Source organism: Nocardioides dongkuii (genome assembly GCF_014127485.1).
GTDB classification, from domain to species: Bacteria; Actinomycetota; Actinomycetes; order Propionibacteriales; family Nocardioidaceae; genus Nocardioides; species Nocardioides dongkuii.
The window spans coordinates 226,306-283,488 of the sequence record NZ_CP059903.1 but is presented as its reverse complement, the minus strand read 5'-3'; the positions used below and the strand labels follow the sequence as shown (position 1 = coordinate 283,488).

Here is a 57,183-nt window from a genome sequence, read left to right as displayed (position 1 = left end):
GTAGGTGACGCCCATGGCGAACAGCCCGCCCGCGACGTTCCGGACCACGGCGCGGCCCGAGGGCCCGTAGCCGAACCGGGCGCTCGCCCAGCCGGTGAGCGCGAGGGCGACGGTGACCGAGGCGACCGTCACCGGCACCCGGGCGTCGGCGACGACGAGGGTGATCGTCAGCAGCGGCAGCAGCGCGCCGATGGTGAACGCGAGCATCGAGGCGAACGCCGCCTCCCACGGGTTGGTGATGTCGTCGGGGTCGATGCCGAGCTCGGCCTCCGCGTGCGCGCCGAGGGCGTCGCGCTCGGTCAGCTGCTCGGCGACCTGCAGGGCGAGGTCGTCGGTGAGGCCCTTGTCGACGTACAGCGCGGCGAGCTCCTGCAGCTCGTCGACCGGGTCGTCGTCGAGCTCGCGTCGCTCCTTCTCGAGCAGCGCGAGCTCGGAGTCGCGCTGGGTGCTGACCGAGACGTACTCCCCCGCCGCCATGCTCAACGCGCCCGCCGCGAGCCCGGCGACGCCCGCGACCAGGATCGGGCCGCGGTCGGCCGTCGCGCCCGCGACGCCCATCACCAGGCCGGCGGTCGAGACGATGCCGTCGTTGGCGCCGAGCACGCCTGCCCGCAGCCAGTTGAGCCGGCTGTTCAGCCCCTCGCCCGCGTGCGGCTCGGCGTCGTGCGGCCTCGGCGTCAGCTCGACGCCGTCCGGGCCAGGCAGGTCGCTCATGGCTTCGATGCTCCCACTCCCCGCCGCTCGCACAAGGCGAACCGGCGCGGGACGGAGTCGGGCACCGGGCCGCAGACCTGTGGAGAACCCCGCCGAGTCGGCGCACATGTGCGCCGACTCGGCGGTCAACTCACGCCGGCTCGGCGTCTACAGGCCGAGGTCGCGGCCGATGAGCTCCTTCATGATCTCGTTGGAGCCGGCCCAGATCTTCGAGACGCGAGCGTCGCGCCAGGCGCGGGCGACGCGGTACTCGTTCATGAAGCCGTAGCCGCCGTGCAGCTGGACGCAGTGGTCGAGGATCTCGTTCTGCACCTGCGAGGTCCACCACTTGGCCTTGGCGGCGTCGGTGGAGGTGAGCTCGCCCTTGCTGTGCGCGACGACGCACTGGTCGACGTAGGCCTGGGTGACGTCGACCTGGGTGAACATCTCGGCGAGCAGGAACTTGTTGTGCTGGAAGGAGCCGATGCCGGCGCCGAAGGCCTTGCGGTCCTTGGTGTACTGCAGCGTCTCGACCAGGATCTGCCGGGCGTGCGCGAGGTTGGAGATCGCGCAGCCGAGCCGCTCCTGCGGCAGCTTCTGCATCATGTGGATGAAGCCGCCGTCGAGCTCGCCGACGATGTCGGCGTCGGTCAGCCGGACGTTCTCGAAGAAGAGCTCGGCGGTGTCGGACTCGTCCTGGCCGACCTTGTCCAGCTTGCGGCCGCGGCTGAAGCCCTCGGCCGTCGACGGGATCGCGAACAGGGTGATGCCGCGGGCCTTCTTCTCCGGCGAGGTGCGCACCGCGGTGAGCACGAGGTCCGCGGAGTAGCCGTTGGTGATGAACGTCTTCGACCCGTTGACGACCCACTCGTCGCCGTCGCGGACGGCGGTGGTCTTCAGCGCGGCGAGGTCGGAGCCGCCGGACGGCTCGGTCATGCCGATCGCGAGCAGCAGCTCGCCCGCGGCCACGCCGGGGAGCCACTTCTTCCGCTGCTCGTCGGTGCCGAGCTCGACGATGTACGGCGCGGTGATGTCGGCGTGGATGCCGACGCACGACCCGAGCGCCGCGTTGACGTGGTTGAGCTCCTCCATCAGCACCGCGTTGAAGCGGTAGTCGCCCGCCTCCGAGCCGCCGTGCTCCTCGGGGATCTCCAGGCCGAGGAAGCCCTGGCGCCCGGCCTCCAGCCAGAACTCGCGCGGCAGCGCCTTGTCGGCGGCGTGCTGCTCGACGTGCGGGATGACCGACCGCTCCAGGAACTCCCGGACCGAGCTCCGGAACGCCTCATGGTCCTCGTCGTAGATCTCACGCTTCATGGCGGCGATCCTACTCGTCGGTAACCGGTTCCTGAACCCTCCGGGGCATGAGGAACCCCACGACCAGCAGCGCCAGCGCCGCCAGGGCGGACCCCACGAAGACCGCGTGAATGGCGGGCTCGAGGACGTCGGGCGTCAGCCGCTCCAGGTCCGGTACGCCGGCGCCCACCCGGTCGGCGACCACCGCGTTGGCGATCGCCCCGAACGCCGCGACCCCGACCGCGCTGCCGACCGACCGCGCGAACATCACCGCGCCGGTCGCCACGCCCCGGTGCTCCCAGGTGACCGACGACTGGGCCGCCACGACCGACGGGCTCGCGACGTACCCGAACCCGATGCCCATCACGAAGCACGGCAGCGCCAGCCGCAGGATCGAGCTGTCCTGGTCGAGGCCGACGAGCAGCGCCGCGCCGCCGAGCCCGATCACGCCGCCGAGGACCATCGTGGTGCGGAAGCCGACGGAGAGGTACAGCCGCCCCGAGGTCGCGGCGGCGATCGGCCAGCCCAGCGTCATCGCCGCGAGCGCCAGCCCGGAGACCAGGGCGCCGCGGCCGAGGACCTCCTGCGCGAACAGCGGGACGTACGACGAGAGCCCCATCATCAGCACCCCGACCACGAGCGAGGCGAGCATCGCCGCGACCAGGACGCGGTGGGTGAAGACCCACAGCGGCAGCACCGGCTCGGCGGCCCGCCGCTCGACCAGCACGAACGCCGCGAGCAGCACCGCCGCGCCGCCCAGGAGCGCCACGCTGGTGGTGGAGGTCCACGCCCAGTGCACCCCGCCCTCGAGCAGCGCGAGCAGGAGCAGCACGCCGCCCCCGGCCAGCAGCACCGAGCCCGCGACGTCGATGGTGTGCCGGCGCCGCTCGACCCGCTCCTCGAACCGCCGGACCAGCATCCACGCCGCGGCGAGGCCCAGCGGCAGGTTGACGAAGAAGATCCAGCGCCAGGAGAGGTGGTCGGCGAAGAGTCCGCCGAGGGTCGGGCCGACGACCGCGGAGATCGCCCACACGCTGGCGACGTAGCCCTGCACCTGCGCGCGCTCGGCCATCGAGTAGAGGTCGCCCACGATCGTCATGCCCATCGGCTGCACGGCGCCGGCACCGAGGCCCTGCACCGCGCGGAAGACGATCAGCGACGTCATCCCCCACGCGAGCCCGCACAGCAGGGACCCCAGCAGGAACAGCCCGATGCCCAGCAGCATCACGGGCTTGCGGCCGAGCTGGTCGGCGAGCTTGGAGTAGAGCGGGACCGAGACGGCCTGGGCCAGCAGGTAGACCGAGAACAGCCACGGGAACCGGGTGAACCCGCCGAGGTCGTCGACGATCGCCGGGACGGCGGTGGCGAGGATCGTGGAGTCGATCGCGACCAGCCCGATGCTCAGCATCACCGACAGCAGGACCGGGCCGCGCTCGCTGCGCAGCCCGACATCGGCGCGTCGGATTCGGCTGACGTCCACGCGCCGGGACACTAGTCTCGCTCCCGCTCATTCCCCAGTCGGATGTGGTGCACCCCATGACGTCAGGCGCCGCCGCCCCGGGCCACACCGGCGTACGCCGCGACATCCAGGGCCTGCGCGCGGTCGCCGTGCTGGCCGTCGTGCTCGACCACGCCGGCGTCGACCTCCTCGCGGGCGGCTACGTCGGCGTCGACGTGTTCTTCGTGGTCTCCGGGTTCCTGATCACCGGGCTGATGATCCGCGAGGCGGACCGCACCGGCCGGGTCGGCCTGCTCGGCTTCTACGCGCGGCGGGCCCGCCGGATCCTCCCGGCGGCCACCCTCGTCCTGCTGGCGGTGCTCGCGGTCGCGGCCGGCGCCCTGGCGTACGGCCGGGTCGACCAGGTCACGAGCGACACCCTCTGGGCCGCGGGGTTCCTGGCCAACGTGCACTTCGCCGACCTCGGCACCGACTACTTCGCGGAGGGGCTGCCGCCCTCGCCCGTCCAGCACTACTGGTCGCTGGCGGTCGAGGAGCAGTTCTACCTGGTCTGGCCGCTCCTGCTGGTGGGCCTCCTCGCGCTCGCGCGCCGCCGGTCGCGGCACGCCTCCCCCTGGCCGCTGGTCGCCGCGGCGGTCGCGCTGCTGGTGGCCGCGTCGTTGGCGTGGTCGGTGGTGCTGACCGGCCGGGAGGCGACCGCGGCGTACTTCTCCTCCGTGACCCGCGCCTGGGAGCTCGGCGCGGGCGTGCTGCTCGCCCTGACCGCCGCGCGGGCGGCGGCCCTGGGCCCGGTCGCGCGCCGGGTGCTGGCGGCCGCCGGCCTGCTCGCGATCGCGACGGCGCTGGTGACCTTCGACGCCCGCACCCCGATCCCCGGCCACCACGCACTGCTGCCGGTGCTGGGAACGGTGGCGGTGCTCGCCGCCGGCACCGGGTCCGAGGCCGTGGGCGCCGCCCGGCTGCTCACGCTCCGGCCGCTGACCTGGCTGGGCGACCTGTCGTACTCCTTCTACCTGTGGCACTGGCCGGTGCTGGTCCTCGGCCCCGAGGTCGTGGGCGGCGGGGGTGCCCTGCGGACGGCGGGGTTCGTGGTGGTCGCGCTCCTGCTGTCGATCGCCAGCTACCACCTCGTCGAGGACCCGGTACGCCGCCAGCGCTGGCTCACCGGCCGCCGGTGGCGCAGCCTCGTGCTCTGGCCGGTCGCGCTCGGCGTGGTCGTCTCGGGCACCGTGGCCGCCAGCTCCGTCGCCACCCACCGGGTCGAGGAGCGCCTCGGCGACAACAGCGTCTACCTCGCGCTGCGCGACAACGACGTCCCGGTCGCCGACCAGCTGCGGGACTCCCTGGAGCGGGCCGACGCCGCCTCGCCCGTCGCGTTCCCGCTCACCTCGGCCGACCAGGTCGACGACCTCGCGAAGGACCTGTGGCACCGCCGCTACCGGTGCAACGCGGGACCGGACGAGACGGCCGTCGAGACCTGCCCGGTGGGCGACCCCGAGGCGGACCGGACGATCGTGGTGCTCGGGGACTCCCACGCCGGCCAGTGGCTCCCGGCGATCGACCGGATCGGCCGGAAGCTCGGCTACCGGGTGGTCCCGCTGGTGAAGTTCGGCTGCACGCCGTACGACGTGGCCCTGCGCACCCCCGACATGAGCCGCGAGTACACCGAGTGCACCGAGTTCCGGGCCTGGGCGGCCGAGCGGCTCGAGAGCCTGCACCCCGACGTGCTGCTGGTCGGCGGGCGCTCCCTGCAGGGCAACACCAGCGCCCGCGGCGAGGACCGGGTCCCCGCCTGGGAGACCGGCGTGGCCACGACGCTGCGCGCGCTCCGCCCGCTCACCGACGACCTGCGCGTGCTCGGCGACGTCAGCCCGCTGACCACCGACCCGATCGCCTGCCTCACCGACCCCGACGCGACGATGGCGACCTGCACGACCCCCGAGGTCGAGCGGGTGGTCACCGGCAACGCGGTCGTCCGGCGCGTGGCGGAGGGCCTCGGGGTCCCGTACCTCGACCTGCCCGGCCTGGCCTGCCAGGACGCCCGGTGCCCGGTCGTGGCCGGCGGGCTGATGGTCTACGGCAACGCCGACCACGTCAGCATGGCCTGGGCCCGGCGGGTCACCCCCGAGGTGTCGAGGATGATCAACCTCACGCCCTGATCCGGCGTCAACAGTGGTGACATCTCCGCGGCGTGGGTACACGTCGAGTTCGGGATCGGCCCGTTCTGGAAGGTGTGCTTTGAACGATCAAACCGCGAACTCGACCCTCGGTGACGCTGCTGTCGAGACCGCGCTGGAGGTCTGGCCCGGCCAGGCCTACCCCCTCGGCGCGACGTACGACGGCTCCGGCACGAACTTCGCGCTCTTCAGCGAGGTCGCCGACCGGGTCGAGCTCTGCCTCTTCGACGCCGACGACGTCGAGAGCCGCATCGAGCTCACCGAGGTCGACGCCTTCGTCTGGCACTGCTACCTGCCGCAGGTGCAGCCCGGCCAGCGCTACGGCTACCGCGTGCACGGGCCGTGGGACCCCGAGCAGGGGCTGCGCTGCAACCCCAACAAGCTGCTGCTCGACCCCTACGCCAAGGCCACCAGCGGTGAGATCGACTGGCACCCGAGCCTGTTCTCCTACACCTTCGGCGACGAGGACTCGCGCAACGACGAGGACTCCGCGCCGCACATGACGTACGGCGTGGTGATCAACCCGTTCTTCGACTGGGAGGGCGACCGCCGACTCAACGTCCCCTTCAACGACTCGGTCATCTACGAGGCCCACGTCAAGGGCCTGACCCAGCTGCACCCCGAGGTCCCCGAGGAGCTCCGCGGCACCTACGCCGGGCTCGCGCACCCCGCGATCACCGCGCACCTGCAGAAGCTGGGCATCACCGCGATCGAGCTGATGCCGGTCCACCAGTTCGTGCAGGACAACACCCTGCTCGAGAAGGGGCTGCGCAACTACTGGGGCTACAACACCCTCGGGTTCTTCGCGCCCCACGAGGACTACAGCACCGCGACCCGCGCCGCGCAGGGCCTCGGCCAGCAGGTCCAGGAGTTCAAGGCGATGGTCAAGGCCATGCACGCCGCCGGCATCGAGGTGATCCTCGACGTGGTCTACAACCACACCGCGGAGGGCAACCACCTCGGGCCGACGCTGAGCTTCAAGGGCATCGACAACGAGGCCTACTACCGCCTGGTCGAGGACGACGAGCGGTACTACATGGACTACACCGGCACCGGCAACACCCTCAACGTCCGGCACCCGCACTCGCTGCAGCTGATCATGGACTCGCTGCGCTACTGGGTCACCGAGATGCACGTCGACGGCTTCCGCTTCGACCTCGCCTCGGCGCTGGCCCGCGAGTTCTACGACGTCGACCGGCTGGCGACGTTCTTCGAGCTCGTGCAGCAGGACCCGGTGGTCAGCCAGGTCAAGCTGATCGCGGAGCCCTGGGACGTCGGGCCCGGCGGCTACCAGGTCGGCGGCTTCCCGCCGCAGTGGACGGAGTGGAACGGCAAGTACCGCGACACCGTCCGCGACTTCTGGCGCGGCGAGCCCGCGCTCGGCGAGTTCGCCTCCCGGATCGCCGGCTCCTCGGACCTCTACGAGCGCTCGGGACGCCGTCCGTTCGCGAGCATCAACTTCGTCACCGCCCACGACGGCTTCACGCTGCACGACCTGGTCGCCTACAACGAGAAGCACAACGAGGCCAACGGCGAGGACAACAACGACGGCGAGAGCCACAACCGGTCCTGGAACCACGGCGTCGAGGGACCGACCGACGACCCGGAGGTGCTCGCCTTCCGCGCCCGCGAGCAGCGCAACTTCATCGCGACGCTGCTGCTCAGCCAGGGCACCCCGATGCTGCTGCACGGCGACGAGATGGGCCGCACCCAGCAGGGCAACAACAACACCTACGCCCAGGACTCCGAGCTGAGCTGGGTGCACTGGGACCGCGCCGACCAGCCGTTGGTGGAGTTCACCGCCGCGGTCGCCCGGCTGCGCGCCGAGCACCCGACGTTCCGCCGCAAGCGGTTCTTCACCGGCGAGCAGGTCCGCGGCAGCTACGGCGAGAAGGTCGACGACATCGTCTGGCTGCACCTCGACGGCCGCCCGATGGGCGACGACGAGTGGGACGGCGGCGAGCAGGCCATCGGCATGTTCCTCAACGGCAACGGCATCGCCGGCAAGGACGAGCGCGGCCAGCGGATCACCGACGACCACTTCCTGATCTACTTCAACGCCGACGGCGACGCGGAGGTCACCCTGCCCCCGCTGGAGTTCGCGGCCGGCTGGGACGTGGTCATCGACACCGGCGGCGACGCCGACGCCGACGGCTCGTACGACGCCGAGGGCACGTTCACGCTCACCAGCCGCAGCCTGGTGGTGCTCCGCGAGCACCGGGAGGCCGAGGCCGAGATCGACCACTCCGTGGCCGCCTCGGTCGCCATGCAGGCCCGGCGGGCCTGAGGCATGGCGGACCAGCAGCGGGTGCCGGTCAGCACCTACCGGTTGCAGATCACCGAGGACTTCGACCTCTTCGAGGCGGCGCGGCGGCTGCCGTACCTCCACGAGCTCGGCGTCGACTGGGTCTACCTGTCGCCGCTGCTGGCCGCGGAGCCGGGCAGCACCCACGGGTACGACGTGGTCGCGCACGACCACATCGATCCCTCCCGCGGCGGCGAGGAGGGCCTGGCGGCGCTGTCCGGCGAGGCCCGCCGCCTCGGGATGGGCGTCCTGGTCGACATCGTGCCCAACCACGTCGGCGTCGCGACGCCGTCCGAGGACCCCTGGTGGTGGGACGTGCTCAAGCTCGGCCGCGAGTCCGAGCACGCCACCGCGTTCGACATCGAGTGGGCGGTCGGCGACGGCCGGATCCGGATCCCGGTGGTCGGCGACGACGACGTCGCCGACGACGGCTCGATCGGCCACCTCCGGGTCGTCGACACCGACGACGGCGCCGAGCTGCTCTACCACGACCACCACTACCCGGTGGCGCCCGGAACCTGGACCGAGGGCGACGACGCCCAGGACGTGCACGCCCGCCAGCACTACGAGCTCGTGCACTGGCAGGTCGCCGACGAGGGCCTGAACTACCGCCGCTTCTTCGCGGTCAACAGCCTCGCCGCGCTGCGCGTCGAGGACCCCGAGGTCTTCGCGGAGTCCCACATCGAGATCCGCCGCTGGTTCGACGAGGGACTCGTCGACGGGCTCCGCGTGGACCACCCCGACGGGCTGCGCGACCCCAAGCGCTACCTCGACGAGCTGGCCGACCTCACCGGCGGCGCCTACGTCCTGGTGGAGAAGATCCTGGAGCCCGGCGAGGAGCTGCCGTCGTCCTGGGCCACCGCCGGCACCACCGGGTACGACGTGCTCGCGCACATCGACCGGGTGCTCACCGACCCGGCCGCGGAGGAGCCGCTCACCGACCTCGAGACCCGGCTGCGCGGCGAGCGCGTCGACTGGGCGCGGATGATCCACGGCACCAAGCGCGAGGTGGCCGACGGGATCCTCAACAGCGAGGCCCGGCGGATCACTCGCGAGGTACGCCGGGTCCTGCCGTCCGACGTCGACCGCGCCGCGTCCACGGTCGAGAAGGTGGTCGACGCGATCGCCGAGCTGCTCGCCTGCTTCCCGGTCTACCGCTCCTACCTGCCCGAGGGGCGCGAGCACCTGGACCAGGCGTTCGAGGCGGCCCGGCGCGAGCGACCCGACCTGGCGGCGACCTTCGACATCCTGCTGCCGGTGCTCAGCGACGCGTGGGCCGCGCCGGCCCGCCGGTTCCAGCAGACGAGCGGCATGGTGATGGCCAAGGGCGTGGAGGACTGCGCGTTCTACCGCTACTCGCGGCTGACCTCGCTCAACGAGGTCGGGGGCGACCCGAGCGAGTTCTCGCTCCCCGTCGACGAACTGCACGCACTGATGGCCCAGCGGCAGGTCGACTGGCCGCACGCGATGATCACGCTCTCGACCCACGACACCAAGCGCGGCGAGGACGTGCGGGCGCGGATCACGGCGTTCGCGGAGGTCCCGGACCACTGGGAGCGCACGCTCGACCGGCTGCTGGAGCTGGTGCCGCTGCCCGACCCGGGCTTCGCCGCGCTGCTCTGGCAGGCCGTCATCGGCGCCTGGCTGCCGGAGGACCCCGCCCTGCGCGACCGCCTGCACGGGTACGCCGAGAAGGCGATGCGCGAGGCCGGCGACCGCACCACCTGGACCGACCCCGACGAGGCGTACGAGGCCGCCGTGCACGGGGCCGTCGACGCGGCGTTCGACCGTGACGACGTCCGCGCGGCGATCGAGGAGTTCCTCCCCCACGTGGTCGGCCCCGGCTGGGTCAACGCCCTCGCCGCCAAGCTGCTCGCGACCACGCTGCCCGGCGTCCCCGACGTCTACCAGGGCAGCGAGCTGTGGGAGCAGTCCCTCGTCGACCCCGACAACCGCCGGCCGGTCGACTTCGACGCCCGCGCCGCGGCGCTCACCGCCGCCGAGTGGTCGCCGCTGGGCACCGCCCTCGACGACCCCGGCACCGCCAAGCTGCGGGTCACCCACGCGGCGCTGACCGCGCGCCGGGACCGGCCGGAGCTGTTCGGCTCCTACGCGCCGGTCACGGCGCGCGGCGCGGCCGCCGACCACGTCGTCGCCTACGACCGCGGCGGCGCGATCGCCGTGGTCACCCGACTGCCCGGCGGGCTCGCCCGGCGCGGCGGCTGGGGCGACACCGAGCTCGAGCTGCCCCCGGGCCGCTGGCGCGACGTGATCGCCGACCGGCCCGCCTCCACCCGGCTGGCCGACCTGCTCGACGGCTACCCCGTCGCCCTGCTCGTGAAGGAGAGCTGATGACCCGCGGACCCTTCGACGTCTGGGCGCCCCGCCCGAGCCGGCTGCGCCTCGCGGTCGGCAGCCAGGTCGTCGAGATGACGCGCGGCGACGACGGCTGGTGGACGCCGGCCGGCGCGGTGCCCGACGCGGTCGAGGTCGACTACGGCTACCTCGTCGACGACGACGAGACCCCCCGGCCCGACCCGCGGTCGCGGCGCCAGCCCGCGGGGGTGCACGAGCGGTCCCGCACCTACGACCCCGCGTCGTACGCCTGGCAGGACCAGGACTGGACCGGCCGGCAGCTCGCCGGCGCGGTCGTCTACGAGCTGCACGTCGGCACCTTCACCCCCGAGGGCACCCTGGACGCGGCGCTGGAGAAGCTGCCGCACCTGCGCGAGATCGGCGTCGACTTCGTCGAGCTGCTGCCGGTCAACGGCTTCAACGGCACCCACAACTGGGGCTACGACGGCGTGCTCTGGTACGCCGTGCACGAGGGGTACGGCGGCCCCGCGGCGTACCAGCGCTTCGTCGACGGCTGCCACGCCGCCGGCATGGGCGTCATCCAGGACGTCGTCTACAATCACCTCGGGCCGTCGGGGAACTACCTGCCGATGTACGGGCCCTACCTCAAGAGCGGCGCGAACACCTGGGGCGACCTGGTCAACCTCGACGGCGAGGGCGCGGCGGAGGTGCGCCGCTACATCCTCGACAACGTGCGGATGTGGCTGGCCGACTACCACGTCGACGGGCTGCGGCTGGACGCCGTGCACGCGCTCGACGACTCCTCCGAGACCCACCTGCTCGAGGAGATGGCGATCGAGGTCGCAGCGCTCTCGGCGCACCAGCGCCGGCCGCTCACGCTGATCGCGGAGTCCGACCTGAACGACCCGAAGCTGGTCACCCCGCGCGAGGCGGGCGGCTACGGGCTGGACGCGCAGTGGAGCGACGACTTCCACCACGCGGTGCACGTCGCGCTGACGCGGGAGACGACCGGCTACTACGCCGACTTCGAGCCGCTCGCCGCGCTGGCGAAGGTGTGCGAGCGCGGGTTCTTCCACGACGGGACGTTCTCGTCGTTCCGCGACCGCGACCACGGCGTCCCGATCGACACCGCCGCGATGCCGGCCTGGCGGCTGGTGGTGAGCAGCCAGAACCACGACCAGATCGGCAACCGCGCCGTCGGCGACCGGATCACCGACCACCTCGACGACGACCAGCTCGCCTGCGCGGCGCTGCTGACGATGGCCGGGCCGTTCACCCCGATGCTCTTCCAGGGCGAGGAGTGGGCCGCGTCGACGCCGTTCCAGTTCTTCACCTCCCACCCCGAGCCCGAGCTCGGGAAGGCGACGGCGGAGGGCCGGATCGCGGAGTTCGCGGCGATGGGCTGGGACCCGGCCGTCGTCCCGGACCCGCAGGACCTGCAGACCTACCAGCGCTCGAAGCTCGACTGGTCGGAGACGACCGGCGGCCGGCACGCGCGGATGCTGGTGGTCTACCGCCGGCTCGCCGCGCTGCGCCGGGAGTGGAGCGAGCTCACCGACCCGGCGTTCCCCCGCACCCGCTGCGACGTCGACGAGGAGCGCCGTACCTTCGTGATGCACCGCGGCGACCTCGCCGTGGTCGTGAACCTCGGCGACGCGGAGGCGCGGCTCGAGCTGCCGCACACCCGGCTGCTGTTCGAGACCGGGTCGGGGGCCGAGCTGGCCGACGGCGCGCTGGTGCTGCCCGCGCACGCCGGGGCCCTGCTGGCTCCCTGAGCCCCGCCACCCACCCACCCGTCGAGTTGGGCCGAACTCACCGTTGAGTTGGGCCGAACTCACCCTCCAGTTGGGCCTTCCTCACGTACGGCGCGTAAGGAACGCCCAACTCGAGCGGGAGGAAGGCCCAACTCGCGCGGCCTCGGGGCCGACCTGGTGACCGCGGCCGAGCGCGGCTGGGACGCGGTCGCCGACGGCGCCGTGCTCCAGGAGGCGGGCGTGGCGCTGGTGCGCGACGGCGGCCTGTTCGTCGGCGTCCAGCCCTCCGCCCCGCCGGCGGCCGAGCGCGGGGTGACGGTGCGCGCGGTCAGCGTCGTGCCGGACGGGGCGCGGACGGCGGGCCTGCTCGCCCGGACCGCGTCCGGGGAGCTGCCGGCGCGCGTGGCCGGCGAGCTGCCGCTGGCCGAGGCCGCCGAGGCGCACCGGCTCGTGGCAAAGGGCGGGGCCCGCGGCCGCTACGTGCTGCGGCCGTGAGCCCCGCCCTCGTCGTACGCGGGTGTGGTGCGGGGGTGCTGCGGGTCAGCCGGCCATCTGCTCGAGGTCGAAGACCTCGTCGTCGGCCGGCGGCTCGACCGCGAGCTCGGCGTCGAAGTCGGAGAAGGTGATCGAGCCGGGCTCGTCGGTGTCCTTCTGCTCCATCTTCAGCAGGTAGTGCTCGCCCTCGACCGCGACGTACCCGATGCTGTCGCCGTCCTCGGCGTCGACGTTGGTGATCGCGATCGCCTCGGTGCCGTCGACGTCCTCGACGTCGCCCTTCTCGTAGCTGTCCTCGTCCTCGTCGCTGTCCGAGAGCATCTGGTCGAGCAGCGAGTCGAGGTCGCAGAGCTCGGAGAACCCGCCCTCGCCGGCGGGGACGACGACCCACCGGTCGCCGACCGTCTTCATCACCATCTCGGCCTGCTCGCCGGCCTGCTGGCGCCAGAACGCCTCGTCGGGCTTGAACCAGGTGGTGCCGTCGACGCCGAGCAGCTCGAGGTTGGCGCCGTCGATCGAGACGCTGCCCTCGCAGGTGCCCTCGGTGTTCATCGCCAGGTCGAGCGCGACCTCCTCGCCGTCGGTGTCGATCGAGCCGGACACCTTCACCGACTCGAGCGTGCCCATCGCGTCCTTCGCCTCCGTGACGATGTCGACCGCGGACTGGTCGGTGAAGGAGCTGGCGTCGCTGCCTCCCTTGTTTCCGTTGTCCCCGTCGTCGTCGCCGCCGCAGCCGGTCAGCAGAGCCGCGGCGCCCAGGACGCCGGCGGCCAGGATCGTGCTCTTCATCAGGTCTCCTTAGTATCGACCGCCTCAGCCTACAGAGGTCGACGTCCCGGCCACGGGGTCGTGCGGCACCGGTGCGACCGGCTCCGCGCCCTCGCGGAAGCCGTGCCGGTCCCACCAGCGACGGAGGGGACCGGGGGCGTACCAGTTCCAGTCGCCGAGCAGCTTCATCGTGGCCGGCACGAGCAGCGCGCGGACGATGGTGGCGTCGATGAGCAGCGCGACCAGCATGCCGATGCCGAGCATCTTCATGAACACGATTCCGCTGGTCCCGAACGCGCCGATCACCACGGCCAGCAGCAGCGCGGCGCTGGTGATGATCCGGCCGGTCTTCTGCACGCCGGTCGCGACGGCGAGGTCGTTGTCGCCGGTCCGGTCCCACTGCTCGCGGACCCGCGAGAGCAGGAACACCTCGTAGTCCATGGAGAGGCCGAAGAGGATCGCCAGCATCAGGATCGGGTTGGTCGCGTCGAGGAACCCCTGCGGGGTGAAGCCGAGCAGGCCGGAGAGGTGGCCGTCGCTGAAGATCCAGGTGACCACGCCGAAGGACGCGGTGATCGAGAAGAGGTTCATCAGCACCGCCTTGACCGGCAGCACCAGCGAGCCGAACGCCAGGAAGAGCAGCACCAGCATCACCCCGACCACGATCAGGCCCATCCATGGCAGGTGGCTGCCCACCGAGTCGACGAGGTCGACGGTCGCGGCGGTCTGGCCGCCGACCAGCACGGTGCCCGAGGCCGGCTCGATCTCGCGCAGCTGGGTGACCAGGTCCTGCGAGGCCTCGGTCTGCCCGTTGCCCTCCCACGCGGCGCGCAGCAGGGTGGCGTCGCCGTCGCGGGCGACCGGCTGCACGCCCAGGACGCCGTCGGTCTGCTCGACCTCGCGGACGTACGCCGCGACCTCCTGCTCGTCGGCGCCCCGCAGCAGCAGGCTGGCCGTCGACTGCTCGGGACCGAACTCCTCGGCGAGCTTGTCAGACGCGGCGTGCGCGGGCGCGTCCTCGGGCAGGACGCGGTGGTCGACGCTGCCCCAGCGGGCGCCGAGGAACGGGGAGGCGACCGCGAGCAGCACCACGACCGTCACCGCGATGACCGCGACCGGCCGGCGCATCACGCCGCGGGCCAGGCGCGCCCAGCGGCCGTGCACGTCGTCGGTCGCGACCGCACGGTGCCGGCGCCACGGGAGCCGGCCGGCGTCGACCCGGCGACCGAGCAGCCGCAGCGCGGCGGGCAGGACGGTGAGCGCCGCCAGCATCGCGACCAGCACGGCCGCGATCCCGCCGTACCCCATGCTCTTGAGGAAGGCCTGGGGGAAGATCAGCAGGCTCGACATCGCCGCGGCGACGGTGAGGCCCGAGAACAGCACCGTGCGGCCCGCGGTGGTCATCGTGCGGCGGATCGCGATCGCGGCGGCGTCGGGGTGGTCGGCCGGCAGCGCGGCGAGCTCCTCGCGGAACCGGCTGATCACGAACAGCGCGTAGTCGATCGCCAGGCCGATGCCCAGCAGCGAGATGACGTTGACCGAGAACACCGAGACGTCGGTGACGTGGGTGAGCAGCCGCACGACGGCGAGCGCGCCGACCATGGCCAGGGCGCCGACGAGGACCGGCATGCTGGCCGCGACCAGGCTGCCGAAGATCAGCAGCGCGAGCAGCAGCACGACCGGCATCGAGATCAGCTCGGCGCGCTTGAGGTCCTCGGAGGTGATCTCGTTGACGTCGGTGAAGACCGCGTAGCTGCCGGCCAGGTCGGTCTCGAGCCCCTCGGCGTCGAGCGCCGGGCTGAGCTCGTCGTAGCTCTCGAGGAAGTCGCCCTGCGTCCGGCCCGCCAGCGAGATCTGCACCTGCGCGGCGTGCCCGTCGGCGCTGACCAGGCCGGGCCGCTCGGCGTCGTAGTAGGGCACCACCGACGACACGACGCCGTCCGGGATCCCGGAAACGACCCCCTCGACCGCGGCCCGGAACTCCGGATCGTCGGCGGTGAGGTCGGCGCTGGAGTAGATCGCCACGACGTCGACCGACTGGTTGCCGAAGGCGTCCTGCTCGGCGACCAGCTCGCGCGAGCTCTCCGAGTCGGGGTCGTCGAACCCGCCCTGCGACAGGGAGTCGAAGACCCCGAGCCCGTACGCTCCGGCGGCGACCGCCACGGCGAGCCCGGCGAGCAGGACGGCCAGCGCCCTGCGGGCCAGGAAGGTGCCCCATCGATCGATCATGGTCGTTGCCTCTTCCGCGTCTGGTGAACATGCCTCAGTAAAGTGAACGCCGTTAACGGTAAACGGTGTAAACTTTGTTCGTCAACGGTTTTCCTCGGACCGCCCGGTCCGGCTGAGCGGAAGAGGTGCCCGTGGGGACGACGCAGGAGCCGACGCGGCGGGAGCGGCAGCGGGAGGCGACGTACGACGAGATCGTGCGCGCGTCCCGGGCCCTGCTGGCCGACGGGGCGGAGCTGTCCCTGCGGGCGGTGGCGGGCCGGATGGGGATGACCGCGCCGGCGCTCTACCGCTACGTCGCGAGCTACCAGGAGCTCGTCGACCTGGTCGCCTTCGAGATCGACAAGGCGGCGACGGCGGTCTTCGCTGCGGCCGCCGACGAGCTGCCCGAGGACGACCACGCGGGCCGGCTGTGCGTCTCCGTCACCGAGTTCCGGCAGTGGGCGCTCGCCTCACCACGCGAGTTCGGCCTGGTCTTCGCCAACCCGATCGCCGACGCGGGCTGCACCCGGCGCGAGCTGCTGACGGTCGCGACCTCCGGCCACCTGTTCACCGGCCAGCTGCGGCGGCTGTGGGAGTCCAACCAGCACCCGCTGCCGGCGCTCGACGACCTGCCGCCGCCCGTCCTGGAAGCGGTGCTCGACCCGCTCATCCCCGCCGAGACCGACACCATCCCCCGCGAGCACCGCGGCCTGGTCTGGGTCTTCATGCAGGGCTGGACCCGCCTGTACGGCGTGGTCGCGCTCGAGGTCTTCGGTCACATGGACCCCCGCATCATCGAGAGCGGCGAGATGTTCGTCGACGTCGTCCGCGGCTACGCCCCCGTCATCGGCGTGCAGGACGACTTCCCCCGCCTCGAGGCCCTCATCCGCGCCCGGCTCGCGAGGTAGTCCGGCACGCTCCGGTCGTCACCGAGGGCCGATCGCAGCAGGAACGTGCCGGACTATCCCGGCCCGGCGGGATACTCCGACACACACGTGCTGTTCAAGGCCGCTTTCACGACACAGGTGTGTCGGACTACCCCGGCAGGCCGAGCTCGTCCACCCAGGCGGGGACGAGGACGGAGGCGGGGCCGTGGCGGGCCTCGTGGAACCAGTCGGTCCCCTCGGAGGGGACCAGGTTGAGCTCGAGGGTGCGGGCGCCGTACGCGCGGGCGGCCTGCACGAACCCGGCGGCGGGGTAGACCGCCCCCGAGGTGCCGACGGAGACGAAGAGGTCGCAGGTGCTGAGGGCGTCGTGGATGCGGTCCATCTCGTAGGGCACCTCGCCGAACCACACGACGTCGGGACGCAGCTCGCACACGCCGCAGCGGGGGCAGGGCGGCAGGTCGGAGAGCGGGTCGGGCCAGCGGACCCGCCCGCCGCAGCCGCGGCACAGCGCGGACAGCAGCTCGCCGTGCATGTGCAGGACGCGGGTCAGGCCGGCACGCTCGTGCAGGTCGTCGATGTTCTGGGTCACCACGAGCAGGTCGTCGCCGAGGGCCGTCTCGAGGCGCGCGAGCGCGTGGTGCGCCGGGTTCGGTACGACGGCGGCCAGCGCCGCGCGGCGCGCGTCGTAGAAGGCGTGCACCCGCGAGGGGCTGAGCTCGTACCCCTCCGGCGTCGCGACGTCCTCGACCCGGTGCCCCTCCCAGAGCCCGTCGGAGTCGCGGAACGTCGGCACCCCGCTCTCTGCCGAGATCCCGGCGCCGGTCAGCACCACCACCCTCATCGGGCGCTCCTGCCGTGCACGGTCACGACGTAGCCGGCGGCCTCGTCGAAGGGGTCGCCGTCCCAGGTGCCGTACCGCGCGACCGGCACCAGCCCGGCGGCGGCCATCGCGGCGTCGAGGTCGGCGACCGGCGTCACCGGGCAGTCGCCCGGCAGGTGGTCGGCGTCCAGGCCGAAGCCGCAGACCACCACGCCGTCGGGGGCGGTGTGGGCCGCGAGCCGCTCGCACACCGGGCCGAGGGTGCCCGGCTCGAGCAGCGGCACGATGTTGCCGGCCAGCAGCACCAGGTCGAAGGCGCCGCCGAGGTCGAGGGTCGCCAGGTCCGCCTCGCGCAGGTCGAGCCCGGGCGCCTCGGCGCGGGCCACGGCGAGCATCGCCGGGTCGACGTCGACGCCGGTGACGGCGTACCCCAGCCCGTCGAGGTGCACGGCGATCCGCCCGGTGCCGCAGCCCGCGTCCAGGACCCGTGCCGGCGGGTCGACCAGCCGCGCGACCAGGGCCGCCTCGCCGTGCACGTCCTGCCCGTCAGCCGCCAGACTCCGGAACCGCTCGGCGTACGTCGTGGCGTAGTCGCGCCCGGCCTGTGCGCGGGCGATCCGCTCCCACCGCGTGGTCACGTGGTGCCTCCCGGTCCTCGGTCGTCGACCCGAAGACCCTAGTCGCGCTGGAACACAGCCGAAACACGGCGTCCGTACGGTCCTCGACGTGATCCTGCAGCCCGGCGTCGGCCCGATCCGGTCCTCGACCTACCTCCCGGCGAGCCCCGAGCACGTCCTGTGGGGCCGGCTGCCGTGCGCGGCGGACGACCCGGTGCTCACCGTCGACCCGGGGACCGAGGTCACCTTCGACACCGTCAGCCACGAGGGGATCCTCGAGGACCAGGGCCGCGACCCGCGCCGCTACTTCGGCGAGCACGGCGTGCACGACGTGCTCGAGGACGCCGTGGCGGTGGCGGCGAGCGACCTGCCGCGGGTCTTCGGCGTCGACGGCCCGCACGTCGTCTCCCGCCCGGTGCGCGTCGCGGGCGCCGAGCCGGGCGACCTGCTCGCGATGACCGTCGTGGAGACCCTGCCCCGCGTGCCGTACGGCGTGATCTCCAACCGGCACGGCCGCGGCGCGCTGCCCGGCGAGTACCCGCTCGACGCCGCGCCCTGCTTCTCGGTCTTCGCCCGCGTCAGCGACGACGGCGCGTCCGGGCTCCTTCCCCTGCGCCCGGACGCCGAGCCGACGGTGGCGTTCCCGCTCGCGCCGTTCCTCGGCATCATGGGCGTGGCCGTGCCGGGCGGCGAGCGGCCGCACTCGGTGCCGCCCGGGCCGCACGGCGGCAACGTCGACATCAACCTGCTCACCGTCGGCGCCACGCTCTACCTCCCCGTCCAGGTCCCCGGCGCCCTGGCGTACGTCGGCGACCCGCACTTCGCGCAGGGGAACGGGGAGGTCTCGCTGACCGCGATGGAGGCGCCGCTGCGGGCGACGGTGCGCCTCGACGTCGTCCCCCGCGAGGAGGCGGTACGCCGGTTCGGCGAGCTCGCCGGGCCGCTCGCAGAGACCGCCGAGCACCTGGTGCCGACCGGGATGGACCCCGACCTCGACGTGGCGGTCCAGAACTGCGTCCGCGCCGCGATCGCGCTGCTGGGCGCGGCGTACGGCATGGACCGCCGGCTCGCGTACGCCTACCTCAGCGCCGCGACCGACTTCGAGATCTCCCAGGTGGTCGACGTGGTGAAGGGCGTGCACGCCCGGATCCGGAAGTCGGACTTCCCCGCGAGCCCAGGGAGCGCCCGGTGAGCGCCCCGACTCCCGTCCCCGCCGGTCTCGTCGAGGCGTTCCGGGACTACGAGCGCGCGCTGATGGAGGACGACGTCCCGGCCCTGGACCGGCTCTTCGCCCCCGGCCCGACCACCCTGCGCGGCGACGCCCAGGGCCTGCTGGTCGGCCACGAGGCGATCAGCGCGTTCCGCGGGAGCCGCGGCGGCGCCCCCCGGCGGCGCCTGGTGCAGACCCACGTGCAGACCATCGACGAGGACCACGCGCTCGTCGTCGCCGTCACCGAGCTCGAGCGCGGCGGCCGCGGCCAGCAGACCCAGCTGTGGGCCCGCGGCCCGGACGGCTGGCAGGTCACCGCCGCCCACGTCTCCGTCCCCGCCCCCGCGCTCGACACCCGCGTCTGGCGGGTCGTCGGCGACCCGCTCGTCCCCGGGAGCGGCGACGGCCCGCTCGCCGGGCAGAGCGTCGCCGTCAAGGACCTGTACGCCGTCGCCGGCCACCGCACCGGGGCCGGCAACCCCGCCTGGCTGGCCACCTCGCCGACCGCCGGCGAGCACGCGCACGCGGTGGCCCGGCTGCTCGAGGCCGGGGCCGACGTCCGCGGGATCGCCCGCACCGACGAGCTCGCCTGGTCGCTGGCCGGCGCCAACCACCACACGGGCACCCCGCCGAACCCGCGCGCGCCGTACCGGCTCCCCGGCGGCTCGTCCTCCGGTTCCGCGACGGCGGTGTCCCTCGGGCACGCGACGATCGGGCTCGGCACCGACACCGGCGGCTCGATCCGGGTGCCGGCGGCGTACCAGGGGCTCTTCGGGATCCGGACCACCCACAGCGCGGTGCCGGTCGACGGGCTGGTGCCGCTCGCGCCGTCGTACGACGCGGTCGGGTGGCTGGCCCGGGACGCCGCGACGCTCGCCGCCGTCGGCGAGGTGCTGCTGCCCCCGGCCGACGAGGACCGGGCCGGCACCGACGAGGTCGTGCTGGTCCCCCAGCTGCTCCGCCTGGCCGAGCCGGCGGTCGCGGCCGCGGTCCGCACGGCGGTCCCGGGCGGCCGCCGGGCCACCGTGGAGCAGTGGCCGCTCGGCGACCTGGACCGCTGGCTGGACGCGTTCCGGACCGTGCAGGCCTGGGAGGCCTGGCAGTCGCACGGCGCCTGGCTCGAGGGCCGGCTGGACGTGCTCGGACCCGACGTGCGCGGCCGGTTCGAGCACGCCCGCACGGTCACCGACGGGCAGGCCGACGCGGCCCGGGCCGTCGCGCGCGGGGCGCGGGCCGCGGTGCGGTCGTTGGTCGGGAGACGGGTGCTGCTGCTCCCCGCGGCGTCCTCGGTGGCGCCGCGCGTCGGTGACGACGTCGCGGCGACCCGCGAGGCCACGCTGCGCCTCACCTGCCTGGCCGGGCTCGCGGGGCTCCCCGCCGTCACCATGCCGGTGCAGGCGGGCGGGCTGCCCGCCGGCGCCTGCCTGGTCGCGGCCGCCGGGCGCGACCAGGACCTGCTCCGGCTCGCGGCTGAAACGCAGGCGCCGCGACCGTAACGCCACCGAAATCCCGGTTTCGATCCGCCGACATCCGGCAATGACAGTTTCAACCGCTCCCGGAAGGAGTGGACGTGCGGATCGAGCAGCTCAACGCGATGGACCAGGCCGCGGCGGCCGACCTGGTCCGGCCCTGCGCCGACATCCCGTCCTGGGTCGACGCGCTCGTCGCCGGCCGGCCCTACCCCGACGTCGACGCCCTGGTCGCGCACGCCGAGCGGCTGGCGGCGGCGTGGACCGACGACGAGGTCGAGCTGGCCCTGGCCGACCACCCGCGGATCGGCGAGCGGCACGCCGGCACCGGCGCGAGCGCCGCCATGTCGGCGCGCGAGCAGTCCGGCGTCTCGACCGAGGCGGACCTGCAACAGCGGATCGCGGCCGGCAACGCGGCGTACGAGGAGCGGTTCGGGCGGGTGTTCCTCATCCGGGCCGCCGGACGCAGCGCCGAGGAGGTGCTCGCCCGGCTCGAGCAGCGCCTCGGGAACGACCCGACCACCGAGCTCGGGGTCACCCGCGGCGAGCTCGCCGAGATCGCCGCGCTGCGGCTGAGGGGGCTCTTCGCGTGACCACCCTGTCCACCCACGTCCTCGACGCCGCCGCCGGCGCCCCGGCGGCCGGGATCGAGGTCGTCCTCGCCGACGGTGCCGGCGCCGAGCTGGCGCGCGGCGTCACCGACGCCGACGGTCGGGCGCGCTTCGACACCGACCTCCCCGGCGGGCACCACGCGCTGACGTTCGCCACGGCCACCGCCTTCCACCCCGTGGTCCGCGTCGACTTCACCGTCGACGCGACCGAGCCGCACCACCACGTGGCGCTGCTGCTCAGCCCGTTCGCCTACACGACGTACAAGGGCAGCTGATGGCGCGCGGCGACGTCGTCCTCGGCGAGAACCAGTACGGCAAGGCGGAGTGCCGCCTGGTCCGGGTCGACCGAGGGGTCTCGACAGCCTCGACCACGGGAAGGCACCGGATCACCGACCTGACCGTCACCTCGCAGCTGCGCGGCGACTTCGCTGCGTGCCACACCGACGGCGACAACAGCCAGGTGGTGGCCACCGACACCCAGAAGAACACCGTCTACGCCTTCGCCCGCGAGCACGGCGTCGGCGCGCCCGAGGCCTTCCTGCTGCGGCTGGCCGACCACTTCGTCGACGGCTTCCCGTGGGTCAGCGGCGGCCGCTGGGAGGCCGAGCAGCACGCCTGGGACCGGATCGTCGTCGACGGCGCCCCGCACGACCACTCCTTCGTGCGCCCCGGCCGCGAGACCCGCACGACCGTGGTGCAGCGCGACGGCGACGAGGTCTTCGTCGTCAGCGGGCTCAAGGACTGCACGGTGCTGAAGTCGACCGGATCGGAGTTCCACGGCTTCCCCCGCGACCGCTACACGACCCTCCCGGAGACCGACGACCGGATCCTGGCCACCGAGGTCACAGCCTGGTGGCGGTACGCCGCGCTCCCGGACGACTTCGACGCGACGTACGCCGCGGTGCGCGACCTGCTGCTCGCCACCTTCGCGGACCTGCACTCCCTCGCCCTGCAGCAGACCATCTTCGCGATGGGCCGGGCGGTCCTGGAGGCCTTCCCCGGGATCGCCGAGGTCCGGCTGTCCTGTCCCAACAAGCACCACTTCCTGGTCGACCTGGCGCCGTTCGGGCTGGACAACCCGGGCGAGGTGTTCCTCGCCGCGGACCGTCCCTACGGGCTGATCCAGGCGACCGTCGAGCGCGAGGGCGACGCCCGCGAGCCGCGGGCCTGGGCGACCGTGGCGGGGTTCGCGTGACCGGCGCGGTCGCGGCGGTGCGCGCCCAGCGGGTGCTGGTCGACGGGACGCTGCGGCCCGCCACCGTCACGGTCGCCGAGGGCCGGATCACCGGCGTCCATCCGCTCGACCACCCCCTCGAGGGGCGGGTGCTCGAGGTGCCGGACGGCTCGTGCGTCCTGCCCGGGGTGGTGGACACCCACGTGCACGTCAACGAGCCCGGCCGCACGCACTGGGAGGGGTTCGCGACCGGCACCCGCGCCGCGCACCTCGGCGGCGTCACGACGCTCGTCGACATGCCGCTCAACTCCGTGCCGCCCACCACCACGGTGGCCGGGCTGCGCGCCAAGCAGGAGGCGGCCGACGGGCAGCTCGCCGTCGACGTCGCGTTCTGGGGCGGGGCCGTGCCGGGGAACCTCGCCGACCTCGAGCCGCTGCACGAGGCGGGCGTCCTGGGCTTCAAGTGCTTCCTCTCGCCGTCGGGGGTCGAGGAGTTCCCGCCGCTCGACGACGCCGGGTTCGCGGCCGCGCTCGCCGAGGTGGAGCGGCTGGACGCCCTGCTCGTCGTCCACGCCGAGGACCCCGGCGTGCTGGAGGCCGCCCCGCACCCGCCGAGCCCGGCGTACGCCGACTTCCTCCTCTCCCGGCCCGACGAGGCGGAAACCGCCGCGATCCGCCGCGTCCTCGACGGGGCCCGCGCGACCGGCGCGCGGGTGCACGTCCTGCACCTCTCCAGCGCGCGGGCGCTCGACCTGCTCGCCGACGCCCGGGCCGAGGGCCTCCCGGTCACGGTCGAGACCTGCCCGCACTACCTGTGCCTGGACGCGGGCTCCATCCCCGACGCCGCGCCGCAGTTCAAGTGCTGCCCGCCGATCCGCGACGCCGGCAACCGCGACGAGCTCTGGCAGGCGCTGCTCGCCGGCGTCATCGACGTCGTCGTCTCCGACCACTCCCCCGCCACGGTCGAGGAGAAGACCCGCGGCGGCGGCGACCTCCAGCAGGCCTGGGGCGGCGTCTCCGGCCTGCAGGTCGGCTTCACCGCCGTCGCGGCCGAGGCGGCCGCCCGCGGCGTCGGCATCGAGCACGTCGCCCGGTGGATGGCCACCGGCACCGCCGACCTCGTCGGGCTCCACGCCAAGGGCCGGATCGCCGTCGGCGCCGACGCCGACCTCGTCGTCCACGACCCCGCGGCGGTGACCGCGGTGGACGCCGCGGCGCTCGCCCACCGCAACCCGGTGACGGCGTACGACGGGCTCCGGCTCGCCGGCCGGGTCACCCACACCCTCCTGCGCGGCCGGCTCGAGGCCGACCACGGCTGGGGCCGGACGATCGCGAGGGACCGATGAGGACCGCCCAGGTCGACCCGCCGCCGCGGCTGCTGATGGGGCCGGGGCCGGTCAACGCCGACCCCCGCGTCCTGCGGGCGATGTCGGCCCAGCTGGTCGGGCAGTACGACCCCGCGATGACGGCGTACATGACCGAGACGATGGCGCTCTACCGCGAGGTGTTCCGCACCCGCAACGAGCAGACCCTCCTGGTCGACGGCACGTCCCGCGCCGGCATCGAGGCCGCGCTGGTCTCGCTGCTCGAGCCCGGCGACCGGGTGCTGGTGCCGGTGCTCGGGCGGTTCGGGCACCTGCTGGTCGAGATCGCCGAGCGGTGCGGGGCCGAGGTGCACACCGTCGAGGTGCCGTGGGGCGAGGTGTTCGCGCCGGAGCAGCTCGAGGCGGCGGTCGCCGCGGTGCGGCCCAAGCTCGTGGCCACGGTGCAGGGCGACACCTCCACCACGATGTGCCAGCCGCTCGCTGACCTCGGCGAGATCTGCCGGCGCCACGACGCCCTGCTCTACGTCGACGCCACGGCCTCGCTCGGCGGGAACCTGCTGGAGACCGACGCCTGGGGCCTCGACGTCGTGACGGCCGGGCTGCAGAAGTGCCTCGGCGGGCCGTCGGGCAGCGCGCCGATCACGCTCTCCCCGCGCGCGGTCGCCGTGGTGGACGCCCGCAAGCACGTCGAGGCCGGTATCCGGGCGGACGGCGAGCAGGGCCGCGGCACCCGGATCGCCAGCAACTACCTCGACCTCGCGCAGGTCATGGACTACTGGGGGCCGCGCCGCCTCAACCACCACACCGAGGCCACCACGATGCTGTACGGCGCCCGCGAGTGCGCCCGGCTGCTCGTCGACGAGGGCCTGGACGAGGCCGTGGCACGCCACGAGCGGCACGGGCGGGCGATGCTCGAGGGGGTCCGCGGGCTCGGGCTCGCGGTCTTCGGCGACGTCGCCCACAAGATGCACAACGTGGTCGCGGTCGAGATCCCCGACGGCGTCGACGGCGACCGGGCCCGGGCGGCCCTGCTGGAGGACTACGGCATCGAGATCGGCACCTCCTTCGGCCCCCTGCACGGCAGGGTCTGGCGGATCGGGACGATGGGCCACAACGCCCGCCGCGACGCGGTCCTCACCACCCTGGCCGCGCTCGAGCAGGTGCTGCGCGCGGCCGGCGTACCCCTGACCGCCGGCGGCGGGGTCGGCGCCGCGCGCGAGGTCTACGCGTGAGCGCCGAGGCCCGGGCGCTCGCCCGCTGCGCCGAGCTCGCGACGCTCAGCAGCCGGCCGGACGCGCTCGAGCGGGTGCACCTCACCCCCGAGCACGCCCGCGCCAACGCGCTGGTCGCCGACTGGATGCAGGAGGCCGGCCTGCGGCCGTGGCAGGACGGGGCGGGCAACCAGTGCGGCCGGCGGGAGGGCCGCACCCCCGGGCTGCCGGCGCTGCTGCTCGGATCGCACCTGGACACCGTCCCCGACGCCGGGCGGTACGACGGCCCGCTCGGCGTGGTCATGGCCCTCGCCGTCGTCGAGCGCCTCCGGGACACCGCCGGCCTCCCGTTCGCGCTGGAGGTGGTCGGCTTCGGCGACGAGGAGGGCGCCCGGTTCGGCACCGCGCTGCTCGGCAGCCGGGCGCTGGCCGGCACCTGGGACGACGCCTGGTGGGCGCTGCGGGACCGCGACGGCACCACCCTGGCGCAGGCGTTCCGCGACTTCGGGCTGGACCCGGACCGGGTCGGCGGGGCGGCCCGGCGGCCCGAGGAGCTCGTCGGCTACCTCGAGGCGCACATCGAGCAGGGGCCGCACCTGGAGGCCGCCGACGCCTCCCTCGGCTACGTCACGACCATCGCCGGCGCGCGCCGGTTCCACCTGACCGTGCTCGGCGAGGCCCGGCACGCGGGCGGGACGCCGTACTCCCGGCGGCGGGACGCGCTCGTCGGCGCCAGCGAGGTGGTGACCGCCATCGAGCGGCTCGCCCGCGCCACCGGCGACCACGGCTGCATCGCGACGGTCGGGCGGCTGGAGGTCTCGCCGGGCGCGGTGAACGTGGTGCCGGGCCGGGTCGACCTCACCCTCGACCTGCGCGCGGCGAACGACGCGGTGCGCGACGCCATGTGGGAGCGGATGCAGGCCGCCGCCGTCGGCCTCTGCACCGACCGCGGCCTCCGGCTGGAGGTGGTCGAGACGCACTCCGCCCCGGCGGCCCCGTGCGCCCCCTGGCTGCAGCGCGCGGTGGTCGACGGGATCCGCAGCACCGGCCAGCCGTCGCCGCCGGGCCTGTGGAGCCGGGCGGGTCACGACGCGATGGCGCTCGCCGCCGTGACCGACGTCGGCATGCTCTTCCTGCGCTGCCACGACGGGATCAGCCACCACCCGGCGGAGGACGTCCGCGAGATCGACGTCGCGCGCGGCATCGCCGCGCTCGAGCAGGCCGTGCTGGCCGTGGCCCGCGACGTCGACGCCCGGGCGGCGGGGGGCGCGGCGTGAGGATCGACGAGCGGATCGCGCATGCGCACGGCGACCTGTCGCCCCAGGAGCAGAAGGCGGCGGCCACCCTGCTGGAGCACCTCGACGACCTCGCGACGTACCGCGCCGCCGAGCTCGCCACGCTCGCCGGCGTCAGCAAGGCGACCATGAGCCGGCTGTTCCGCAGCCTGGGCTTCGCCGACTTCGACGAGGTGCGCGAGCACCTGCGGGCGCTGCGCACGGCGGGCGAGCCCCGCCGGGTGGACGGCAGCCCCGACCTCGCCGTGCACGTCGCCGTCGAGGGCGAGGCGATCGCGCGCACCGTCTCCCAGGCGGCGCTCCGGGACGCCGCGCTCCTGCTCGCCGGAGCCGGCCGGCTGCTGGTGGTCGGCTGGCGCAACAGCCACCCGGTCGCCCTGCACCTGCGCCAGCAGCTGGTGCAGGCCCGGGCGGGGGTGACCCTCGCGCCGCTGCCCGGCCAGGTCCTGGGCGAGGAGCTCGCCGACCTCGGGCCCGGCGACGCCGTGGTCGTCGTCGGGTTCCGGCGCCGACCCCAGGGCTTCGCGGAGTTCCTCGACGCCGCCTGCGCGACCGGCGCGGACGTCGTGCTGGTCGCCGACCCGACCGCCCTGCCGCTGGCCCGCCGGGCCGGCGTGTGGCTGGAGTGCCCGGTCCAGGGCGGCCTGGCCTTCGACAGCTACGCCGCGGCGATGAGCCTGGTCAGCGTGCTCGCCGACGCCGTGCTGTCGGCCCGCGGCCGGCCCGCCCGGGACCGGGTCAGCGCCATCAGCCGCACCTACGCCGCGCTCGGGGAGGTGGAGTGATGGACCTGCACACGGTGCGCTCGTTCCGGCGCCCCGCCGACCGCGACGAGCTCCGGCTGGCCCCCGGCGAGACGCTCCTCGCCGGCGGCACCTGGCTCTTCTCCGAGCCCCAGCCCGGCACCTCGGGGCTGGTCGACCTGACCGCGCTGGGCTGGCCTCCGGTGGAGGTCGTCGGGGGGACCCTGCGCATCGCCGCCACCTGCACCGTCGCCGAGCTGGTCTCCTCGCCGCTCCTCGGCAGGCTCGCCCCGCTGGTCCGGGCGGCCGCCGATGCCTTCCTCATGTCGTTCAAGATCCAGCACGCCGCGACCGTCGGCGGCAACATCGCGCTGGCGCTGCCGGCCGGCGCGATGACCTCGCTCGCCGCGGCACTCGACGGGACCGCCGTCGTCTGGACCCCCGGCGGCGGGGAGCGGCGCGAGCCGGTCGCCGAGCTGGTGCGCGGCGTCCGGGACACCTCCCTGGCCCCCGGCGAGGTGCTGCGCGCGGTCGACGTACCCCTCGACGCGCTGGCCGCGCCCACGGCGTTCCGCCGGATCGCGCTCACGCCGCACGGTCGGTCCTCGGCGGTGGTCATCGGCGTCGGCGACCGGGTGACCGTCACCGCTGCCACCACCCGGCCCGTGGTGCTCGCCGCGGGGCGTCTCGAGGAGGGGCTCGCCGCGGTCGACTGCTGGTACGACGACCCGCACGGCGCCCCCGACTGGCGCGCGTCGGTGACCGCCACGCTCGCCCGCCAGGTCGTCGCGGAGCTCCGGGGGGCCGCCGCATGATCGTCGACGGGACGCCGGTGCGCGGCGAGCCCGCCCCCGGGCAGTGCCTGCGCTCGTGGCTGCGCGAGACCGGCACCACGGCGGTGAAGAAGGGCTGCGACGCCGGCGACTGCGGCGCCTGCACGGTCCTGGTCGACGGGGTGCCGGTGCACTCCTGCGTGCACCCCGCCGTCCGGGCGGCCGGGTGCGAGGTCACCACCGCCCACGGCCTCGGCACGCCGGACGCGCCCTCCCCCGTGCAGCAGCGCTTCCTCGACGCCCAGGGGTTCCAGTGCGGCTTCTGCACCGCCGGGTACGTCGTCACCGCCACCGCGCTCGCCGACCCCGACGGCACCGTGGCCGCCGACGGCCTGGAGGCGGCGTTCAAGGGCAACCTGTGCCGCTGCACCGGCTACCGGTCGATCCGCGACGCGCTCGCGGGGCGCACCAACGTCGGGGGCGGCTGCGGCGACGGGCGGTCCGTCGGCTGCTCGACGCCGGCGCCGGCGGGGCCCCGGATCGTCACCGGGCGCGAGGCGTACACCCTCGACCTCCCCACCGACGGCGTCCTGCACCTGAAGCTGCTGACCAGCCCGCACGCGCACGCCCGGATCACCGCCCTCGACACCAGCCGCGCCGAGGCGCTCCCCGGCGTCCGCCTCGTCCTGACCCACCGCGACGCCCCGGACGTGCTGTTCTCCACCGCCCGCCACGACAGCCGGCTCGACGACCCCGACGACACCCGGCTCCTCGACGACGTCGTCCGGTTCCGGGGGCAGCGGGTCGCCGCGGTGGTCGCCGAGAGCCTCGCCGTCGCCGAGGAGGCGCTCGCCCTCCTGCGGGTGGAGTACGACGTGCTGCCCGCCGTCCACGACCCGGAGGAGGCCCGCCGCCCGGGCGCCCCGCTCGTGCACGGCGAGAAGTCGGCGACGCGCTCCCGGATCGCGGACCCGGCCCGCAACGTGGTGGCCCGGACGCACGGCGAGGTCGGCGACGTCGCCGCCGGCCTGGCCGCGGCCGCCCACCGGGTGGCCGGCACCTGGCGCAGCGGACGGGTCAACCACGCCGCGCTCGAGACCCACGGCGCCCGCGCCTGGCTCGACGACGACGACCGGCTGGTCGTCCGCAGCAGCACCCAGGTGCCGTTCCTGGTCCGCGACGAGCTCGCCCACGTGCTGGGGCTGGACCCCGACCGGGTGCGGGTCACCACCGGCCGGGTCGGCGGCGGCTTCGGCGGCAAGCAGGAGATGCTCGTCGAGGACGTGGTGGCGCTCGCCGTGCTGCGGCTGGCGGAGGCGGGCGTGCGCCGGCCGGTCCAGCTCGACCTCACCCGCGAGGAGCAGTTCACGCTCGTCCCCGGCCGCCACCCGGTGCGGGTGGAGGTCGAGCTGGGCGCCGACGCCGACGGCGTCCTCACCGCGATCCGCCTCGACGTCCTCAGCGACACCGGCGCCTACGGCAACCACGCGCCCGGCGTCCTCTTCCACGGCTGCCACGAGTCGGTGGCGCTCTACCGCTGCGCCAGCAAGCGGGTCGACGCCGAGGCGGTCTACACCCACAACCCGCCCTCGGGCGCGTTCCGCGGCTACGGCCTGGGCCAGGTCGCCTTCGCGATCGAGTCGGCCCTCGACGAGCTGGCCCGCGAGGCCGGCCTCACCCCCGCGGAGGTACGCCGCCGCAACGTCGTCCGTCCCGGGGACGACTTCGTGGTCAACGGCGCCCCGGACACCGACCTGGTCTTCGGCAGCTACGGGCTCGACCAGTGCCTGGACCTCGCCGAGGCGGCGCTCGCGGACGACCCGGCCGACCCGGACGCCCCCGCCGTCCCCGACGGCTGGCTGGTCGGCGAGGGGCTCGCCGCCGCGATGATCGCCACGATCCCGCCGCGCGGCCACCACGCCGACGCGACGGTCACGCGCGAGGACGACGACACCGTCACGGTCGGCGTCGGCACCGCCGAGTTCGGCAACGGGACCGCGACCGTCCACGTCCAGCTCGTGGCCGGCGAGCTCGGCATCGACCCCGCGCGCGTCCGGCTGCGCTCCGGCGACACCGAAGCCGCGGCGTACGACACCGGCGCCTTCGGGTCGACCGGCTCGGTGGTCGCCGGCGGCGCGGTCCTCGCCGCCGCCCGCGACCTCCGCAAGCAGCTCGACGCCGGCGCCACCGGCGTCGTCACCGGGCACGGCGAGCACCACGGCTCCCCGCGGTCGGTCGCGTTCAACGTGCACGCCGTGCGGGTCGCCGTGGACCCCGCCACCGGCGAGCTCCGCGTCCTGCACTCCGTGCAGGCCGTCGACGCCGGGGTGCCGCTCCACCCCGAGCAGCTGCGCGGCCAGGTCGAGGGCGGCGTGGCGCAGGGCTACGGCAGCGCCCTCTACGAGGAGGTGCGGGTCGTCGACGGCGAGGTGACCACCCGCACCTTCCGGCACTACCGGGTCCCGCAGATGGGGGACCTGCCCACGACCGAGGTGCTCTTCGCCGACACCTACGACGTGCTCGGACCGCACGGCGCCAAGTCGATGAGCGAGGCGCCGTACAACCCGGTCGCCCCCGCCGTCGCGAACGCCGTCCGCGACGCCCTCGGCGTACGCCCCCACGAGCTGCCGATGAGCCGGGACCGGCTGTGGCGGCTGGCCCGCGAGGAGCACGCATGACCGACCAGGCCTGGCTCGACCGCGCCGTCCGGCTTGCCGTGGAGAACGTCGCCGCCGGCGGCGGGCCGTTCGGCGCGCTCGTCGTCCGCGACGGCGCCGTCCTCGCCACCGGCACCAACCGGGTGACCCGCGACCACGACCCGACCGCGCACGCCGAGGTGGTGGCGATCCGCGCGGCCTGCGCCGAGCTGCGGGACTTCTCCCTGGTCGGCTGCACCCTGTTCACCTCCTGCGAGCCGTGCCCGCTGTGCGTGTCGGCGGCGCTCTGGGCCCGGCTGGACCGGGTCGTGTACGCCGCGGACCGCGACGACGCCGCCCGTGGCGGGTTCGACGACCGCGCGTTCTACGACCTGCTCGGGCGCGACCGGGCCACCTGGCCGATGGCGGTCGCCGCGGCGCCGGTCGCGGACCGGTTCGCGCCGTTCCAGGCCTGGCTCGGTCACGAAGCCCGCACGCACTACTGACCCGGCCGTCCTGACGAGTGGGCCCCGTCACACCTGAAACGAGCGTTGTAACGGCGCCGAAACCTGCAACGTCCGGCCGCGAAATCCCGCGCTCCTACGTTCACGTCACACCACCGGCCGTACCGGGACGACCACCCCTCAGCGCTCGCGACGTCGAGCCCACCGCAGAAGCTGGAGCACTCCCATGACCTCACGCACGCGCGCCTCGCGTGCCGGCGCCCTGCTGGCCACCGCCGTCCTCGCCCTCTCCGCCTGCGGGTCGGACGACGGCGACCCCGACACCGGCGCCGAGGGCACCGGCGAGGCGGACTTCGGGGCCGTGACCCTGCAGCTGTCCTGGATCAAGAACGCCGAGTTCGCCGGCGAGTTCTTCGCCGACAGCGAGGGCTACTACGAGGAGGTGGGGTTCAGCTCGGTGACGATGGACCCCGGCCCCGGCGCGATCGAGACCCTCGTCGCCACCGAGGACGCCGACTTCGGCCTGAGCAACGCGGTCTCCGCCGCCCAGGTCATCGCCGAGGAGGACGCCCCGCTGAAGATCGTGGGCACCAAGTTCCAGAAGAACCCGTTCACGATCCTGTCGCTGGCCGACGGCGGCGACATCGCCACGCCGGAGGACCTGGTCGGCAAGAAGATCGGCGTCCAGGCCGGCGGCAACGAGACCCTCTTCGACGCCCTGCTCGAGGTCAACGGCATCGACCCCGAGGACGTCGAGAAGGTGCCGGTGGAGTACGACCCCGCCCCGCTGCTCGACGGCGAGGTCGACGGCTTCCTGGCCTACGTGACCAACGAGTCGATCACCGTCCAGGCGCAGGGGATCGAGGTCACCAACCTGCCCTTCGCCGACAACGGCCTGCCCTTCGTGGCCGAGTCGGTGATCACCACCGACCGGATGATCGAGGAGGAGCCGGACAAGGTGAAGGCCTTCCTGGAGGCCGAGATCCGCGGCTGGCAGGACGCCCTCGCCGATCCCGAGGAGGGCGCGCGGATGGCGGTCGAGGAGTACGGCAAGGACCTCAAGCTCGACATGGCCAAGGAGGTCGAGCAGTCCGAGGTGCAGACCGGCCTGATCGTGACGCCCGACGTCGAGGCCAACGGCCTGTTCACCATCACCGACGACCTGATCGGGCAGAACATGGCGACCCTCGAGGCCGCCGGCATCGAGATCGAGGCCGAGGACCTCTTCGACCTCTCGCTGCTCGAGGAGCTGCTCGAGGAGAAGCCCGAGCTCACGGAGCTGCCCTGACATGTCCGAGCTCGCCCAGGCGTCGACGCGCGCCGGTGCCGGGGAGGCCACCGCCTCCACCGGCACCGGCGTGCGGATCGACCACCTCACCAAGACCTTCCGGGTCGGCCGCCGCTCGGTGACCGCCCTCGAGGACGCCAACCTCTGGACCGACAAGGGCAGCTTCCTGACGCTCCTGGGTCCCTCCGGGTGCGGGAAGTCCACGATCCTGCGGATCCTCGCCGGCCTCGAGCAACCCACCTCCGGCACCACGCTGGTCGAGGGCCGCACCCCGTTGGAGCTGCGCCGCGACCACGAGCTGGGGATCGCCTTCCAGGACTCCGCGCTGCTGCCGTGGCGCTCGGTGGTCTCCAACATCCGGCTGCCCTTCCAGGTCTCGGGCCGTACCCCGGACGAGGACCTGGTCGCCGAGCTGGTCCGGCTGGTCGGGCTCGAGGGCTTCGAGAACGCGAAGCCCGCCCAGCTCTCCGGCGGCATGCGCCAGCGGGTCTCGATCGCCCGTGCGCTGGTGGTGCGGCCGTCCGTGCTGCTCCTCGACGAGCCGTTCGGCGCCCTCGACGACATGACCCGCCAGCGCCTGAACGTCGAGCTGCTGCGGATCTGGACCGAGAAGCCCGCCACCACGCTGATGGTCACGCACGGCATCTCCGAGGCGATCTTCCTCTCCGACAAGGTCGCGGTGATGAGCGCGCGGCCCGGACGCGTGAAGGAGGTCATCGACGTCGACCTGCCGCGACCGCGGACGCCGGACCTGATGCGCACCCCGGAGTTCCACGCGCTGCACGACCGGGCCTCCGAGCTGCTCTTCGGGGAGGACTGAGTGTCGACGCCCGCCGGCACCGCCCGGTCGCTCGGGACCGGCGTGCTGGGCATCGTGGGGCTGGTGGCGCTGTGGTGGCTGGCCGCCGTCACGGTGCTCGCCGACGCCCGCGTCCCCACCCCGGACGGCGTCGTCGCCTCGGCCGTCGACGACGGCTGGGAGTTCTACTCGCTGCACTTCGGGATGACCCTGCAGGAGGCCGCGGTGGGCTTCGGCTACGGCACCCTCGCCGGGCTGCTCGTGGCCTCGCTGGTGCTGCTGCTGCCGTTCGCCGAGCCGGTGCTCATGCAGGTCGCGGTGATCAGCTACTGCGTCCCGCTGGTCGCCATCGCGCCGGTGCTCTTCATCGTGATCGGCAACCCCGAGGAGGGGCAGCGCTCCGGCACCGCGACCGCGCTGGCCGCCCTCTCGGTCTTCTTCACCACCGTCGTCGGCACCGTCCTCGGGCTGCGGTCCGCGGACCGCACCAGCCTCGACGTGGTCAGCGTGTACGGCGGCGGGCGGCTGCGGCAGCTGGTCACCGTGCAGCTGGTCGCCGCGCTCCCCTCGATCCTGGCGGCGCTGCGGATCGGGGCGCCGGCGGCGGTCCTGGGCGCGATCCTCGGGGAGTACGTCGGCGGCGTGCAGCGCGGCGTCGCCCTGATCCTCAAGATCGCCCAGCAGAACGTCGACGTCGAGCAGGCCTGGGCCGTCGGCATCGGCTGCGCGCTCCTGGCCGGCGGCTGCTACGCGCTGTTCGGGCTGATCGCCCGGCTGGTCACCCCCTGGTCGCGGGGAGCCGCCTCGTGAGCACCGAGCTGCTGACCCCGCTGAGCCCCGCGGCCGCCGACGTCGGCCGGGCCGGCTCCTTCCTGCGCGCCGTGGTCCGCCAGGTCGCGACGATGGCGCTGGTCCTGGCCGTGGTGGTGCTGCTGTGGATCGCCGCGCTGCGCGTCTGGGACGTCTCGCCGTACGTCGGCAAGACACCCGCCGAGGTGTGGACCACCCTCTTCGGGGAGGACGACTCCGCCGAGCTGCGCGCCGAGATCTGGACGCTCCTCCAGCAGACCCTCACCGACGCCGGGATCGGCTTCGCCACGGGGATGCTGACAGCGATCGTGCTCGCCGCGGTCGTGGTCCGCTACCGGATGCTCGAGGGCGCGGTGATGCCGGTCGCGCTGGTCCTGCAGACGGTCCCGCTGATCGCGCTCGCCCCGATCCTGATCCTGCTCGTCGGCCGCGGCTACGCGATCGTCGCGATCATGAGCGCCATCGTCGTGCTCTTCCCGGCCCTGGTGAACATCGTCCTCGGGCTGCGCTCGGTCTCGCCGCAGATGCGCGACCTGGTGCTCGTGTACGGCGGCTCGCCCTCGACCGTGCTGCTCCGGGTCGGCTTCCCCTCGGCGCTGCCGGCGCTGTTCGCCTCCGTGCGGATCGCGGTGCCGGGTGCGCTGACCGGCGCCCTGCTCGCCGAGTGGCTGGCCACCGGCAAGGGCATCGGGTACGCCGTCGTCTCCGCCGCCGGCCGCTCGCAGAACGCCCGTGTCTGGGCGCTGGTCGTCGTGGTCACCGTCACCGCGCTGCTGCTCTACCTCGTCGCCCAGCTCATCGAGGCCGCCGTGCTCAGCAGGTTCGGGCGGTCCGCCACGGACGGCTGAGGCTCCCCGCCGCCTGCCCGCTGCCCGCCGCCGCCCGGGACGTCATACGACCTGGCGGCGATAGCGACCACCTCGTATGACGTCCCCGGCCGCCCCCTGCCACCTGTCCGCCCCACCCCCCGAAGGAGCCCCGTGACGAGGCCCAGCACCACCTGGTCGACGCCGGTGCCGACCGACCCGGCGATCGACGCCATGGTCGCGACGCTGCCCAAGATCAGCCTGCACTGCCACCTGATCGGCAGCGTGGCCCCGCAGACCGTCGCCGAGCTCGCCCGGAAGCACGGCGTACCCCTCGAGCGGTCGGCCGAGGACCTCTACGACCACCACAGCTACGAGGACCTCGGCGAGTTCCTCCGCGTGCTGGACGTCGTGGGCTCCCTGATCCGCGACCCCGACGACTTCCACCGGGTGACCTACGAGTCGCTCACCACGGGCGGCGCCGACCACGGGGTGCTCTACCGGGAGGTGCACCTCAGCCCGCCCGGCCACGCCGGCGTGCCGTACCCGACCCTCCTCGAGGGGGTCCTCGCCGGCGCCCGGGACGCCGAGACCGACACCGGCGTCCGGGCCACCTTCGTCGTCGGCATCTGCCGTGAGCGCAGCGGCGCGGCCGCGGTGGAGCTCGTCGAGCAGGTCGTCGAGCACCGCGCCGACGAGGTGCTCGGCATCGGCCTGGACTACGCCGAGGTCAACGGCCCGCCCGGGAGGTTCGTGGAGGCCTACCGGCTCGCCGCGCGCCACGGCCTGCGGCGTACGGCGCACTCGGAGTCCGGGCCGCCCCGCCACGTCGAGGTGCTCCTCGACGAGCTCGGCTGCAGCCGGATCGACCACGGCTACCACGTCGTCGACGACCCGGCCCTCACCCGCCGGTGCGTCGAGGAGCGGGTGCCCTTCACCTGCACGCCGGTCAGCAGCGACATCGGCCGCTACTCCGGCAGCGGCGACGGCAGCCACCGCCGGATCGCCGAGATGGTCGACGCCGGCCTGCTGGTGACGATCGACTCCGACGACCCGCCGATGTTCGGCACCGACCCGACCCACGACTACCGCGTCCTCGCCCACGCCCTGGGCTACCGCCGCGACCAGCTCGCGACGTTCACCCGCAGCGCCGTCGAGGCCTGCTGGCTCGACGACTCCGACAAGACCGCCCTGCTCGCCCGGGTCGAGGCGATGGTCGCCCTCACCCCGGACGCCCCCGCCCCCGTCCCCGCCCCCGTTCTCCAGGAGGACCCCGCATGACCAGCTTCCACGTCCCCACCGTCGACATCGCCGCGTACGTCGGGGACGGCACCGCCGAGGACCGGGCGGCGGTGGCCGCCGCGTTCGACGAGGCCGCCCGGACGGTCGGGTTCATCCAGGTCGTCGGGCACGGCGTGCCGACGTCGGTGACCGACGGGTTCGCGGCGGCGCTCGACGAGTTCTTCCACCTGCCGCTGGAGGCCAAGCTGCAGTACCGCACGCCGCCGGAGGTGAACCGCGGCTACGCCCCGCCGAAGACCGAGTCGCTGAGCCTGAGCCTCGGCCTGGCGCCGGCGAACCGGATGCACGACTTCTTCGAGGCCTTCAACGTCGGCGCCGCGGTGTCCGACCACCCGGGGCTCGACCTGCCCGAGGCGGACTACCCCGAGAACGTCTGGCCCGCCGAGACCCAGGTGTTCCGCGAGGCCGTGGCGGCGTACTTCGACGAGGCGGCGCGGGTCGCGCGCACCCTGACCGACGTGATGGCCGACGCCCTGGGCCTGCCGGCGGGGTTCTTCGAGGCCTACACCGACCACAGCCTGGACGTGCTGCGGATGAACCACTACGCCCTGGAGCCCGGTGCCCTCGAGCTCGACGGCGACCTCACCGGGATGGGCGAGCACACCGACTACGGCATCGTCACGGTGCTCTGGGCCGACCAGGTCGCCGGCCTCCAGGTGCTCGGACGCGACGGCGGCTGGCACGACGTGATGCCCGCCGACGGCGCCCTGCTGATCAACCTCGGGGACCTGATGGCGCGCTGGACCAACGACCGCTGGATGTCGACGCTGCACCGGGTCAAGCCGCCGATCGTGGACGGGCAGGTCAAGCGCCGTCGCAGCGCGGCCTTCTTCCACGACGGCAACATCGAGGCGGTCGTCGAGACGCTGCCGACCTGCGTCGGCGACGGGTCGCCGTACCCCCCGATCACCGTGGGCGAGCACATCCGCGCCAAGCTCGCCGGCTCGCGCGCCGGGGTCGCCAACACCGACGCGGAGCGCGAGGCCGCCCGGGTGCTGGCCGCCGGGGGCTGACGCCGGCGCCGGCGCCAGGGGTTCACGGGAGGTTCACACGCACGTGACGCGGCACGGTGTTCGCCGTCGGTACGGTCGTGGTGCCGTGGTGCCGTGGTGCCGTGGTGCAGTGATCCCAACCGTGTGGAGGCACCGATGAGCCGCCCCAAGACGTTCCCTCCCCCGGCCCCCGCCGGGGAGCACCTCGTCACCGTCCTGGACCGCAGCGGCATGGCGACCGCCTGGGTCTGCACGTGCGGGGAGACGTTCGTCGACCCGCTCGACGTCGTCCGGCACCCGATGGCCGGCTAGGACGGGCGGCCCGGCGCGGGGTCACCCGGCGGTGAGTCCCCGACTCATGTTGACCGCGTCGAAGCCGTGCTCGACCAGCAGGTTGGCTGCCCCCGCCGACCGGATGCCGCCCGTGCAGAACGTGATCAGCAAGCGGTCCTCGGGAAGGTCCACGCAGCGGTCGGGCAGCTCCTCGAGCGGGAGGTGCACGGCACCGGGGATGTGGGCCCGGCGCCACTCGAACTCCCGGCGCACGTCCACGACGAGCGCCCCTTCCAGAAGAAGGCGGGCCGCCTCCCGCGCGGTGACCGAGGGCGGGCGACGCAGGTAGTGGCGCAGGCTCATGCGCTCCGCCTCTCACGCCGCACGCTCAGCACCGTGAGCGGACCGCTGAGCACGGGGATCAGCGCACCGATGCGCATCCGGCGCGCGAGGCCGCGACCGAGGAGGGCGGTCGTGGCCACGGCGAGGTAGAGCGCGCCGTGGGCCGGGCCGAGGAACCGGCTCACCGTCTCGTCGTGCACGGTGGCGAGGTTGGCCAGCAGCGCGAGGACGCTGACCAGCTCCAGGAGGGACAGGACGCCGAGCGTGCGCAGCACGGCGCTCATGCGGACGCCGACCCGGGCCGGACGATCATCAGCACCACCACGGCCACCCAGAGCAGGTTGAGGATCCCGGACAGCATCCCAAGGGCTCGGAGCCGGGCGCCGCCGTCGGGGTCCGCGATCGCCTCGGCCTGTCGCGGGGCGATCTGGAGGGCGAGCAGGCGGGCGGTCTCGAGGCTCCGCTCGGTGCCACCGGGACCCGCCCGTGCCACCGGGGAGCAGGAAGGACGTCATTACCTTCCGGCTACCTGAAGGTTATGACGGACCTCCTGGCTTTCCCGGCGGTCGCACGTCGCGCAGCGCCTCGGCCAGCGCGGGATGCTGCTCGACGAACCGGGCGTCGACCTCGGCCACAGCCACGGCGGCGCGGTCGAGGAGCGCCGCGGCGCCGTGCGCGCTCTGCACGGTGATCCCCGAGTGCCGGGCGAGCTCGCTGAACGAGATGTCGGGGGTGCGGCGGATGTGCCCCAGCAGGCCCAGCTTGCGCGTCGTCAGCCCGAGCGGCTTCAGGGCCTCGGTCAGCAGCGCCTCCCACACCCGGCTCGTCCCCAGCAACGCGACGGTCGGACTGAACGGAGGAGGCCCAGACACGACCGCAGACTAGCCCAGGCCGGGGAGCACAACCCGCGCGTGAGGTCAGACAGGCAAAGGGGGCCGGCTCTCTCGAGGGCTGAGCGTGGCCGACCACGCGGAGGGCGGGCATTGCCTGTTTGACGTCACGCGTCAGCCCCACCTGCGGCCTCGAACCTGGACAATGGGGACGCATGACCTCCCGACTGACCGAGATCAACATCGACTGCGCCGACCCCGCCGGACTCGCACGCTTCTGGTGCGCCGCGCTCGGGTACGCCGTCCTCGACGCCACCGACGACCTCGTCGAGATCGGCCCCGCCCGCGGACCGGACGCCGAGCTCCTCGAGGCGGTACGCCGGGGACCGCTCGCCCCGACCATCTTCCTCGCGCGCGTGCCCGAGGGCAGGACGGTCAAGAACCGGCTGCACCTCGACCTCTCCCCGATCGATTGCTCCCAGGCCGAGGAGGTCGCGAGGTTCGAGGGCCTGGGCGCTCGACCCGCCGACGTCGGGCAGGCCGGCACCGAGTCGTGGGTCGTGATGGCCGATCCGGAGGGCAACGAGTTCTGCGTGCTGCGCAGCCTCGCCCCCGGCGAGTTCGCGCTCTGAGCGGACGCGTCAGTCGGCCGACGGCGCGAGGACGCAGAACTCGTTGCCCTCCGGGTCCGCCAGCACCACCCAGGACGCCTGGTCCCCCTGGCCGACGTCCACCCGTCGCGCGCCGTGCGCCACCAGACGGGCCACCTCGGTGTCCTGGTCGTCGGGCCGGAAGTCGAGGTGGAGCCGGCTCTTCGCCTGCTTCTCCTCCGAGATCCGGACGAAGTCCAGGCCCGGCATCCGATCGGGCTCCGGGCGGATCTCGAACTCGTCAGCGGAGGTGTAGACCACGACCCAGCCGAGGGCCTCGGCCCACCACTGCCCCAAGGCCGCCGGATCCACCGCGTGCACGAGCACCTGTTCCGATGTCAAGGCCACCGGTCGAACCTAGGGCCCAGGGACTCGCGGGACCAGCGAATTCAGCGCTGGGAGCGGTGAGCTCGACTCAGTAGTACCAAGGGAACGGCGACCAGTCGGGCTCGCGCTTCTCCAGGAACTGGTCGCGGCCCTCCTGGGCCTCGTCGGTCATGTACGCCAGCCGGGTGGTCTCGCCGGCGAAGAGCTGCTGGCCGACCAGGCCGTCGTCGATGGCATTGAAGGAGTACTTCAGCATCCGCTGCGCAGTGGGGCTCTTGCCGTTGATGATCCGGCCCCACTCGAGCGCGGCCGCCTCGAGCTGGGCGTGCGGGACGGCACGGTTGACGGCGCCCATCCGGACGCCGTCCTCGGCGGAGTACTCCTCGCCGAGGAAGAAGATTTCGCGGGCGAACTTCTGGCCCACCTGCCGGGCGAGGTACGCCGACCCGAAGCCGCCGTCGAAGGAGCCGACGTCCGCGTCGGTCTGCTTGAACCGCGCCTCCTCGGCGCTGGCCAGGGTCAGGTCGCAGACCACGTGCAGGCTGTGGCCGCCGCCGGCGGTCCAGCCGGGCACCACGCAGATCACGATCTTGGGCATGAACCGGATCAGCCGCTGCACCTCGAGGATGTGCAGCCGGCCGAGCTTGGCCTTGTCGACCGACTCGGCGGTCTCGCCCTCGGCGTACTGGTAGCCGGCGCGGCCTCGGATCCGCTGGTCGCCGCCGGTGCAGAACGCCCACTTGCCGTGCTTGCCGCTGGGGCCGTTGCCGGTAAGCAGCACGCAGCCGACGTCGCTGGAGGTGCGCGCGTGCTCGAGCACCCGGAGCAGCTCGTCGACCGTGTGCGGCCGGAAGGCGTTGAGCACGTCGGGGCGGTCGAACGCGACGCGGACGGTGCCGTGCGCCTTCGCCCGGTGGTAGGTGAGGTCGGTCAGGTCCTCGAAGCCGGGGACGAGGTCCCAGGCGTCGGCGTCGAAGATCTCCGACACCCCGTCGATCGCGCTCATGCGTGGAGGCTATCGGGGGGCGTAGGCCTTGGAGTACCGGGCCGTCGCGTGGTCTGGTGGAGGCATGGCACTAGACGGCGAGTACGAGCCCAGCCCCTCCCAGTGGGTCCGCGACCAGGTCGAGGAGTTCGAGGCCTCGAACGGCCAGCGCGCGAACACCCTGATGGACCACCCCGAGTGGCCGATCGTGGTCATCACCTCGAAGGGCGCGACGTCGGGGAAGCTGCGCAAGAACCCGGTGATGCGGGTCGAGAAGGACGGCGTGTACGCCGCGGTCGCGTCGAAGGGCGGCGAACCCGAGCACCCGAGCTGGTACCACAACTTCCTGGCCCACCCCGAGGTCGAGCTGCAGGACGGCGCCGAGCGGCACACGTACATCGCGCGGGTGGCCGAGGGCGCCGAGCGGGCCGAGTGGTGGGAGCGCTGCGTGGCGCAGTACGCCCCCTACGCGGAGTATCAGGAGAAGACCGACCGCGAGATCCCGGTGTTCCTGCTCGAGCGCGTCTGAGGGTCGCCCGCAGGAGCGGCTGGGAGGTTCCAGCACCCAGCGGTACGCGCCCTTGCTGCTGAGCCGCCGCGCGGCTCGGCGTACTCGGTGCTGGCCCGCAAGGACGGCCCCGCTCCCACTTCTCAGGGAGAACCTGATGTTCTCGGGCATCGCGACGGCCGAGAACATCAGGTTTCCCCGGATATCCGGGGAAACCCGCCCGCTCAGCCCGCGCGGACGATCGACATCGCCAGCGCGACCAGGTGCCCCAACCGGGCCAGCTCGGAGTCGAGGAACTCGGGGCCGCCACGGCGGCCGATGATGACGACCTCCTGGTGGTTGAGGCGGGCACCGCAGTGCACGTTGTCGTCGTCGGTGCTGAGCCGGGCGGCGCGGCCCATCGAGATCCAGGTGAGGTTGCTGGGGGCCGCCTCGGTGGCGTACACGACGCCCTGGCCCTCGCCGACCCGGGCCGCCCAGTCGGCGCGGAAGGTGATCGGCAGCAGGTCGATGAGCCGGTCCAGCGCCTTGGCCGGGAAGGCGGTCAGCTCCTCGACCGCCTCGAGGTCGAGGAAGAGGTTGCCGCCCGCGGCGTACCGGCTGATCCACACCACCCGGACGTCGTCGAGCGCGTTGCAGGCCGAGACGATGGAGTCGGGCATCGCACCGGGCGCCATCTCGAGCAGCACGTCGTCGACCGCGACCCCCTCGTGGCGCTTCTCGACGATCTCGATCGCCTCGATGTCGCCGCCGGCCTCACCGATCGCGCTCGCGACGCGACCCAGGGAACCGGGTACGTCGGGCAGCTCGACGCGCAGCAGGAACGGCACCCGCCGACCCTAGCCGCCGCAGGTTGCGGGCCTGTGTCCGCGTGTCACGAGCCGGACCCGGGCTCCGCCAGGCGCCGCCGGAGACCGGTCGCGCGCTGGGCGCGGGCCGCGACCGCGACCCGGACCGCGGCCTCGGACCCCACCACCCGCACGCGCTCCTCGGCGCGGGTGACCGCGGTGTAGAAGAGCTCGCGGGTGAGCAGCGGGGAGTCCTCGGGAGGCAGCAGGACGGTGATCTCGCGGGCCTGGCTGCCCTGGCTCTTGTGCACCGTCATCGCGTGCAGCGTGTCGACGTCGCCCAGCCGCGACGGGGCGAGCCGGAGGTGCTCGCGGACGCCGGCGATGACGGCGCGGAGGTCCTCGCCCTCGCGCAGCACCACGCCGGTGTCGCCGTTGAAGAGGTCGAGGCCGTAGTCGTTGGCGGTCACCAGCAGCGGGCGGCCGGCGTACCACTCGTGGCCCCACGCGGCCCCGACCGGCTGACCGGTGGCGTCGCCGAGCCAGCGCTCGACCTGGCGGTTCCAGTGCTGGACGCCCCACGGCCCCTCGCGGTGCGCGCACAGCAGCCGGTGCCGGTCGAGTGCGGCCAGGGCGGCGGCGGCGTCGCCGTCGAGCGCGGCGGCGCGGACCGCCAGCGCGTGGTCGACCAGCAGCCCCTGCAGGCCCGCCATCGCGGCGCCGTCGTCGGGGTCGACCAGCTCCATCGCCGGGTCGCCGCCCCGGAGCAGCGCGAGGACCCGGTCGCCGTCGCCGTCGCGGAGCGCCTCGGCCAGCTCGCCGATGCTGCGCCCGTAGCGGTGGGTCGTCCGCAGCGAGGCCACCGCCTCCGGCGCGCGGGCGGCGAGGCCCTGGACCAGGTCGGAGAGCACCGCGCCCGCCTCGACCGAGGCGAGCTGGTCGGCGTCGCCGACCAGCACCAGCCGGGCGTCGGGCCGCACCGCCTCGAGCAGCCGGGCCATCATCGTCAGCGAGACCATCGAGGTCTCGTCGACGACCACGACGTCGTGGGGCAGCTTGTTGCCCCGGTGGTGGCGGAAGCGGGTGCTCGACTCGGGGCGCCAGCCCAGCAGCCGGTGCAGGGTCGAGGCGCCGACGTCGGCGAGGCGGGCCCGGTCGTCGTCGGTGAACCGCTCGGCGCGCTGCGCCTCCTCGACCGCCTGCTGGAGCCGGGCCGCGGCCTTGCCGGTGGGCGCGGTGAGCGCGATCCGGAGCCGGCGCCCGGTGGCCTCGGCCTGGTCGGTGAGCAGGGTCAACAGCCCCGCGACCGTCGTCGTCTTGCCGGTGCCGGGCCCGCCGGTCAGCACGGTGGTCCACTGCCGCACCGCGGCGAGCGCGGCGGCCCGCTGCTCGGCGTACCCCTCACCGGGGAAGACCGCCTCGGCCTTGGCGGCCAGCCGCTCCTCGTCGGTCGCCGGCGGCTGCGCGGCCCCGCGGCCGAGCAGGTCGTCGCGGACCTGCCCCTCCTCGCGCCAGTAGCGGTCGAGGTAGAGCAGCGGCCCCTCGACCTGCACCACCGACGACCCGGCGACCGGGCTCGCGGCGATCCGCTCCACCCAGCCCTCGGCCGCCGGCCACGGGAGGGAAGCCGAGTCGTCGGCGGCGTCGGCGGCGTCGCGCGCCAGCGCGGCGAGGTCGACGCACACCGAGCCCTGCCGCGCGGCCCGCACCGCGAGCGCGACGCCGAGGCGCACGCTCTCGTCGGCGGTGCGGGTCAGCTCGCCGACCCGGGTCGCGACGTGGACGTCGGCCGCGGTGATCACGCCGCCGCGGTTGAACGCGCGCAGCAGCCCGGTGGCGCCGACGGCGATCCGGGCGTCGTACGGGTCGTCGGTCTCGAACCGCTCGATCATGCGTCCCCCTGCCTGGTGCCGTCGAGGAGGTCGGACAGCGCCTCGACCAGGGCGGCCGGCGGCCGCCAGCTGAACACCCCGGCCGGGTGCCCGTCGACCAGCGGCGTCTCGGCGCCGCACATGCCGCGGACGTAGAGGTAGAGCACGCCGCCGAGGTGGACCGCGGGGTCGTAGCCCGGCAGCCGCCAGCGCAGGTAGCGGTGGGCGACGACGGAGTAGAGGATCGCCTGGAGCGGGTAGTGCGAGTGCAGCATCGCCTCCGCCAGCAGCCCGGGCGCGTAGTCGGCGGCGGTGAGCGGCCGGCCGGGCTCGCCGAGCAGGTTGGTCTTGTAGTCGACGACGAGGAACCGCGGCCCGGCGTCGCCCGGCACCCGCAGCACCGCGTCGACCGACCCCGACAGGTAGCCCCGGAGCGGCTGGTCGCCCAGCGGGGGCCGCTCCAGCCGGTCGGCGTACGGCGCGAGCGCGTCGTCGGCGGGCAGGTGGCGGCGCAGCAGGGGCGCGAGGTCGCGGAGCAGCACCTCGGGCCCGGGGCCGCGGACGTCGCCGCCGGCCAGCGGCAGCTCGAAGTCGAGCTCGCGGAGCCGGTCGCGCAGGGGTACGTCGGCCAGCGTGACCCCGGGGGCGAGCGGCCCGAGCGGGGTCTCGTGCAGCGGGAGCAGCGCGTCGGCGAGCACGTCGGGGGCGACGTCGACCGGCCACCAGCGCAGCTGCTCGGCGGCGTGGCCGCGCAGCGCCTCGCGCAGGTCGGGCGAGTCCGGGTCGGCGTGCTCGAGGACGGCGTGCACCAGGCTGCCGAACGTCGCCCCGGCCGGCAGGTCGGCCATCGGGGACGGGACGGACGGGCTGTCGGCCGGGGGCGCCGCCGCGTCGACGAGCGGCTCGGCCGCCGGCGGCTCGTCCTCCAGCGCGCCGACCTCGGGCTCGCTGGACACCCCCGAGGCGATCGGGTCGGCGCCGGTCTCCTCGACCCGGATCAGCCCGGAGTACGACGTGCGCCGCCAGTCGGCGTCGACCCGTCGGTCGAAGGTGCGGACGGCGAGCGGGCCGACCCCGGCGCCGTCGGCCGGCGGGATCGCGTCGGCGACCTCGGCGACCTCGCCCGTCGGGCCGCCGAGCTGCTCGAGCAGGCCGAGGACGCGCGCGGCGTACTCGTCGTCGCGCACCTCCTGGCTGTCGGGGACCTCGGTGGTGCCGGGCTGGCGCCCGAGCAGCAGCCGGTGCAGCCCGCCGATGCGGGTGTTGGCGGTCGGCGCCCACCACGCGACGACCTGCGACTGGGCGCGGGTGAGCGCGACGTAGAGGTCGCGGAGCTCCTCGCCGCCCTCCTCGGCGCGGTGCCGCGCGAGGTGGTCGTCCCAGCCCGGCCCGGAGCCGCTGACGTCGAGGGTGCGGCGGCCCTCGTCGTCGTGGAAGCGCGCGACCTCGGTGGGGAACTCGAAGGACTGGTAGGCGAAGGGCAGGTAGGTGACGGGGTACTGCAGCCCCTTGCTGCCGTGCACGGTGACGATCTGCACGGCCGCCGCGTCGGAGTCGAGGCGCCGCGGCCGCTCGGTGGCGGCCGTGCGGCGCTGCTCCTCGCGGAACCAGGCCAGCAGCGCGGTCAGCCCGAGCTGGTCGCGCACCGCGGTCTCGTGCAGCAGCTGGGTCAGGTGCCGCAGGTCGGTGAGCAGCCGCTCGCCGTCGGCGACGCCGAGCACGCGCGCGCTCAGCCCGCGCTCCTCGGCCGCCTCGAAGAGCGCCGCGACGCCCCGGCCGCGGAGCAGCAGCGCCCAGCCGCGGAGCGTGTCGGCGACCCGCCCGGTGAGCGCCTCGCCCTCCCGGTCGAGCTGCTCGGTGGTGTGGCCGAGGAAGCTGGTGAGGGCGGCGCCGCGGACCAGGGCGGACCGGTGCGGCTGGTCGAGCGCCTGGAGCAGCGCGAGCCACTCGTCGGCGGCCGGGGTGGCGAAGACGTGGCCGCCGCCGGCGAGGACAGCGGGGACGCCGCGGGCGTGCAGCTCGCGCTGCACCATCAGGCCGTGGTCGCGGGCGCCCACGAGGACGGCGACGTGCCGGGCGCGCACCGGCTCGCCGTCCCAGGTGGCCCCGGAGGCGAGCAGCTCGGCGATGTCGGCGGCGCAGTCGCGGGCGATGAAGGCACGCGCCTCGGGCGCGCCGACCAGGCCGCGCTTGAGCCGGAACCCGTCGCGCGGCACCCGGCGTACCCGGAACGGCGAGGGGTGCGGGGCGCCGGCCAGGCGGGTGCCGGGGTGGTGCGCGGCGACCTCGCGGACCCGGATGTCGGGGTGCCCCAGCGCCGCGCCGCGCAGCACCACCTGGAGCCGGTCGACCAGGTCGGCGTCGCTGCGCCAGTTGGTGCCGAGCGTCGCCTGCGTGGTCGCGGTGCGGGCGGCGTCGAGGTAGGTGATCACGTCGCCGCCGCGGAAGGCGTAGATCGCCTGCTTGGGGTCGCCGATCAGCACCATCGTCGCGTGGCCGGAGAAGGCTCGGTCGAGCACCTGCCACTGCACGGGGTCGGTGTCCTGGAACTCGTCGACGAGCACGATCCGCCACCGGTCGCGCATCCGCTCGCGGGCGGGCGCGAGCGGGTCCTCCAGCGCGGTGGCGAGCCGGCTCAGCAGGTCGTCGTAGCTGAGGATGCCGAGCCGCCGCTTGCGGCGGTCGACCTCCTCGCGCACCGCCCGGGCGAAGGCCACCCGCGCCCCGCCCAGGCTCTGCGGGTCGGCGGCCTCGGACAGCACGGCCTGCGGGTCGCCGACCGCGTCGCGCCCCAGCGACAGCGCGCAGGCCCGGTCGAACGGCGGCCGGTCGCGGAGGTGCCCGAACCGCTGGAGGTAGAGGTCGTCGACGACCTCGACCACGAGGTCGTCGAGGTTCTCGACCAGCGCGGCGCCGGCGTCGGTGTCGCCGGCGACGCCGAGCGAGCGCAGCACCAGCTGGCAGAACTGGTGGGTGGTGGCGATCGTCGCCGCGTCGAACGACGCGAGCGCATCGCGCAGCCGGCGGCGCATCTCGGCGCGCTCGGGCTCCTCGGCCCGCAGCAGGACGTCGACGACCCCGTTGCCGCGGTCGGCGGACGCGGGGTCGCCCAGCGCGCGCTCGGCCTCGACGAGCTGCTCGCGCACCCGCTCGCGCAGCTCCTGGCTCGCCGCCCGCCCGAAGGTGATGACCAGCATCTCGTCGAGCCGGGCCCGCCCCTCGGCGACGTACCGGGTGACCAGCGCGCCGACCGTGAAGGTCTTGCCGGTGCCGGCGCTCGCCTCGAGCAGGGTGGTGCCGACGCCGGGCAGCGGCCCGCACACGTCGAAGGGCTCCATCTCGGTCACGTCACCAGCTCCCCTGCTCGGCGACCAGCAGCGGGCTCCACAGCCGCAGGGCCAGCGCCCCGAACCGGGTGGTCTCGCCGTCGAAGCCCTCCCCGTCGCGCGGGGGTACGTCGAGCCCGGGCAGCGGCGAGCGCGGCCCCCAGACCCGCACGTGCGCGGCCTCGGAGCACTCGCCGGGGAACCGTCCGTCGGCCCAGTCCCAGCCGGCCTTCACCAGCGCCTCGTCCTGGGTGGCGCGGGCGCGGCGCTGGCGGGCGTAGGCGAGGGACGCCTTGAGCGGCAGCGGCAGCGGCTCGCACCGGCCCCGGTCGCGCAGGTCGACGAGGTCGCGCAGCACCGCGAGCGCGGTGTGGTCGAGCGGGCCGAGGAGCGAGGTGCCGACGGCGTCGCGCGAGCGGCTGTTGGTGGGCCGGCCCAGGGTGTGGGCGGTCCAGGCGCGGTCGTCGTCGGTGGCGGCCAGCGCCAGCAGCCGGATCCAGGACTGGAGCCGGTGGGTCGCGCCGAGCCGCGAGAACGTGACCGGCACCAGGCGGTCGCCGTACACCTCCGGGACGGTGCCGCGGAGCCGGCGCCCGTCGCCGAGGTCGACGTCGACCTCGACGGCCCGCGGGGGGCGGGTGCGGAGCGCGCGGGCGGCGTCGGCCAGCGGCTGTGACTTCGTGAGGACGTCGCCGAGGATCCGCCAGCCCAGGAACCCCGGGGGCAGCACGCCGCGCCGCCACTCCTGCTGGCGGGCCTGCTCGGGGTCGAGGCCGCCGAGCAGGTCGCGCAGCACCCGGTCGCCGACCGACCACTGGGTGAGGTTGTCGATCTCGACCGGCAGGCCGTCGTCGATCGGCTCCTCCTCCCGCGGCAGCGCGACGTCGAGCCGCTGCTTGGACAGGAAGCCCTGCACGGCCCCGCCCCGCTTGGTGAAGAAGTCGATCAGGTCGTCGACCGAGACGTCGTCGGGCGGGGCGGGCGGCAGCGGGCCGTCGAGGAACGGCGGCACGGGGTGGCGGGGCCGCGACGCCGCGCGGGCCGCGGCCAGCCCGGACTCGTCGAACGCGAACGGTCGGCCGGGGACCAGCGCGCCGGGCGTGACGTTGCGGGCGTCGAAGGGCTGGAGCGGGTGCCGGACGGTGACGGCGTCGGAGACCCGGCCCTCGGGGGCAGCGGCGGTGACGTCGAGGGTGTCGAGCAGCTCGCCGAGCGGGACGGCGGGCGGGCGCGGCTGGCCGGAGTACTCGTTGGCGCCGGTGTAGGTCACGACCAGCGTCTCGGTGGCCGCGAGGATGGCGTCGAGGAAGAGCTGGCGGTCCTCGCTGCGGGGGTCGCGCTCGCCGGTGACCGGGTCGCGGGCCAGGACGTCGTCGCCGTCGACCGCGCCCACCCGCGGGAACAGCCCGTCGTCGAGGCCGAGCAGGCACACGACGCGGTGCGGGACCGAGCGCATCGGCACCATCGTGCAGACGGTGAGCGTGCCGGTGCGGAAGTTGGCCCGGGTCGGGCGGCCGGCGAGCCGGTCGCTCAGCAGGGCGCGTACGTCGGGGAGCCGCAGGTCGGTGTCGCGCCCGGCGGCGGCCTCGCGCACCCGGCCGAGCTCGCGCTGCACCTGCCCGGCCTGCCAGCCCTCGCTCGCCGGCACCGACGTGAGCGCGGCGACGCCCTCCTCGAGCACGCCGAGCCAGTGCCCGAGCGGGTGGGTGCCGACCAGCCGGTCGGTGACGTCGCGGAGCCGGTCGACGTACTCGGCGAGCCGGCCCGCGAGCTCGGCCTGCCCGCTGCCGACGTCGTCGAGCGGGAGGGTGCGGTCCAGCCAGGTGCCGGTGTCCTCGGACATCGCGACCCCCGCGAGCAGCCGGTCGAGGCCGAACTGCCAGGTGTTGGCGACGTACGCCGAGAGCCCGAACTCGTCGCGGTGCTCGGCGTCGAAGGCCCAGCGGACCCCGGCGGTGCGCACCCACTCGGTGAGCTGGCGCAGGTCGTCGTCGCGGAACCCGAACCGGTGCCGCACCGGCTCGGCGTGCGCGAGGTCGAGGACGTCGCCCGCGCCGGCCCGCCCGCCCGCGAGGTCGAGCAGCCGGGACGCGACGGCGAGCAGCGGGTTGGTGCGGGTGAGCGACCGGTCGGCGAGCCGGACCCGCAGCCGGTGGGCGGGGTGGCCGTGCTCCCCCACCACGTCGCCGAGCCCGAAGCCAGCGGAGACGAGCGGCGCGAACGCCTCGATGTCGGGGCACATCACCAGCACGTCGCGCGGCTCGAGGGTCGGGTCGTCGGCGAGCAGCCCGAGGAGCACCTCGCGCAGCACGTCGACCTGCCGGGCAGCGCCGTGGCAGGCGTGCACCTGCACGCTGCGGTCGTCGGCGCGCAGCGGACGGCTCGCGGCGTCGCCGACCGCGTTGGCGCGCAGGTCGCGCTGCAGCCAGCCGAGCAGCGTCGCCGGCGGCTCGGGCGCGGCGGGGGCGGGCGCGTCAACGATCTCGGCCGTGGTGAGCGTGCGCTGCAGCTCGCGCACGTCGCGGCCCAGCGTGGAGAGGAGCGGGTGGCCGACCTCGCGGTGGGCGGCGTCCTCGCGGCGGGCGACCGGGCCGGTCGCGGTGGGGGCGGCGAGCGCGTCCCACAGGGCCGGCGAGGGGTGCGGCAGCCACAGGTGGACGTCGCGGTGGGCGCCGATCGCCTCGAGCAGGGCGACCTCGGTGACCGGGAGGCGGGTGTGGCCGAAGAGGGACAGCCGCGGCGGCAGGTCGACCGACGCCGGGTCGTCGCGCAGCCGGGCGACCGCCTCGGCGTGCCGCACGTGCGGCGGGGGCGCGTCGACGAGCTCGGCCAGCCGGCGCCAGAGCTCGGGCTGCCAGGCCAGGTCGTCGGGGAGGTCGCGACCGCAGCCGTCGGTGCCGCGGCCGGCGTACCAGTCGGCCACCAGCGCCGGCCGCTGCACGGCGTACGACGCGAAGAGGCCTGCGAGCCGGCGCGCGACCGCGAACCGGCGCCCCCGGCGGAGGTCGGCCTCCTCGCCGTCGAGGCCCTGCCCGAGGTGGCGCGCGAGCGGCGCGGCCCAGGCCTCGTCGAGGCTCTCGTCGATCACCGCGATCAGCGGCCAGACCGTCGCCTCCGGCGACCACGGGTCGTCGTCGCCGGTGCCGAGCACCTCGGCGACCAGCGACCAGGGGGTGCGGAAGCCGACGCCCGCGCACACCCCGTCGCCGCCGCGCGGACCGACGCCGAGCCGGTGCGAGAGCCGCTGGCTGAGCCACCGCTCGACGCCCTTCGCGGGCACCACCACGACCTCCTCGGCGAACGGGTCGGCAAGCGGCTGCGCGAGCAGGTCACCGAGCCCGTCGGCCAGCGCGTCGGTGCGCGCGGCGCGGTGCAGGTGGAGGCTCACGGGCGGCAGCATCGCACGACCCTCCGACAGGCCGCGGGGGGTGTGCGGGGTGGCGACGATTCACCGGTCGACCGGTGAATCTTCCTCTTGACCGACGGAGCTTCGTCGGTCAAGAGGAAGGTTCGTCGGTCCAGTACGCCGCCCAGCAGCCGTCGGCAACCAGGCCCGGCTACGAGCGCAGGTCGCGGAACTCCTCGTCGGCCTCGTCGATGTCCTGCTCGAGCTCCCGGACCGCCGCGGGGTTGCCGTGGAAGCGCCGGTAGCTCCACGCCAGCAGGCCGAGGGCGAGGATCCCCGAGGCGATCTGGGTGATGCCGGTGGCGATGCCGCCGGGCAGCCACCAGGCGTCCGCGAACGCCCACCAGGACGGCGCGTCCGGGCGCCGGATCCAGACCACGCCGCAGGCCAGCAGCCCCAGCGCGACCGCGGAGGAGAACCCGATCCGCAGCCAGGTCGCCACGCTCTCGGCGGCGCCCTTGAGGGCGCGGTACTTGATCGGGTCGAGGCGCTTCTCGGCCCACTCGTACTGCTGGGACAGCACGGCCACGCCGCCGAAGATCATCAGCAGGCCCGGGCCGGGCAGCACCAGCGCCGCGACGCCGGCGACGACGAGCACCCAGCCCACCACCTCGATCACGACCCTGCGCGCGGCGCCCTTCATGGCCCGAGCCTCCCAGACCGCGTCAAGATCGGCATCGGGGACGGTCGTCGGGGTGGTCCCGGGTGTGACCCGGGGCTACTTCGCGTAGCGGGCGACGTACGCGCGGCCCTCGTCGGAGAGGTTGCCGTGCTGCTCGGCGACCCGGGCCCACCGCACCGCCATCGTCAGGAACCGCATCGGGTTGTAGATGTCCTCCTCGCCGGAGAACATCCCGTCGCCGGCGTAGGTCATGATCGTCAGGTTCGACTCCTCGTGCACCGAGCCGTCGCCGGGGTCGGGCATCAGGTTGCGCACCTCGCAGATCAGCCGCGAGGTCGGCACGTCGACCACCGACCACGCCAGCGGGAAGCCGGTCATCACCCCGCCCGGGAACGCCGTCATCGTCGCGACCGACCAGGCCCGGATCTCCTCGCGGCCGCGGAAGGTCCCGAACGCGTGCTCGACGTACGTCGCGTCCTCGGTGAACAGGTCGGCGTACCCGTGCCAGTCGCCGCTCTCCTGGAAGCCCTGGACGTGCCCGTGGAAGACGGCGTACGCCTCCTCGATCTCGGCGGCGCTGTAGGTGGTCACCGGCACATCAGACCATCGAACGAGAACAGGTTCTAGCGGTACGCCGCATCTGGGAGCATGCGAGACGTGACCACCGCGATCGTCCTGCTCGTCGTCGCGGTCTCCGTCGAGGGCGCCGGACTGATCGCCCTCGGGGTCCTCTGGCTCCGGGCCCGCCGCCGCCACCAGCTGGCGCGCGAGCAGCTCGCGGCGCTCCGCGAGCCGTCCGAGCGGCCGCCCCGCCGGCTGGTGCCGACCGGCCGCGAGGTCGTCAAGGGCGTGTGGGAGACCGCGGCGCTGGTGCGCGAGAAGGGCCTGGGCGGGGCGATCCGCAGCTCGATCGACGAGCTCGCCGGCTGGGCGCAGGTGGAGCGCCCCGACCTGGTCCGGCTGGCCGGGCCGGACGGCGGGATGTCGATCCTGTTCTCCGACATCGAGGGCTCGACCGCGCTCAACGAGCAGCTCGGGGACCGGCAGTGGGTGCGCCTGCTCGCCCGGCACGACCGGGCGGTGCGCGCCCGCGTGGAGAAGCACGGCGGCCACGTGGTCAAGACGCAGGGCGACGGCTTCATGGTCGCCTTCCCCGACCCCGAGCGCGCGGTGCGGTGCGCGGTCAGCGTGCAGCGCGCCTTCGACCGCGGCCTCAAGGCCGGCAAGCCGCAGGTGCTCGTGCGGATCGGCATCCACCACGGCGACGTCGTGCACCGCGAGAACGACATCTTCGGGCGCAACGTCGCCCAGGCGGCGCGGGTGGCCGCGCACGCCGAGGGCGGCGAGATCCTGGTCAGCGAGGCCGTCGTCGAGGCGCTCGACGCCCACGACGACCTGGTGCTCCGCGAGCCCCGGGAGGTCGAGCTGAAGGGGCTCCGCGGCCAGCACCTGGTCACCCCCGTCTTCTGGGGCGACCGCGACCCCGCCGAGGCCCAGGGCTGACCGCCCCGCGTGCCAGACTCGACTCCGTGGCCGGGCCGGGCGTGGACGTGGAGGACGCGGTCCTGCGCGACCTCGGCGCCGAGCTGATGCGCCTGAGCCTGCTGCGCACGGCCGCGCACCCGGGCTTGCTCCTGGAGGTCTCGGCCTTCCGGGTGCTGTGGATGCTCGTCGAGCACGGCCCACGGACGCTGCGCGAGCTCGCCGACGACCTCCACCTCGAGCGCTCGACGGTGACCCGCCAGGTCAACGCGGCGATCGCCCGCGGGCTCGTCGAGCGGTACGACGAGGCGGGGTCCGGCGGGCGCCTGCTCCGACCCACGGACGCCGGGCGGGCGGCGTACGAGCACGACGGCCGGCTGCGTGCCGCCGTGCTCGTCGAGGCGCTCTCGGAGCTAGGCCCGGGGGGAGCCGGCCGCGTCGTCCGCGAGCTCCGCGCCTTCAACGACGCGCTCGACCGGACCCACGCCCGCGGCGGCCGCTGACCGGCGCGGGACGGCGGCCGCGAGGGCGACGCCGACGAACGCGGCCGCGGCCCCGACGAGGAAGCAGAGCTGGAAGGCGCGCTCGTCGGGCACCGCCAGCGCGCCCAGCGAGACCGTCGAGCTGGTCAGCACGGTGGCCATCACCGCCGCGGCGAGCGTGGTGCCGACCGAGCGCATCAGCGCGTTCAGGCCGACCGCGGCCCCCGCCTCCGCGGGCCGCACCGAGTCGAGGATGAGGGTCGGCATCGCGGCGTACCCGATCCCGACGCCGGCGGTCGTGATGCAGGAGGCGATGAGCAGCTTCCAGGGGGAGTCCATCAGCCCGAACGCGACCAGGTAGCCGGCGCCGAGCACGGCGGCGCCGATCATCAGCGTCCGGCGCGCGCCCAGGCGGCCGATGAGGTGGCTGGACACCGGCGCGAACAGCATCATCACCAGGCCGCCGGGAGCCATCCACAGACCCGCGGCGAGGATCGACTGGCCCAGGCCGTAGCCGGTCGCCTCGGGCAGCTGGAGCAGCTGCGGGACGACGACCGCCTGGGCCATCATCCCGAACCCGATCGCGACCGCGGCGAGGTTCGTGAGCAGCACCGGCCGACGGGCGGAGGTGCGGAGGTCGACCAGGGCGTCGGGCGTCCGCAGCTCGAACCAGCCCCACACGCCCAGGACCACCAGCCCGCCCGCGATGGCGCCGAGGGTCGCCGGGTCGGTCCAGCCCCAGGTGCTGCCCTGCGAGACGCCGACGAGGAACGCGACCAGGCCGACGGCGAGGCCGACCGCGCCGACGACGTCGATCCGGCCGGGGTTCGCGTCCTGGACGTGCGGGACGAGCGTGAGGACGGCGACCAGGACGAGGACCGCGATCCCCGTGGAGACCCAGAACAGGGTGTGCCAGTCGTGGGCGTCCGCGATCCAGGCCGCGAGCGGGAGCCCGACCGCGCCGCCGACGCCGAGGGTGGCGCTCATCGCCGCGATCGCCGTGGACGTCAGGCGCGGCGGGGTGATCTCGCGCATCATCGAGATCCCGACGGGGACGAACCCCATCGCGAGGCCCTGCAGGCCGCGGCCGACGAGCATCGGCACCAGCGTGTCGGCGAGCGCGCAGACCGCGGAGCCCAGGACGAGGAGCACGAGCGTCGCCGCGAGCACCCGCTGCTTGCCCAGCAGGTCGGCGAGCCGGCCGGCGACCGGCATCGAGACCGCGCCGGCGAGCAGCGTCGTGGTGACCACCCACGAGGCGCCGGACGGCGAGGCGTCGAGCAGCAGCGGCAGCTCGCCCTGGATCGGGATCACCATCGTCTGGGTCAGCGCGGCGGAGAGGCCGCCGACGCACAGGACGATGACGGGGACGAGCGGGCTGGGGCCGGCGGACGCCGAGGAGCGGGACACCGGCATATGTAACGTACACATGCTTGCTGCTGTCAACTAGATGTGCAGCAGCACACACCGCGCCCCGCCGTACCGCCCACCTGTTTCGCCCGGCAGCGCCCGGGCACCGGGAGAGGACCCGACGACGAGGAGATTCGATGAAGGCCGTGACCTGGCAGGGCATCCACGACATGCAGGTGACCGAGGTCCCCGACCCGCGCATCGAGGAGCCCACCGACGTGATCGTCAAGATCACCTCGACCGCCCTCTGCGGGTCCGACCTGCACCTCTACGAGACGCTCGCGCCGTTCATGGAGCCCGGGGACATCGTCGGCCACGAGCCGATGGGCATCGTGGAGGAGGTCGGCAGCGCGGTCACCAAGCTCCGCGCCGGCGACCGCGTGGTGATGCCGTTCAACGTCTGCTGCGGGTCGTGCTGGATGTGCGACCGCGGCCTGTTCAGCCAGTGCGAGACCACCCAGAACCGCGACCAGGGCACCGGCGCGAGCTTCTTCGGCTACAGCAAGCTGTACGGCCAGGTGCCCGGCGGCCAGGCGGAGTACCTCCGGGTCCCGTTCGGCGACTTCATGCCGGTCAAGCTGCCGCACGAGCACGACGACGACCGGTTCCTCTTCCTCTCCGACGTCCTGCCGACCGCCTGGCAGGGGCTGAAGTACGCCGACGTCCCCGACGGCGGCACGCTCCTCGTCCTCGGCGCCGGCCCGATCGGCGACATGGTCGCCCGGATGGGCGTGCGCGCCGGCCACCGGGTGATCTCGGTGGACCGGGTGCCCGAGCGGCTCGCTCGGGTCGCGGCCTTCGGCGCGCAGCCGCTCGACCTCGACGAGGCCGCGAACGTGGGCGGCGTCGGCGAGATCGTCCGCGAGGCCACCGGCGGCCGCGGCGCGGACGCCGTCGTCGACGCGGTCGGCATGGAGGCGCACGGCTCGCCGTCCGCGAGCCTGGTGCAGAAGTTCGTCGGCCTGCTGCCGGACGCGGTCGCCGAGCCGATGATGAAGAAGGCGGGCCTGGACCGGATGGCGGCCCTCTACACCGCCTTCGACGCCGTACGCCGCGGCGGCACGGTCTCGATCTCCGGGGTGTACGGCGGCGCCGCCGACCCGATCCCGATGATGCAGCTCTTCGACAAGCAGCTGCAGCTGCGGATGGGCCAGGCCAACGTGCGCGCCTGGACCGACGAGCTGCTGGCGATGCTCGTCGAGGACGACCCGTTCGGGGTGGACTCGTTCGCGACCCACCACCTGCCGCTCAGCGAGGCGCCCGCGGCGTACTCCTCCTTCCAGAAGAAGGAGGACGGCATGGTCAAGGTGGTCTTCCGGCCGTGACCCCGGACCCCGCGACCCGCCCCGAGGGAGGCTGAGCATGGCCGAGCACCGCAGGCCCGTCCCGCCGGACGAGCCGTCCGGCGCCCACGAGCGTCGTGAGCGGCTCGACGACGGCGCCGTCGACCACCAGTGGGAGGAGGCCCAGGACCGGTTCGGCGGCCTCAACCCCGGGGCGGCGTTCTTCGGGTGGCTGGTCGCGATCGCCGTCACGATCCTGCTCACCAGCATCGTCGGCGCGGTCGCCGCGGCCGTCGGGAGCAACGCCTCGATCAGCCAGTCCGACGCCGAGCGCCAGGCCGGCACGATCGGGGTCACCGCCGCAGTGGTGCTCCTCGTGGTGCTGGTCGTCGGCTACTACACCGGCGGGTACGTCGCGGGCCGGATGTCGCGGTTCGACGGCGCCCGGCAAGGCGCCGGTGTCTGGGTGATCGGGCTCGTCGTCACGCTGCTCGCGCTGGGGCTCGGCGCGCTCTTCGGGTCGCAGTACAACCTGCTCGACCGCGTCGACCTGCCCCGGATCCCGCTCTCCACCGAGGAGCTCGGCTGGGGCGGCCTGGCCACCGCGGTCGCCGTGGTGGTGCTGACCCTGCTCGCCGCGGTCGTCGGCGGGAAGGTCGGCCACCGCTACCACAACCGGGTCGACCGGGTCGCCGGTCGCTGACGGCGGGCATGGCGCCGGTGGGGCCGGGTACCCCGGACCACCGGACCAAGAGGAGCACCCCATGACCGACGCCGACGGCGACCAGGCCGCTGCGCGGGACGTCTCGTCCCCGCCCACCTCCATCCCGCGACCCGACGACGAGCAGGTCGTCTTCCGCGCCGACCCCGACCGTGAGGTCGTCGGCGCCTCCCGCGCCCGCGGGTTCGACCTCCTGGCCACCATCGGCGGCGCCCTCGCCGCCCTCGGCACGCTGGTGCTGCTCTCGAGCCTGCTCGGCACGATCGGGACGATCGGGTTCCAGCGCGGCGTCGAGGACGACGACCTGTCCATCGCCGGGCTGATCGGCGGCCTCGTCGTCCTGGCGCTGGCCTGCCTCGTCGGCGGGTGGGTCGCCGCCCGGATGGCGCGCCGCCGCGGGCCCCTGCACGGCCTGGTGGCCATCGTCTGGCTGGTCGTCCTGGCCGCGCTCCTCGCGCTGCTCGCCGCCGTCGCCGGCGACGACGCCGACGTCCAGGAGCAGGTCGGGCTGCCCGGCTGGTTCAGCTCCGACGCGCTCGGCACCGCCGCGCTCATCACCGGCCTCATCGCCCTCGCGCTGATGCTGCTCGCCGGCTGGCTCGGCGGGAAGCTCGGCGACCGGCACCGCGACGACACCGTCCAGGTCGTCGAGACCCGCCGCCGCGTGCGCAACCACGACGGTGGCATCACCGCGGAGGAGAACCGATGAGCGACCCGCAGCAGCCGACCGACCCGACCCGGGGGACCGACCCCGCCGTCGATCCCGCCGTCGACCCCGCCGACCCGCTCGGCGTGGAGGTCACCCGCCACGAGGAGCGCACCCAGGTCGGCAAGGAGGTCCACGAGTCGGGCAGCGTCCACGTGCGCAAGCACGTCGAGACCTACCCGGTCGAGGAGACGGTGAGCCGCAGCGTCGAGCACGCCGACACCTCCGAGCGGGTGCCCGCCCTGGAGGGCGACAGCGGCGAGGTCGAGACCCGCCCGGACGGGTCGGTGTCGATCCCGGTCTTCGAGGAGGTCCTCGTGGTCACCAAGAAGCTGGTGGTCCGCGAGCGGGTGATCGTCCGCAAGAACACCGTCGTCGACGAGCACGTCCTGCGTACCGAGCTGCGCCGCGAGCACGTCACCGTCGACGCCGACGAGGGCGTCGAGCTCGAGCACCGCGACTCCACCACCC

53 protein-coding genes (2 of these 53 cut by a window edge) are annotated in these 57,183 nt (G+C 74.3%); 33 read left to right on the top strand and 20 right to left on the bottom strand.

All coding sequences use genetic code 11. The features are described from left to right. The 3 genes from H4O22_RS01325 to H4O22_RS01315 form a co-directional block, all read right to left on the bottom strand. Positions 1–714, bottom strand: partial view of a VIT1/CCC1 transporter family protein gene (locus H4O22_RS01325; RefSeq protein ID WP_182525328.1) — the 5' portion only. Its footprint begins 33 nt before the window's first position; 714 of the gene's 747 nt are visible here — the first part of the coding sequence; it begins with the start codon at positions 712–714; its stop codon lies beyond the left edge, outside the window. A gap of 147 nt (positions 715–861) precedes the next feature. Continuing rightward, on the bottom strand, positions 862–2,007 hold the full coding sequence (locus tag H4O22_RS01320; protein WP_182525327.1) for an acyl-CoA dehydrogenase family protein: 1,146 nt from the start codon (positions 2,005–2,007) through the stop codon (positions 862–864). A 10-nt stretch (positions 2,008–2,017) separates the two neighbouring features. Next, on the bottom strand, positions 2,018–3,466 hold the full coding sequence (locus H4O22_RS01315; protein WP_244963060.1) for an MFS transporter: 1,449 nt from the start codon (positions 3,464–3,466) through the stop codon (positions 2,018–2,020). Positions 3,467–3,522: 56 nt separating this feature from the next. Between H4O22_RS01315 and H4O22_RS01310 the strand changes: the two genes are divergently transcribed. The 5 genes from H4O22_RS01310 to H4O22_RS01290 all read left to right on the top strand — a co-directional run bounded on the left by H4O22_RS01310 (position 3,523) and on the right by H4O22_RS01290 (position 12,492). Beyond that, positions 3,523–5,604 (top strand): acyltransferase family protein, encoded by a 2,082-nt coding sequence (locus H4O22_RS01310; protein WP_182525326.1) that lies wholly within the window; start codon positions 3,523–3,525, stop codon positions 5,602–5,604. A 133-nt stretch (positions 5,605–5,737) separates the two neighbouring features. Beyond that, complete coding sequence (gene glgX / locus H4O22_RS01305; RefSeq protein ID WP_182526871.1) at positions 5,738–7,909, top strand: glycogen debranching protein GlgX; 2,172 nt, start codon at positions 5,738–5,740, stop codon at positions 7,907–7,909. Between the two features lie 3 nt (positions 7,910–7,912). Beyond that, complete coding sequence (gene treY / locus H4O22_RS01300; protein ID WP_182525325.1) at positions 7,913–10,279, top strand: malto-oligosyltrehalose synthase; 2,367 nt, start codon at positions 7,913–7,915, stop codon at positions 10,277–10,279. Then, a complete protein-coding gene (gene treZ, locus H4O22_RS01295; protein WP_182525324.1) occupies positions 10,279–12,018 on the top strand; it encodes a malto-oligosyltrehalose trehalohydrolase in 1,740 nt (579 codons plus the stop codon). Before treY ends, treZ begins: the two co-directional genes overlap by 1 nt. A 156-nt stretch (positions 12,019–12,174) precedes the next feature. Continuing rightward, positions 12,175–12,492, top strand: a complete 318-nt coding sequence (locus tag H4O22_RS01290; protein WP_244963059.1) for a zinc-binding dehydrogenase — start codon at positions 12,175–12,177, stop codon at positions 12,490–12,492. 45 nt (positions 12,493–12,537) lie between these two features. Here H4O22_RS01290 and H4O22_RS01285 read toward each other — a convergent pair whose 3' ends face one another. Further along, positions 12,538–13,281: a hypothetical protein gene (locus tag H4O22_RS01285; RefSeq protein ID WP_182525322.1), complete on the bottom strand. Its 744-nt coding sequence runs from the start codon at positions 13,279–13,281 to the stop codon at positions 12,538–12,540. Positions 13,282–13,305: 24 nt separating this feature from the next. Then, positions 13,306–15,489 carry an MMPL family transporter gene (locus H4O22_RS01280; protein ID WP_182525321.1) on the bottom strand — a complete coding sequence of 728 codons (2,184 nt, stop codon included), beginning with the start codon at positions 15,487–15,489 and terminating at the stop codon, positions 13,306–13,308. A 131-nt stretch (positions 15,490–15,620) separates the two neighbouring features. On the opposite strand from H4O22_RS01280, the gene H4O22_RS01275 reads away from it, so the two are divergent. Continuing rightward, entirely contained in the window at positions 15,621–16,376 is a 756-nt protein-coding gene (locus H4O22_RS01275) for a TetR/AcrR family transcriptional regulator (RefSeq protein WP_182525320.1), read from the top strand. 127 nt (positions 16,377–16,503) lie between these two features. On the opposite strand, the gene H4O22_RS01270 is transcribed toward H4O22_RS01275, so the two are convergent. After that, complete coding sequence (locus tag H4O22_RS01270) at positions 16,504–17,196, bottom strand: NAD-dependent deacylase (RefSeq protein WP_182525319.1); 693 nt, start codon at positions 17,194–17,196, stop codon at positions 16,504–16,506. After that, a complete protein-coding gene (locus H4O22_RS01265) occupies positions 17,193–17,813 on the bottom strand; it encodes a class I SAM-dependent methyltransferase (RefSeq protein ID WP_244963058.1) in 621 nt (206 codons plus the stop codon). Before H4O22_RS01265 ends, H4O22_RS01270 begins: the two co-directional genes overlap by 4 nt. Positions 17,814–17,901: 88 nt before the next feature. Between H4O22_RS01265 and H4O22_RS01260 the strand changes: the two genes are divergently transcribed. The 19 genes from H4O22_RS01260 (at position 17,902) to H4O22_RS01170 (ending at position 37,012) form a co-directional block, all read left to right on the top strand. After that, entirely contained in the window at positions 17,902–18,984 is a 1,083-nt protein-coding gene (locus H4O22_RS01260; RefSeq protein WP_182525318.1) for an acetamidase/formamidase family protein, read from the top strand. Further along, complete coding sequence (locus H4O22_RS01255) at positions 18,981–20,498, top strand: AtzH-like domain-containing protein (RefSeq protein WP_244963057.1); 1,518 nt, start codon at positions 18,981–18,983, stop codon at positions 20,496–20,498. The genes H4O22_RS01260 and H4O22_RS01255 overlap by 4 nt, the downstream gene beginning before the upstream one ends. 74 nt (positions 20,499–20,572) lie before the next feature. Continuing rightward, complete coding sequence (gene uraD, locus H4O22_RS01250; RefSeq protein ID WP_182525317.1) at positions 20,573–21,064, top strand: 2-oxo-4-hydroxy-4-carboxy-5-ureidoimidazoline decarboxylase; 492 nt, start codon at positions 20,573–20,575, stop codon at positions 21,062–21,064. After that, a complete protein-coding gene (locus H4O22_RS01245; RefSeq protein WP_182525316.1) occupies positions 21,061–21,357 on the top strand; it encodes a hydroxyisourate hydrolase in 297 nt (98 codons plus the stop codon). Before uraD ends, H4O22_RS01245 begins: the two co-directional genes overlap by 4 nt. After that, the gene (gene pucL, locus H4O22_RS01240) at positions 21,357–22,277 is read left to right on the top strand and encodes a factor-independent urate hydroxylase (protein ID WP_182525315.1); all 921 of its coding nucleotides are present in this window, start codon (positions 21,357–21,359) and stop codon (positions 22,275–22,277) included. Before H4O22_RS01245 ends, pucL begins: the two co-directional genes overlap by 1 nt. Then, a complete protein-coding gene (gene allB, locus H4O22_RS01235; RefSeq protein WP_182525314.1) occupies positions 22,274–23,602 on the top strand; it encodes an allantoinase AllB in 1,329 nt (442 codons plus the stop codon). The genes pucL and allB overlap by 4 nt, the downstream gene beginning before the upstream one ends. Then, complete coding sequence (locus H4O22_RS01230) at positions 23,599–24,813, top strand: pyridoxal-phosphate-dependent aminotransferase family protein (protein WP_220451244.1); 1,215 nt, start codon at positions 23,599–23,601, stop codon at positions 24,811–24,813. The genes allB and H4O22_RS01230 overlap by 4 nt, the downstream gene beginning before the upstream one ends. Beyond that, complete coding sequence (locus H4O22_RS01225; protein WP_182525313.1) at positions 24,810–26,069, top strand: allantoate amidohydrolase; 1,260 nt, start codon at positions 24,810–24,812, stop codon at positions 26,067–26,069. The genes H4O22_RS01230 and H4O22_RS01225 overlap by 4 nt, the downstream gene beginning before the upstream one ends. Next, the gene (locus H4O22_RS01220) at positions 26,066–26,872 is read left to right on the top strand and encodes a MurR/RpiR family transcriptional regulator (protein ID WP_182525312.1); all 807 of its coding nucleotides are present in this window, start codon (positions 26,066–26,068) and stop codon (positions 26,870–26,872) included. Before H4O22_RS01225 ends, H4O22_RS01220 begins: the two co-directional genes overlap by 4 nt. Continuing rightward, positions 26,872–27,645 (top strand): FAD binding domain-containing protein, encoded by a 774-nt coding sequence (locus H4O22_RS01215; protein ID WP_182525311.1) that lies wholly within the window; start codon positions 26,872–26,874, stop codon positions 27,643–27,645. The genes H4O22_RS01220 and H4O22_RS01215 overlap by 1 nt, the downstream gene beginning before the upstream one ends. Then, positions 27,642–30,281 (top strand): molybdopterin-dependent oxidoreductase, encoded by a 2,640-nt coding sequence (locus H4O22_RS01210; protein ID WP_182525310.1) that lies wholly within the window; start codon positions 27,642–27,644, stop codon positions 30,279–30,281. Before H4O22_RS01215 ends, H4O22_RS01210 begins: the two co-directional genes overlap by 4 nt. Then, the gene (locus H4O22_RS01205; protein ID WP_182525309.1) at positions 30,278–30,745 is read left to right on the top strand and encodes a nucleoside deaminase; all 468 of its coding nucleotides are present in this window, start codon (positions 30,278–30,280) and stop codon (positions 30,743–30,745) included. Before H4O22_RS01210 ends, H4O22_RS01205 begins: the two co-directional genes overlap by 4 nt. A 184-nt stretch (positions 30,746–30,929) precedes the next feature. Continuing rightward, a complete protein-coding gene (locus tag H4O22_RS01200) occupies positions 30,930–31,991 on the top strand; it encodes an ABC transporter substrate-binding protein (RefSeq protein WP_182525308.1) in 1,062 nt (353 codons plus the stop codon). Position 31,992: 1 nt separating this feature from the next. Further along, complete coding sequence (locus H4O22_RS01195; protein WP_182525307.1) at positions 31,993–32,811, top strand: ABC transporter ATP-binding protein; 819 nt, start codon at positions 31,993–31,995, stop codon at positions 32,809–32,811. Continuing rightward, complete coding sequence (locus tag H4O22_RS01190) at positions 32,812–33,600, top strand: ABC transporter permease (protein WP_182525306.1); 789 nt, start codon at positions 32,812–32,814, stop codon at positions 33,598–33,600. After that, complete coding sequence (locus H4O22_RS01185; protein WP_220451243.1) at positions 33,597–34,448, top strand: ABC transporter permease; 852 nt, start codon at positions 33,597–33,599, stop codon at positions 34,446–34,448. Before H4O22_RS01190 ends, H4O22_RS01185 begins: the two co-directional genes overlap by 4 nt. A 132-nt stretch (positions 34,449–34,580) precedes the next feature. Further along, positions 34,581–35,687: an adenosine deaminase gene (add, locus tag H4O22_RS01180; RefSeq protein WP_220451242.1), complete on the top strand. Its 1,107-nt coding sequence runs from the start codon at positions 34,581–34,583 to the stop codon at positions 35,685–35,687. Further along, the gene (locus H4O22_RS01175; RefSeq protein ID WP_182525305.1) at positions 35,684–36,721 is read left to right on the top strand and encodes an isopenicillin N synthase family dioxygenase; all 1,038 of its coding nucleotides are present in this window, start codon (positions 35,684–35,686) and stop codon (positions 36,719–36,721) included. Before add ends, H4O22_RS01175 begins: the two co-directional genes overlap by 4 nt. Positions 36,722–36,856: 135 nt before the next feature. Continuing rightward, on the top strand, positions 36,857–37,012 hold the full coding sequence (locus H4O22_RS01170) for a hypothetical protein (RefSeq protein ID WP_182525304.1): 156 nt from the start codon (positions 36,857–36,859) through the stop codon (positions 37,010–37,012). 21 nt (positions 37,013–37,033) lie between these two features. Here the strand turns inward: H4O22_RS01170 and H4O22_RS01165 are convergent, their stop codons facing one another. From H4O22_RS01165 to H4O22_RS01150, 4 genes are read right to left on the bottom strand one after another with little or no spacing between them, the layout of a single operon-like run. After that, positions 37,034–37,336: a rhodanese-like domain-containing protein gene (locus H4O22_RS01165; RefSeq protein ID WP_182525303.1), complete on the bottom strand. Its 303-nt coding sequence runs from the start codon at positions 37,334–37,336 to the stop codon at positions 37,034–37,036. After that, positions 37,333–37,599, bottom strand: coding sequence for a hypothetical protein (locus tag H4O22_RS01160; RefSeq protein ID WP_182525302.1), 267 nt, complete (start codon positions 37,597–37,599; stop codon positions 37,333–37,335). Before H4O22_RS01160 ends, H4O22_RS01165 begins: the two co-directional genes overlap by 4 nt. Continuing rightward, on the bottom strand, positions 37,596–37,808 hold the full coding sequence (locus H4O22_RS01155) for a hypothetical protein (RefSeq protein WP_182525301.1): 213 nt from the start codon (positions 37,806–37,808) through the stop codon (positions 37,596–37,598). The genes H4O22_RS01160 and H4O22_RS01155 overlap by 4 nt, the downstream gene beginning before the upstream one ends. Positions 37,809–37,851: 43 nt before the next feature. After that, a complete protein-coding gene (locus H4O22_RS01150; protein WP_182525300.1) occupies positions 37,852–38,187 on the bottom strand; it encodes a MarR family transcriptional regulator in 336 nt (111 codons plus the stop codon). Between the two features lie 173 nt (positions 38,188–38,360). Between H4O22_RS01150 and H4O22_RS01145 the strand changes: the two genes are divergently transcribed. Then, entirely contained in the window at positions 38,361–38,777 is a 417-nt protein-coding gene (locus H4O22_RS01145; protein WP_182525299.1) for a VOC family protein, read from the top strand. A gap of 9 nt (positions 38,778–38,786) precedes the next feature. On the opposite strand, the gene H4O22_RS01140 is transcribed toward H4O22_RS01145, so the two are convergent. Together H4O22_RS01140 and H4O22_RS01135 are read right to left on the bottom strand one after the other, a co-directional pair. Next, complete coding sequence (locus H4O22_RS01140; RefSeq protein WP_182525298.1) at positions 38,787–39,143, bottom strand: VOC family protein; 357 nt, start codon at positions 39,141–39,143, stop codon at positions 38,787–38,789. A gap of 67 nt (positions 39,144–39,210) precedes the next feature. Beyond that, positions 39,211–40,128, bottom strand: a complete 918-nt coding sequence (locus H4O22_RS01135; RefSeq protein ID WP_182525297.1) for a 1,4-dihydroxy-2-naphthoyl-CoA synthase — start codon at positions 40,126–40,128, stop codon at positions 39,211–39,213. 64 nt (positions 40,129–40,192) lie between these two features. On the opposite strand from H4O22_RS01135, the gene H4O22_RS01130 reads away from it, so the two are divergent. Beyond that, a complete protein-coding gene (locus tag H4O22_RS01130) occupies positions 40,193–40,636 on the top strand; it encodes a nitroreductase family deazaflavin-dependent oxidoreductase (protein WP_182525296.1) in 444 nt (147 codons plus the stop codon). Between the two features lie 203 nt (positions 40,637–40,839). Here the strand turns inward: H4O22_RS01130 and H4O22_RS01125 are convergent, their stop codons facing one another. The 6 genes from H4O22_RS01125 to H4O22_RS01100 form a co-directional block, all read right to left on the bottom strand. Further along, positions 40,840–41,445: an ACT domain-containing protein gene (locus tag H4O22_RS01125; protein ID WP_182525295.1), complete on the bottom strand. Its 606-nt coding sequence runs from the start codon at positions 41,443–41,445 to the stop codon at positions 40,840–40,842. 44 nt (positions 41,446–41,489) lie between these two features. Further along, positions 41,490–43,295, bottom strand: coding sequence for an exodeoxyribonuclease V subunit alpha (gene recD / locus H4O22_RS01120; protein ID WP_182525294.1), 1,806 nt, complete (start codon positions 43,293–43,295; stop codon positions 41,490–41,492). Next, positions 43,292–46,612, bottom strand: a complete 3,321-nt coding sequence (locus H4O22_RS01115; RefSeq protein ID WP_182526865.1) for a UvrD-helicase domain-containing protein — start codon at positions 46,610–46,612, stop codon at positions 43,292–43,294. The genes recD and H4O22_RS01115 overlap by 4 nt, the downstream gene beginning before the upstream one ends. 10 nt (positions 46,613–46,622) lie before the next feature. Further along, entirely contained in the window at positions 46,623–49,988 is a 3,366-nt protein-coding gene (gene recC, locus H4O22_RS01110; RefSeq protein ID WP_182525293.1) for an exodeoxyribonuclease V subunit gamma, read from the bottom strand. 169 nt (positions 49,989–50,157) lie between these two features. Continuing rightward, a complete protein-coding gene (locus tag H4O22_RS01105; RefSeq protein WP_182525292.1) occupies positions 50,158–50,649 on the bottom strand; it encodes a PGPGW domain-containing protein in 492 nt (163 codons plus the stop codon). A 75-nt stretch (positions 50,650–50,724) separates the two neighbouring features. Further along, positions 50,725–51,219, bottom strand: a complete 495-nt coding sequence (locus H4O22_RS01100; protein ID WP_182525291.1) for a nuclear transport factor 2 family protein — start codon at positions 51,217–51,219, stop codon at positions 50,725–50,727. A 66-nt stretch (positions 51,220–51,285) separates the two neighbouring features. On the opposite strand from H4O22_RS01100, the gene H4O22_RS01095 reads away from it, so the two are divergent. Both H4O22_RS01095 and H4O22_RS01090 read left to right on the top strand, forming a co-directional pair. Beyond that, on the top strand, positions 51,286–52,131 hold the full coding sequence (locus H4O22_RS01095) for an adenylate/guanylate cyclase domain-containing protein (RefSeq protein ID WP_220451241.1): 846 nt from the start codon (positions 51,286–51,288) through the stop codon (positions 52,129–52,131). A 26-nt stretch (positions 52,132–52,157) separates the two neighbouring features. Next, positions 52,158–52,613: a MarR family winged helix-turn-helix transcriptional regulator gene (locus tag H4O22_RS01090; RefSeq protein WP_220451240.1), complete on the top strand. Its 456-nt coding sequence runs from the start codon at positions 52,158–52,160 to the stop codon at positions 52,611–52,613. Here H4O22_RS01090 and H4O22_RS01085 read toward each other — a convergent pair. Next, positions 52,524–54,008: an MFS transporter gene (locus H4O22_RS01085; RefSeq protein ID WP_220451239.1), complete on the bottom strand. Its 1,485-nt coding sequence runs from the start codon at positions 54,006–54,008 to the stop codon at positions 52,524–52,526. The two genes, H4O22_RS01090 and H4O22_RS01085, sit on opposite strands and share 90 nt — an antisense overlap. Before the next feature lie 131 nt (positions 54,009–54,139). On the opposite strand from H4O22_RS01085, the gene H4O22_RS01080 reads away from it, so the two are divergent. The 4 genes from H4O22_RS01080 to H4O22_RS01065 form a co-directional block, all read left to right on the top strand. Next, a complete protein-coding gene (locus tag H4O22_RS01080; protein WP_182525288.1) occupies positions 54,140–55,327 on the top strand; it encodes an alcohol dehydrogenase catalytic domain-containing protein in 1,188 nt (395 codons plus the stop codon). A gap of 37 nt (positions 55,328–55,364) precedes the next feature. Next, complete coding sequence (locus H4O22_RS01075) at positions 55,365–55,988, top strand: hypothetical protein (protein ID WP_182525287.1); 624 nt, start codon at positions 55,365–55,367, stop codon at positions 55,986–55,988. A 61-nt stretch (positions 55,989–56,049) separates the two neighbouring features. Beyond that, on the top strand, positions 56,050–56,715 hold the full coding sequence (locus H4O22_RS01070; RefSeq protein WP_182525286.1) for a TIGR04086 family membrane protein: 666 nt from the start codon (positions 56,050–56,052) through the stop codon (positions 56,713–56,715). Beyond that, positions 56,712–57,183, top strand: partial view of a DUF2382 domain-containing protein gene (locus H4O22_RS01065; protein ID WP_182525285.1) — the 5' portion only. It continues 20 nt past the right edge of the window; 472 of the gene's 492 nt are visible here — the first part of the coding sequence; the start codon lies at positions 56,712–56,714; its stop codon lies beyond the right edge, outside the window. The genes H4O22_RS01070 and H4O22_RS01065 overlap by 4 nt, the downstream gene beginning before the upstream one ends.

Excerpts from the sequence above, each read along its gene's own strand:
- H4O22_RS01320 (WP_182525327.1), bottom strand. The coding sequence starts at position 2,007 with ATGAAGCGTGAGATCTACGACGAGGACCATGAGGCGTTCCGGAGCTCG.
- H4O22_RS01310 (WP_182525326.1), top strand. The coding sequence starts at position 3,523 with ATGACGTCAGGCGCCGCCGCCCCGGGCCACACCGGCGTACGCCGCGAC.
- treY (WP_182525325.1), top strand. The coding sequence starts at position 7,913 with ATGGCGGACCAGCAGCGGGTGCCGGTCAGCACCTACCGGTTGCAGATC.
- treZ (WP_182525324.1), top strand. The coding sequence starts at position 10,279 with ATGACCCGCGGACCCTTCGACGTCTGGGCGCCCCGCCCGAGCCGGCTG.
- H4O22_RS01285 (WP_182525322.1), bottom strand. The coding sequence starts at position 13,281 with ATGAAGAGCACGATCCTGGCCGCCGGCGTCCTGGGCGCCGCGGCTCTG.
- H4O22_RS01280 (WP_182525321.1), bottom strand. The coding sequence starts at position 15,489 with ATGATCGATCGATGGGGCACCTTCCTGGCCCGCAGGGCGCTGGCCGTC.
- H4O22_RS01270 (WP_182525319.1), bottom strand. The coding sequence starts at position 17,196 with ATGAGGGTGGTGGTGCTGACCGGCGCCGGGATCTCGGCAGAGAGCGGG.
- pucL (WP_182525315.1), top strand. The coding sequence starts at position 21,357 with ATGGCGCGCGGCGACGTCGTCCTCGGCGAGAACCAGTACGGCAAGGCG.
- H4O22_RS01230 (WP_220451244.1), top strand. The coding sequence starts at position 23,599 with ATGAGGACCGCCCAGGTCGACCCGCCGCCGCGGCTGCTGATGGGGCCG.
- H4O22_RS01215 (WP_182525311.1), top strand. The coding sequence starts at position 26,872 with ATGGACCTGCACACGGTGCGCTCGTTCCGGCGCCCCGCCGACCGCGAC.
- H4O22_RS01210 (WP_182525310.1), top strand. The coding sequence starts at position 27,642 with ATGATCGTCGACGGGACGCCGGTGCGCGGCGAGCCCGCCCCCGGGCAG.
- H4O22_RS01205 (WP_182525309.1), top strand. The coding sequence starts at position 30,278 with ATGACCGACCAGGCCTGGCTCGACCGCGCCGTCCGGCTTGCCGTGGAG.
- H4O22_RS01200 (WP_182525308.1), top strand. The coding sequence starts at position 30,930 with ATGACCTCACGCACGCGCGCCTCGCGTGCCGGCGCCCTGCTGGCCACC.
- H4O22_RS01195 (WP_182525307.1), top strand. The coding sequence starts at position 31,993 with ATGTCCGAGCTCGCCCAGGCGTCGACGCGCGCCGGTGCCGGGGAGGCC.
- H4O22_RS01175 (WP_182525305.1), top strand. The coding sequence starts at position 35,684 with ATGACCAGCTTCCACGTCCCCACCGTCGACATCGCCGCGTACGTCGGG.
- H4O22_RS01170 (WP_182525304.1), top strand. The coding sequence starts at position 36,857 with ATGAGCCGCCCCAAGACGTTCCCTCCCCCGGCCCCCGCCGGGGAGCAC.
- H4O22_RS01165 (WP_182525303.1), bottom strand. The coding sequence starts at position 37,336 with ATGAGCCTGCGCCACTACCTGCGTCGCCCGCCCTCGGTCACCGCGCGG.
- H4O22_RS01160 (WP_182525302.1), bottom strand. The coding sequence starts at position 37,599 with ATGAGCGCCGTGCTGCGCACGCTCGGCGTCCTGTCCCTCCTGGAGCTG.
- H4O22_RS01145 (WP_182525299.1), top strand. The coding sequence starts at position 38,361 with ATGACCTCCCGACTGACCGAGATCAACATCGACTGCGCCGACCCCGCC.
- H4O22_RS01135 (WP_182525297.1), bottom strand. The coding sequence starts at position 40,128 with ATGAGCGCGATCGACGGGGTGTCGGAGATCTTCGACGCCGACGCCTGG.
- H4O22_RS01130 (WP_182525296.1), top strand. The coding sequence starts at position 40,193 with ATGGCACTAGACGGCGAGTACGAGCCCAGCCCCTCCCAGTGGGTCCGC.
- recD (WP_182525294.1), bottom strand. The coding sequence starts at position 43,295 with ATGATCGAGCGGTTCGAGACCGACGACCCGTACGACGCCCGGATCGCC.
- H4O22_RS01115 (WP_182526865.1), bottom strand. The coding sequence starts at position 46,612 with ATGGAGCCCTTCGACGTGTGCGGGCCGCTGCCCGGCGTCGGCACCACC.
- H4O22_RS01105 (WP_182525292.1), bottom strand. The coding sequence starts at position 50,649 with ATGAAGGGCGCCGCGCGCAGGGTCGTGATCGAGGTGGTGGGCTGGGTG.
- H4O22_RS01085 (WP_220451239.1), bottom strand. The coding sequence starts at position 54,008 with ATGCCGGTGTCCCGCTCCTCGGCGTCCGCCGGCCCCAGCCCGCTCGTC.
- H4O22_RS01080 (WP_182525288.1), top strand. The coding sequence starts at position 54,140 with ATGAAGGCCGTGACCTGGCAGGGCATCCACGACATGCAGGTGACCGAG.
- H4O22_RS01075 (WP_182525287.1), top strand. The coding sequence starts at position 55,365 with ATGGCCGAGCACCGCAGGCCCGTCCCGCCGGACGAGCCGTCCGGCGCC.
- H4O22_RS01070 (WP_182525286.1), top strand. The coding sequence starts at position 56,050 with ATGACCGACGCCGACGGCGACCAGGCCGCTGCGCGGGACGTCTCGTCC.